We start from the raw sequence: 57,671 nt of genomic DNA, 5'->3' as shown, positions 1-57,671 counted from the left end.
TCGCCGCCGGAGAGGGTGCGCACCTGTCGCCACTGGGCCTTCTCGTAGGGCACCCCGAGTGCGGCGGTGGTGCACATGTCCCAGAGGGTCTCGTGCTCGTAGCCGCGCACCTCGGCCCAGTCGGCGAGGGCCTGCGCGTACCGCAGCTGGGCCGCCTCGTCGTCGACGGTCATGAGGGCGTGCTCGGCCCGGTCGACGGCCTGCGCGGCCTCCCGGATGCCGGGCGGCGCGACGGACACCAGCAGGTCGCGCACGGTCGTCTCGTCCCGTACGGAACCCACGAACTGGCGCATCACGCCGAGACCGCCGGTCACGGCCACGGTGCCGCCGTGCGGCTTCAGCTCGCCGGAGACCAGCCGCAGGAGCGTGGTCTTGCCGGCGCCGTTGGGTCCGACGAGGGCGACGGCGGCCCCCTCGCCCACCCGGAACGACACATCGCCGAGCAGCGCCCTCCCGTCGGGGAGGTAGTACTCGAGATGCGCGGCTTCCAGATGTCCCATGGTCAGGGATTCTGCGGGGCATCCCCGACCTGGGGCAAACCGTTATCTCCGGCCGACGTTCTCGGCTGCGGCCCGGTGGGGGCTGGTCGCGCAGTTCCCCGCGCCCCTGAAGGGGCGCTCACCGTGACGCCCTTCTTTCAGGGGCGCTGGGGGTACCCCCGGCCGAAGGCCGGGGGAGGAACTGCGCGAGCAACCACGACGCACCCGCGGCCGAAGACGGCGCCCCTTACTGCAGCGGCTCCCCCGTCGGCCCGCTCGCCCCCGTCGGCTCCACGACCGCCCCTGCCCAGGACACCGCCTTCCAGCCGTCGGCCGGAGAGCCCTCCAGGATCACCACACCGGTGTTGTCGAGGGGACGGGAGGCCGCGTAGGGGACGTCGACGTTGTCGGCGCGGGCCGCCGTCCACAGGCGGATCACCGCGCCGTGGCTGATCACCGCGACCGTCCCGGCACCGCTCGCGGCGGCCTCGGCGATCACCGCGTCGTAGCGGCCCAGGACCTCGTCCCCGCTCTCCCCGCCGGGCATGCGCGGCACGGTGTCCCCGGCCGCCCAGGCGAACACGGTCCGCATGTACTCCTGGCCCCGCTCGGAGTGGCCGGGCAGCAGCTCCAGGTCGCCGGCGGACACCTCCCGGACGCCGTCGCGGACGACCGGGTCGAGACCTCGGGCGGCGGCCAGCGGGGCGGCGGTGAGCTGGGTGCGCAGCAGGGTGGACACGTAGAGGGCCTCGATGTCCTCGTCGGCGAGCGCCCCGGGGAGGGCCGCCGCCTGCCGCTCGCCGAGGGCGGTCAGACCGGGACCCGGTACGGCGGTGTCGAGGAGGAAGTCGACGTTGGTCGGGGTCTGCCCGTGACGTATGAGGAGCAGGCGCATCCAGGGTTCCTCTCACTCGACCGGACCGCGGGCCGGCAGGAAAGTGCGAGTTCAGGGTAACCGGACCCGCATGAGCCCAGATGTCGACCTCACCGTCCTGAAGCCCGGCCGGCACGCGCTGCGCGACCGGCTCCTCGCTCTCGACCACCGGCTGTTCGAGCGGGCCGCCGCGCGGAACTGGCCGCTCGCCGAGCCGGTGCTGCCCCGGCTGAGCCGGAGCGCCGACCACGGGGTGCTGTGGTTCGCGACCGCGGCCGCGGTGGCCGCCTCCCGCACGCCCCGGGCCCGCCGGGCCGCCGTCCGCGGTCTGGCCTCGCTCGCCCTGGCCTCCCTGGCCATCAACACCCTCGGCAAGCGCTCGGTGCGCCGCCCCCGCCCGCTGCTGGCCCCGGTGCCCGCGGCACGGCACCTGAAGCGGCAGCCGATCACCACGTCGTTCCCCTCCGGGCACGCCGCGTCGGCGGCCGCCTTCGCGGCCGGGGTCGCCCTGGAGTCCCCGGGGTGGGGCGCGGTGGTGGCGCCGGTGGCGTTCTCCGTCGCCGTGTCCCGGGTCTTCACGGGCGTGCACTTCCCCAGCGACGTGCTCGCGGGCGCCGCGCTGGGCGCCGGTGCCGCGTTCGCCGTACGCCGGCTGGTGCCGACCCGGGCGCAGACCGGCCCGCCGCCCCGGCCGCGTGCCGAGGCCCCGGCGCTGCCCGGCGGGGCCGGTCTGGTGATGGTGGCCAACCGGGCCTCCGGGAGCGCGGACCGGATACGGGTGCTGCGCCACGAGCTGCCGGAGGCGGAGCTGGTGGAGTGCGAACCGGAGGACGTGGAGAGCGAGTTGGCGAAGGCGGCGGCGCGGGCACGGGCGCTCGGGGTGTGCGGCGGCGACGGCACCGTGAACGCGGCGGCCCGGATCGCACTGCGCCACGGGCTGCCGCTCGCGGTGCTGCCCGGCGGCACCCTCAACCACTTCGCCTACGACCTGAGCGTGGAGGACGGCCGGGGTCTGGGCCGGGCGGTGCGCGAGGGCGAGGCGGTCCGGGTGGACGTCGGCCGCTTCAGCTCCGGGGACCGGTCGGGCGTCTTCCTCAACACGCTGAGCCTGGGCGTCTATCCGGAGCTGGTCCGGGAGCGGGAGCACTGGGCGCACCGCATCGGTGGCCGGCCCGCCGAGGTGCTGGCCGCGCTGCGCGTGCTGCGTACGGACCGGCATCCGCTGAGGGTCGAACTGCGCGGCGAGACCCACCCGTTGTGGCTGCTGTTCGTCGGCAACGGCGTCTACCACCGGATGGGTCTGGCCCCGGGCCGACGCACCGATCTGGCGGACGGGCAGCTCGACGTGCGCGTGGTGCACGGGGGCCGGCATCCCGCGCTCAGCCTGCTGTCGGCCGCCCTGGTGAGCCCGCTGACCCGCTCCCCCGCCCACGCGGAGGCGCGGGTGCGCCGGCTGCGCCTGACCGGCGTCGCGGCCGGTACCCCGCTCGCGTACGACGGTGAAGTCACCGAGGTGGCGGGCGAGATGACCGTGGAGAAGCTGCCCGGGGCGCTGACCGTGTACCGGCCGCTACCCTGACCCGCCGGAGTCGTCATGACGACCTGTCAGTCCACATGGCAAAACACGGGTCTCATCATTCGACATGCGGGCGTAGCGTTGCGGATACCGCGAGACGGGGTCGTCCGGCCCCGTCCGCCGGTGTGACGCGAAGGGGTCGAGCCATGTCGAAGCCACAGGAGACCGCCGTCTACACGCACGGGCACCACGAGTCGGTGCTGCGTTCGCACACCTGGCGCACCGCCGCCAACTCCGCCGCCTACCTGCTCGGTTCGCTGAAGCCCCACATGAGGATCCTGGACATCGGCTGCGGCCCCGGGACGATCACCGCCGATCTGGCGGGCCTGGTCCCCGACGGCCAGGTCACCGGCGTCGACCGCGCACCGGACATCCTGGACCAGGCCCGGGAGACCGCCGCCGGGCGCGGGCTGACGAACGTGGACTTCGCGGTCGCCGACGTGCACGCGCTGGACTACCCGGACGACACGTTCTGCGTGGTCCACGCCCACCAGGTGCTCCAGCATGTGGGCGACCCGGTGCAGGCGCTGCGCGAGATGCGCCGGGTCACCAAGCCCGGCGGCTTCATCGCGGCACGCGACGGGGACTACGCGGCGATGACCTGGTACCCGGCGGTGCCGGGGCTGGACGACTGGCTGGAGCTGTACCGGCGGGTGGCCCGCGCCAACGGGGGCGAGCCGGACGCCGGGCGGCGGCTGAGGTCCTGGGCGCTGGCCGCGGGGCTCACCGACATCACGGCCACCTCGGGCACCTGGACGTACAGCACGGCCGATGAGCGGGCCTGGTGGGGCGGGCTGTGGGGGGACCGTACGGTCGCCTCGTCCTACGCGCGGCGGGCCACGGAGGGCGGCCACGCGACCACGGAGCAGCTGGCGGCGATCTCGGCGGCCTGGCGGGAGTGGGCGGGCCAGGAGGACGGCTGGTTCGCCGTGCTGCACGGCGAGATCCTCTGCCGCAAGTGAGCCTGATCAGCGGCTCCCGGGAAACACGCCTGGTTTCCCGGTCCGCGGCACGCCCGGCACCGGCAGCAGGTTCCGGTGGTTCCAGTGGTTCCGGTGGCCACGTCATCCGCGCGCGGCCGGCCCCGTCGGTCCGGCGGCCGGCTCGCCGGCCGGTTCCGTGAAGGAATAGGCCGCCCAGGGACCGGTGAGTTCCACCCGTATCCCCGGTGCGGCGGCCTTCGCCCGGTCGACCAGTTCCACGAACTCCTCGGAATCCGTGCGCGGCACCAGGTAAGCGGCGTCCAGCGGTTTCCGCGCGGACGGACCGGAAAGCCGGGAATCCTCGGCCCGCCCGGAGAGCCGCTCATGCAGAGCACGGGCGAACTCCTCGGCGGCCCCTCGCCGCTCGGGCGGGTCCGCGTACACCCGCACGCCCCACTCGACCCGCCCGTCGAGCCGGTCCAGGGTCCGGAGGAAGTAGGCCTCGCGGGCCTCCATCATGGACCGTACGCCGCTGTCGTCCCGGAAGACCGTGGCCGGCCGGAGCGGCAGCGGCGTGGTGACGGTGGTGAGCGCGTCGACCACGCCCTGGTGGGCGCGGGCGGTCGCGGCCAGCCACTCCGGGTCCACCAGGCGGTCCCGCAGCCGCTCCTCCGCGAAGTCCCCCTCCGGGACCGTACTGACGACGGCGACCAGGCCGCGGTGTCTGAGCAGCCCCGGCGGGGCGCCGGCCACGCCGGTGAGCTGGGTCTGCAGGGCCGCCTCGAACGGACGGCAGACGGCGTACACGTACCGGAGTCCGCCCCGACCTGTCATCTGTCCTCCTCCTGCCCCTGCTCCCGGCCGTCGGCCCGCGTCGTGCGGTTCAGCGCACGACGGCCTCCTCGACCAGCAGCCGCCCGGCCACCGCGATCGAGTCGGCGTCGATCCCCGCGGCGTGCAACTGCTGGTCGGGCGCGGCCGAACCCGGCATGGTGCGCACGGCGAGCCGGACCAGCCGCGGTACGGGCCCGCCGTCCGCGAACGCCTCCGCGACCGCGTCGCCGAGCCCGCCCTCCTCACGGTGGTCCTCGACGGTGAGCAGACAGCCGGTCTCCACCGCGGCGCGGCGCAGCGTGCGCCGGTCGACGGGCTTGACCGAGTACAGGTCGACGACCCGGACCGCGATGTCCTCCTCGGCGAGCATGTCGGCGGCCCTGAGCGCCTCGTGCAGGGTGACCCCGGCGGCGACCACGGTCAGCCGGTCCTCCGGGGAGGAGCGCAGCACCTTGCTGCCGCCGACCGGGAACTCCTCGTCCGGGCCGTAGATCACCGGGCTCGCACCGCGCGAGGTGCGCAGATAGCGGATGCCGTCCAGCCCGACCATGGCCGCCACGAGCCGGGCGGTCTGGTTGGCGTCGCACGGGTAGAGCACGGTCGAGCCGTACAGCGCGCGGAACATCGCCAGGTCCTCCAGGCCCATCTGGGACGGCCCGTCCTGCCCGATGGCCACGCCCGCGTGCGAGCCGACCAGGTTGATCCCGCTGCCGCTGACGGCGGCCATGCGCACGAAGTCGTAGGCCCGGGAGAGGAAGGCGGCGAAGGTGGACGCGTACGGCACCCAGCCGCGGGCGGCCATGCCGACGGCACCGGCGACGAGTTGCTGTTCGGCTATGTAGAACTCGAAGTAGCGGTCGGGGTGTTCCTTGCCGAAGAGCTCGGTGCGGGTGGAGTCGCCGACCTCGCCGTCCAGTGCGACGACGTCGGCGCGGGCGTGGCCGAGTGCGACGAGCGCGTTGCCGAAGGCGTCACGGGTGGCGACCTCGTCGCCCGGGTCGTAGCGCGGGAGTTCGAGCGCGCCCGTGGACACGGAGTGCAGGCCGCGGGCGGCGTGCGGCTCCTGTACGTGGACGCGCAGGTCCCGCACTCCGCCGAGTTCGGCGACGGCCTCCTCGGGGTGCGGCAGCGGTTTGCCGTGCATGCCCTCGCGGTCCTCGACGGCGGCGACGCCCCTGCCCTTGCGGGTGCGGGCGAGGATCACGGTGGGCTGTCCGGCGGTGGCCGCGGCCTCGTCGCAGGCGCGGTCGACGGCGTCCACGTCATGCCCGTCGACCTCGACGGTGTGCCAGCCGAAGGCCTGGAAGCGGCGGGCGTAGGCGTCGAGGTCGTGGCCGTGCCGGGTGGGGCCGCGCTGGCCGAGCCGGTTGACGTCCACGATCGCCGTGAGGTTGTCGAGGTGCTCGTACCCGGCGTGCTCGGCGGCCTCCCACACCGAGCCCTCGGCCAGCTCGCTGTCCCCGCACAGCACCCAGACCCGGTAGCGGCCGTGCTCCAGCCGCTTCCCGGACAGCGCGATGCCGACCCCGACCGGCAGGCCCTGGCCCAGGGAGCCGGTGGCGGTCTCCACCCAGGACAGCCGGCGCGGGGTGGGGTGCCCCTCCAGATGACTGCCGAGCCGACGGAAGGTGAGCAGCTCGGCGTCGTCGATGGCGCCGGCGGCCTTGTAGGCGGCGTACAGCAGCGGCGAGGCGTGGCCCTTGGAGAGGATGAAGCGGTCGTTGCCGGGGTGGTCGGGCCGCTCGAAGTCGTAGCGCAGGTGGCGGGCGAGCAGCACCGCCATCAGATCGGCGGCGGACATCGACGAGGTCGGATGCCCGGACTCGGCCGCAGCGGCCGCACGCACGCTGTCCACACGCAACTGCTGGGCGAGTTCGACGATTTCGGCGGTGTTCATGGGGCTCCTTCCAGGAGGCGGTCCGTGCGGGATCGGGCGCGGTCACGGTCCGGGGTCGGCGCGTCACGGTGCGCCCCCCGGGGACACGACGAGATCCAGGGCCTCCCAGGTAACCGTAGGCTCGGCCCCGAAACACCGCGCGTCGAAATCACCGTCCGCCGAAACGCGCCCCCTAGGGGGCGCGGGGAACTGCGCGACCAGCCCCACCGCCCCGCAGCAAAGCGACGACCGCAACGCGAACGGCGCCGCCCCGCAGGTCAACCCCGGTGATGAGGCCACTCCGGATCCGCACCCGGCGCAACCGGCGGAGTCCCCGGCATCGGCGGATACGGCAGCCCCAGCCCTCCGGGCGGCCCGGCGGGCGCGGTCCCCCCGACGACCCGGTGCGGGGCGTGCGGCCTCCTGGGCCGTCCCGCCTCCCGCAGCGCGTACGCGACCGCCCCCAGCATCGCCGCGGTGACCAGCGCCGCGGCCCACCCCGGCAGCAGGATCGCCCAGGCCAGCCCCACGGCGAGCGCCACGGCGGCCCCGGCGTACAGGGCGACCGCGCCCGACGCGCCGTACAGCACGGCGGCCCGCCGCCGCTTCCGGCCCTGCTCGCGCAGTTCGTCACGGACGGTTTCGCGGGCGACCTGTGCCAGCTCGTCGACGAGGTCCTTGTCCAGATGTTCGAGATGATCCAGGTGTTCCATACCGTGCGGGTACCCGCACCGGAAATGCCGTAACAGGAGATCACCGGAGGCGGCACCATCCCGGTCCGCGGCAACTAGGCTCGTGCCCATGGAGATTCTGGGCGCCTCCCTGCGCATCTGCGTCGACGACATCGATACCGCGATCCCGTTCTACGAACGCCTCTCCGGCGGCAGAGCCCAGCGCTTCGAACGCGGCGGTGTCCAGGTCGCCGCGGTCGGCTCCTTCCTTCTGATGAGCGGGCCGGAGGCGGAGCTGGAGGTGCTGCGCAAGGTCACCGCGACGATCGCGGTGCAGGACGTCGACGCGGCCCACCGGCTGCTGGACGACCTCGGCGCCCGGATCCTCGCGGGGCCGGTGGCCACGCCCGCCGGCCGCAACCTGCTCGCGATGCACCCGGACGGCTCGCTGTTCGAGTACGTCGACCAGCACCGGGTCTGATCACAGGCCCTGCGGCCGCATCCGGAAGTCGTACCGGGCGGGCAGCGGCTCGTCACCGAGCCGCGCCCACAGCCGGCCGATCGCCTCCGACCCCTCCCGCAGGTCGGCGACCTCGAACCCGGTGTCGAACACGGCTCGGGCCGCCGTCCGCCGCCCCTCCGCGAGGAGCAGCTCCGCCTCCAGGAGCCGGAAGCGGCCGCGCGCCCGGGTCTCGGGCAGCAGCGCCTCCCAGACCGCGCGGGCGTCCGCGACCCGCCGTACCCGCAGCAGCGCCTCGACGGCCTCGCGGCCGAGCGCCGCCGAGGCCGCGGTCCAGGCCTCGCCGTCGTCGCGGCGCTCCCGGCACAGGTCGTCGAAGGCGTCGGCGTACCGTTCGGCGGCCCGTTCGTGGTGCCCGTGCTCCTGGTCGGCGACGGCGAGACAGCGCAGCAGCGGCCAGAGGGACGGGGCGAGCGGAAGGGCCCGCTCCCAGCTGCGGACTGCCTGGGCGCGGTCGCCGGCGTGCCACTGGGCGACGCCGAGGTGGTACTCGGTGTGCGGGGTGGCGGGGGCCGTCTCCAGCATGTCGCGCCAGTGCGGGGCGACCAGGGTGGGTCCGGGCGGCCGTACCCGGCGGGGTTCGGGCAGGGTGCCGGTGCGCAGCAGTTCCCGCCAGGGGGCCTGTTCCTCGGTCAGCGTGGGCTCCGGGAACGGCGTGCCGGGCAGCTTCCGGTCGGCGCGCAGCACTTCGAGCGCTCCCCAGCCGGATCCGGTGGCGAGGACTTCGCCGGGTTCGGTGTCGGCGTACGGCTTCCACGCCGCGTGGGCGGCGTCGAACTCGGCGCGTGGCAGGGCGAGTTCCAGACGCTCCTCGACGTGCTGCGGTGCCGCCGACAGCGGGCCGTAGGCCTCCAGCCAGCAGCACTCGCTCTCCGCGTCGAGGCGGACGGGTTCCAGCTGGGTGCGGGCCAGTCCGGCCTGGATCTCGCGGTACCCGCCGGCGCCGGGTCCGCCGAGCCACTCCTGCCAGCGCCGGCCGCCGGGGCCCGACCCCCACACGAACTGTTTCCGGCCGCGCAGTTCGTCGGTGGAGGTCTGCACCAGGCCATGGCCGTCGGCGTCGAGCGCGGCGATCCAGCGGCGCCGCCGGTCCGGTATGTCGTAGAACCAGTCGACCGGGTAGGGGTGTTGGGCGTCATCCGCCGGAACGGGCACCCGGTGCAGTCGCCGCTCGGGCCCGAACTCCCAGGCCTCCTGGGCCGGGACGACGATCCGGCGGTCCTGGGGTACGGCCGCGCTGGACCACCAGTGGACCGGCACCGGGTGTTCGTGGGGGTTGCGTACGCGGACACCCGCGTACAGGAAGTCGGAGCCGTCCGGCAGCCACAGGTCGACCTGGAAGGGCAGGTCACGAAGCCGCTCCCACTCCCAGAGCCGGAGCATCTCCCCGCCGTCGGGGGCGGGGACGCGGGCCGCGTGCAGCGGGGCGCAGGAGAGGGTGGTGCGGCCGGTGGCGCCGATGTTCCACTCGATGCCGCCGGCGTACCAGGCGCCGTTGAGGGCGAGGTTGGCGGGCTGGAACACCGGGTTGCGGTGCAGGAGTTCGCGGCCGGCGGGCAGGTGGACGAGGGAGGCGACGCGGCCGCCGAGGCCGGGCAGGACGGTGGCCCGCAGCCGGTCGTTCTCGATCACGAGGGCGTCCAGCGCCCGGGGTGTACGGGCTCTGCCGTAGCCGTCGCGGACCCGGACCGGGAGGAGGCTGGGCAGCGGTTCGCAGCCGAGTCCGCGGGCCGTGTCCCGGGGCGGCTCCTCCCGGTCACGCTCGTCGACGCGGTGGATCTCGTCCAGGGGGCGGAGCGGCGGCAGCGGGTTGTCCGGGCCCAACTCCGCCGCGGGCAGGGTCAGTACCTCACGTCGGATCCTCGTCACGATCACCATGGAACCCGGCACCGGATGAGCTGACCAGGGGAGCCGCCGGTCAGGATTGCGCAAAGGTGTCGGGCGCCGGCCCGGGTCGCGCGGGGCTCAGGCGGTCGTCCGCATCTCCGCGGTGAGCGCCCAGCGTTCGTGGTCCCGCCAGGCCCCGTCGATGTAGATCATGTTCGGCGAGAAGCCCTCCAGCCGGAACCCGGCACCGCGGGCGAGCGCGATCGACGCGGCGTTGCCGGGCTGCACGTTGATCTCCAGCCGGTGCAGTCGCATCGGCCCGAAGGCGTGGTCCACGACGAGCCCCATCGCCTCCCGCATCAGCCCGCGCCCGGCCGCGTGCGCGAACACGCCGTAGCCGAGCGCACCGCACTGGAAGCCGCCCTCGACGATGTTGTTGATGTTGATGAACCCGGCGATCGCCCCGCCCTGTCCCCCACCGGGCCCTGCGGCTGCCTTCTCGCAGACCAGGAACCCGGCCTTGCTGCGGTCCTCGATCAACCGCCCCGCGTAGCCGGCGAAGGCCGCGTCCGTGGCGGGCGGGAACAGCCAGGGCTGGTGGAGGTCCTTGCTCTCCCGGGCGCGGGCGATGAACTCGGCGCCGTCCTCGTAGGTGTAGTGACGGATGCCCACGCGGGGGCCCTCGGCGAGATAGCGGGAAGCGGTGTGCGGCATCCCGTCACCCTACGCGGAGCTAGCTGCGGCGTTTCATGAAATACGCCCCGCAGAGCGCGCCGATGGCCCCGGTGACGAGCAGGGCGATCCACAGGGGGGTGGTGACCACGGGGACCAGGAACCGGATCTCGGTGGCGTGGGTGTTCTCGAAGACGAAGACCAGGCCGAGGACACCGAGCAGCAGCACGGCGATCCTGCCCGGGGTCAGCAGCACGCCGCGCCGGCCGTCGGTCCGGTCCCGCTTCGCCGAGGTCTTCGGGCTCATGCGACCAGGGTGGTCCCGGGGCCCGGACCGCGCCCGCCGGACGCGGCCCTCCGGGTGAGCTCAGCGCAGGGCCGGTTCCCGCAGGGTCAGCGTGCCCGCGTCCGCGTCCAGCTCCGCGGCCACCCCGAGCGGGACGGTCAGGGCCGCCTCGCAGTGCCCGAACCCGAACTCCTCCAGCACCGGCACGCCGAGCCCGCCGAGCCGGTCGGCGAGCATCGGCCGTACCTCCTGGTACGGCCCGCACCGGTCCCAGGAGCCGAGCACGATCCCGGCGACGCCGTCGAGCCAGCCGGACCGCAGCAGCTGGGTGATGCTCCGGTCGAGGCTGTACGGCCGCTCCCCGACGTCCTCCAGGACGAGCAGTCCGCCGCGGGCGCCGGGGTGGGTGTGCGGGGTGCCCAGCCCGGCCGCGAGCAGCCGCAGGCAGCCGCCGACCGTGACGCCGGTGGCCCGGCCGCCGACGAGCGCGGCACCCCGGGAGGGGATCGTACGGACCGTCTCCGGGGCGAACAGGGTGGCCCGCAGATGGTCCTGTGCCTCGGTGCTCTTGACGAAGTCGGCGCCCGCGGCCACCGGCCCGTACAGGGTGGCGAGCCCGAGCCGGGTCGCGAACGCCTCGTGCAGCACGGTCGCGTCGCTGAAGCCGACGAACGCCTTGGGCCCGGCCGCCCGCAGTGCCTCCCAGTCGAGCAGGTCGACGAGGCGCTGGGCGCCGTAGCCGCCACGCGCGCAGAGCACGGCGGACACGGACGGGTCGCACCAGGCCCGCTGGAGGTCGGCCGCGCGGTCGGCGTCGGAGCCCGCGAGGTACCCCAGGTCGCCGTCCCTGGCGAGCGCGTGGGGTGCCACGACCGGGTCGAGGTCCCAGCCGCGCAGGATGTCGAGGCCCGCCTGGAGCCGCTCCTCCAGCACCGGCCCGCTCGGCGCCACGACGGCGACCCGCGCCCCGGCGGAGAGCCTCGGCGGTCTGGTCAGCGCGGTCACTTCGGTCACTTCGTCAGCTCCAGCTCCGGGATTCCGGGCACGTCCAGCCCGAACACCTGAGCGTATAGGGCGAGCTCGGCTTCCAGCGCGCGGACCAGGGTCTCCGCGCGCCGGAAGCCGTGGCCCTCGCCCGTGAAGGTGAGGTAGGCGTGCGGCACCGGGCGGCCGTCGAGCCGGGCGAGGAAGCGCTCGCACTGCGCGGGCGGACAGATCACGTCGTCCAGCCCCTGGAGCAGCAGGAAGGGCGCGGTGAGCCGGTCGGCGTGCTCGCTGGGCGACCGCTCGACATACCGCTCGGGCACCTCGGCCAGCGGGCCGATCAGGGATTCCAGGTACTGGGACTCGAAGTCGTGGGTCTCCCCCTCGCCCCAGCCGGCGAGGTCGAGGACGGGGTAGGAGATGGTGCCGCAGGCGTAGACGTCGGTGCCGGTCAGGGAGGCGGCGGCGGTCCAGCCGCCGGCGCTGCCGCCGCGGATCGCCAGCCGGGCGCGGTCGGCGGTGCCCTCGTCGGCGAGGGCGAGCGCGACGGCCGCGCAGTCCTCGACGTCGACCACGCCCCACCGCTCGCGCAGCCGCTCCCGGTACTCCCGCCCGTATCCGGTGGAGCCGCCGTAGTTGACCTCCGCGACCCCGATGCCGCGGGAGGTGAAGTAGGCGATCGCGAGATCGAGGACGAGCGGTGTCCTGCTGGTGGGGCCGCCGTGCGCCCAGACGACGTACGGCGGCAGCTCGCCCTCGGGAGCGGTGTGGTGGGGGTGGTGGGGCGGATGGACGTGGGCGTGCACCTCGCGGCCGCCCGGACCGGTGAAGGTGCGGACCTGCGGCTCGGGGTAGTAGGCGGGGTCGACCGGGTCCTGGTGCGGGGTGCCGACGACCCGGGTGCGGCCGGAGGCGGTGTCGAGTTCGACGACCTCGTGGGCGGTGCGCGGGCCGGCGCCGACCGCGAGCACACGGGTGCCGTGCACGGCGAGGGTGGCGGAGAACTCGGTCCACGGCCCGGCGGCGTCGGCGATCTCGCCGGTCTCCGGATCGAGTGTCCCGAGTGCCAGCGGGCCGCGGCCGTGCAGGACGGCGACGCGCCCGTCGTCCAGCGGTGCGAACCAGTTCTGGCCGAGCCGCCAGAGCGGTCCCGCGAACTCCTCCGCGCGCGGACACAGCGGTTCGTCGTCGCGGTACAGGTTCCACCAGCCGCTGCGGTCGCTGGTGTACAGCAGCCGGCCGTCCGCGGACCACTCCGCCTGCGCGACGGCCTCCGTGGGACCGCCGGCCACGGTACGGACCGAGTGCAGGGTCCCGTCCGCGCCGACCTCGCCGACCAGCAGTTCCGTGCCGTCCCAGGGCATCCGCGGATGGTCCCAGGCCAGCCACGCGGCCCGCCGCCCGTCCTGCGTCAGGCGCGGCCCGGTGACGAACCGGCGCCGGTCGTCGGTGAGTTCGCGTACGGCGGCCCGGTCGTCGGCGGCCGAGCCGTCCAGCGGTACGGCGGCGAGCACCCGCCGTACGTCGGTGGGTGCGGCTCCCGTGAACTCCTCCAGGACGCACCAGACCTCACCCCGGTCGAGCAGCAACTGCGGGTCGGCCCAACGGGGTCCGGGCGGGGTCAGCGGCCGGGGCTCCTGGCCGGGCCGGTACAGGTACAGCCGCTGGTCGTCGAAGTGCACGAAGACCAGCAGCGGTCGACCGCCGCCGTCGGGCACGGCACCGGCCCACGGCCGGCCGCCGTACTCGATGACCCGGCTGCGGATGTTCCACGGCGCGGGCAGCACGGACTCCCCGGTGCTGCCGCGTACCAGGGTCCTGCGGCCGCCCTCGGCCGGCCGGGGTTCGGTCCACCAGGGTTCGTCGCCGACGAAGCCCACCCATTCGGCAAAGCCGTCGTGCGCCGCGGCCAGGGCCGCGTCGACGGGTGAGGGCCACGAGCCGTACGCCTTCGTCTCCACGTTCTCTCCTTCTCGCCTGTGCCGTGCTACGCCGTGCGCAGGAAGCGGTCCAGGACCTGGACGCCGAAGTGCAGGGCCGCGACGGGGACGCGTTCGTCGACGCCGTGGAACAGGGCCTGGTAGTCCAGGTCCTCGGGCAGCTTGAGCGGGGCGAAGCCGTAGCCGGTGATGCCGAGCCGGGAGAACTGCTTGGCGTCGGTGCCGCCCGACATGCAGTACGGCACCACGTGCCCCTCGGGGGCGAACTCCTCGACGGCGGCCCGCATCCGGGCGTACGTCGGTGAGTCCAGCGGTGCCTGGAGGGCGACCTCGCGGTGCTGGAACTCCCAGGCGACGTCGGGGCCGGTGAGCCGGTCGAGGGTGGCGCGGAACTCCTCCTCGGTGCCGTACAGATAGCGTCCGTCGACGAAGGCGACGGCCTCGCCGGGGATCACGTTGACCTTGTAACCGGCGTTCAGCATGGTCGGGTTGGCGCTGTTGCGGACGGTGGCCTCGACCAGCTTGGCGGCCGGGCCGAGCTTGTCGAGGAGCAGGTCGACCTCGTGCAGATCGGGCTCGATGCCGTAGAGGGCGGCGAGTTCGGTGAGGGCGGCGGAGACGGTCGGGGTGAGGCGGAGCGGCCACTGGTGCTCGCCGATGCGGGTGACGGCGGCGGCGAGCCGGGTGACCGCGTTCTCCTTGTTGACCTTGGAGCCGTGTCCGGCCCGGCCGCGCGCGGTGAGCTTGAGCCAGGCGGTGCCGCGCTCCCCGGCGGCGACGGGGTAGAGGTGCCGTCCGGTGCCGTCGTGGAAGGTGAAGGCGCCGGACTCGCCGACGCCCTCGGTGCAGCCCTCGAACAGTTCGGGGTGGTGGTCGGCGAGGAACCCGGAGCCGTCCGCGGCGCTGGCCTCCTCGTCGGCGGTGAAGGCGACGACGATGTCCCGCCGCGGCCGTACCCCTTCCCGGGCCCAGGCCCGCACCACCGCCAGGATCATCGCGTCCATGTTCTTCATGTCGACGGCGCCCCGCCCCCACACCACCCCGTCGCGGATCTCCCCGGAGAACGGGTCGACGCTCCAGTCGGCGGCCTGGGCGGGTACGACGTCGAGGTGGCCGTGGACCAGGAGCGCGTCCGCGGTCGGGTCCGTCCCCTCGATGCGGGCGACGACGTTGGTGCGCCCCGCGGTCCGCTCCAGGAGGACCGGCTCCAGACCCGCTTCCGCGAGCCGCTCGGCCGCGTACTCGGCGGCGGGCCGCTCCCGGCAGTCGCCGCCGCCGAAGTTGCTGGTGTCGATCCGGATCAGCTCGGAGGTGAACCGGACGACCTCGTCCAGTGCCTGCTGGTCAGCCATACTGCTCCTCCACCGCGGCCGAGACGATCGTGGTGACCGCCTTGAAGGTGCGGATGCCGTCGTACATGGTCCCCTCGGTGTACGCCACCTTCCGCTCGCCGACCTGGTCCACGCCGGGGACGACGGTGGCGGCCAGGGCGAGGTGCTCGGCGTCGAACTCCAGGGCTACGGTGAACGGCCCGCCGGTCACGGGCTCGTGCCGCACCGCGAGCCGGGCCGCTTCCTTGGCGGCGGCGCGGATGTCGGCGGCGGTCCGGGCGGGCGTCCGGCACACGGCCGCGTACCTCGACACATGGTCCTTGACGGCGACCTTGAGCGCCTCGGGCGCGTAGCCGAGGGCGTCCTCGCAGGCCAGGTCGTCGCCGGTGACGAGGACGACCGGGACGCCGTACTCGGCGACGACGTGCGCGTTGAGCAGGCCCTCGCTGGCGCGGACGTCGTTCAGCCAGACGCCGGTGACGGAGTTGGGGAGATAGGTGTGGGCGAGGACGCCCTCCATGCCGGCGCCGGTGTGGTAGCCGACGAAGGCGATGCCGTCGACGTCACCGTGCTGGACCCCCTCGACCATGGACAGCGTCTTGTGGCGGCCCGTGATCATCTCGGCGCGGTCGTCGAGCTGCTCCAGGAGCAGGTTGCGCATGCTCCAGTGGGCCTCGTTGATGAGGACCTCGTCGGCGCCGCCGTCGTAGAAGCCGAGGACGGCGGCGTTGACGTCGGAGGTGAACATCGGACGGCACCGCTCCCACTGCGGCGCACCGGGCAGCACATCGCCGGGCCAGGTCACCCCGGTGGCGCCCTCCATGTCGGCGCTGATGAGGATCTTCATGGTGCCTCACGTTACGCGTCGGCCGGGGAACTTCCCAAGGAGCGGCGCCGCACCGGCGGGCGGGTGTCCCCCGATTCGGACAGAGTGCCGCACCGCTCCCGTCGTAATCCCGCCGCCCGACTGATCGTTGGACCGTGCAACGACCACCGTCAGGGGGCATGCACCATGACCATCAGCCGCAGGGCACTGCTCGCCGCGGGAGCGGGCGCCGGGCTGCTCACCGCCTGCGGGTCCGACACCGGACGCGGCGACGACACCGGCGCCGGGCCCAGGCTGTCGCAGTGGTACCACCAGTACGGCGAGACGGGCACCGAGCAGGCCGTGGAGCGGTACGCCGCCGCGTACCGGAAGGCCGGGGTCAGCGTCCAGTGGCGGCCCGGGAACTACGACCAGCAGACCGCCGCCGCACTGCTCACCGGCTCCGGTCCCGACGTCTTCGAGGGCGGTCCCACCCTCGACCAGATCCAGAGCGGCCAGGTCGTCGACCTCAGCCACCTGCTCGACGGCGTCAAGGACGACTTCAACCCCGCCGTGCTCACCCCGAAGACGTACGACGGGAGGATCTGGGGCATCCCCCAGGTCATCGACACCCAACTGCTCTACTACCGCAGAAGCGTGCTGGGCGATGCCGCGGTGGAGCCGCCGGACACCCTGGACGCGCTGGTCGACGCCGCCGGGAGACTGACCACGAAGAAGGTCAAGGGACTCTTCCTGGGCAACGACGGCGGCGCCGGCGCCCTCGGGGCGACTCCGCTGTACGCGGCCGGGCTCCGGCTCGTCACCGAGGACGGCAGGGTGGGCTTCGACGACCCGGCCGCGGCCCGCACTCTCGCCAGGCTCCACCGGCTGTACGCCGACGGGTCCCTGCTCCTCGGCGCCCCCGCCGACTGGCCGGACCCGTCCGCGTTCGTCCAGGGCCTGACCGCCATGCAGTGGTCCGGCCTGTGGGCACTGCCCCAGGTGCGGAGGGAACTCGGCGACGACTTCGGGGTGCTGCCGTTCCCCGAGGACGGATCGGGCGCACCCGTCGTTCCCGTCGGTGCCTACGGGGCCGCCGTCAGCGCCCGCAGCGCGCACCGGGCCGCGGCCGAGGACTTCGTGAAGTGGCTGTGGGTCGAACGTACCGACTACCAGGAGGACTTCGCGCTCTCCTACGGCTTCCACATCCCCGCCCGGGTCTCCCTGGCGAAGAACGCCGACAGGCTGAAGACCGGTGCGGCCGCCGAGGCGGTCCGTCTCACCACCGAACACGGCTACGCCCAGGCGCTGTTGTGGACCCCGGCCGCCCAGACCGCCTACCAGGACGCGCTGAACCGGATCATCAGGAGCGGGGCGAACCCGGAGAGCGAACTGCGGGCGGTGGTCGGCAAGGTGTCGGCCGAGCTCGACCGGGTGAAGAGGAAGCCGTGACGGCCGACGCCGGGCCGGCCCGGCGCAGGGCCCGCAGCCGCACCCGCTGGTTCTGGATCTTCGTAGGCCCGTTCGCTCTCGGGCTCGGCCTGTTCACGTACCTCCCGCTGCTGTGGAGCATCGCCCTCAGCTTCTTCGACGCCCACAACACCGTCACGCCCACCGACTTCGTGGGCCTCGACAACTACACGGCCATGCTGTCGGACGACGCCTTCCTCGACAGCCTGCGCACCTTCCTGGTCTTCACCGCGTTCATCGTGCCCACGACGTACGCGTTCTCCCTCTCACTCGCCCTGATGGTCAACCGGGTGCGCAGGGCACGGGCGTTCTTCCGGTCGGTGTTCTTCCTGCCGGCCGCGTGCAGTTACGTCGTCGCCGCCCTCGTCTGGAAGATGTCCGTCTTCAGCGGGGTGCGGTTCGGGCTCGCCAACACCGTGCTCGGCTGGTCCGGCGGCGATCCGGTCGCCTGGCTGTCCGTCACCGACCCGCCCTGGTACTGGCTGGTGATCGTCACCGTGCGGCTGTGGCTGCAGGCGGGCTTCTTCATGATCCTCTTCCTGGCCGGGCTCCAGCGGATCGACCCCGCTCTGTACGAGGCCGCCGCGGTCGACGGCGCCCGGCCCGGCCGGCAGGTGCTGCGCCACATCACGCTGCCCCAGCTGCGCGCCACGTCGGTCGCGGTCGTCCTGCTCCTCGTCATCAACGCCTTCCAGGCCTTCGACGAGTTCTACAACCTGCTCTCGGACGCCCGCGGTTACCCGCCCTACGCCCGTCCGCCGCTCGTCTACCTCTACTACACCGCGCTCGGCCAGGGGCAGAACCTCGGGCTCGGCAGCGCGGGCGCGGTGATCCTCTCGCTGGTCATCGCGGTGGTGACGGTCGGTCAGGCGCGCCGGCTGGGACTGGGCAGGAGGGAGCGGTGACCAAGGAGGACGCGGTGGTACGGGTCGGACGCGCCCTGCGGCTCGTCCTGTTGATCGCGCTCGCGGTTCTCTTCCTCGTCCCCTTCTATCTCCTGGTGCGCAACGGACTGTCGAGCGAGCAGGACATCACGGCCCCCGAATGGACCTTCTTCCCCTCAAAACCGCGCTGGGGGAACATCACCGAGCTCTTCGACGACACCTCCGTTCCGTTCGCCCGCTCCCTGCTCAACTCCGCGCTGATCGCCGTCGCGACGACGCTCGGCACGCTGCCGCTCGCCTCGCTCGCCGGGTACGGCCTCGCCCGCGTCCCCTACCGGCACGCCGACAAGGTCTGCTACGCCGTCCTCGGCACGCTGCTGGTCCCGGCCGCCGTCACCTTCGTCCCGAGCTTCGTGCTCGTGTCGTCGCTGGGCTGGATCTCGACCTGTCGGGGGCTGATCGTCCCGACGCTGTTCCCGGCCTTCGCCTGTTTCGTCTTCCGGCAGTACTTCCTGGGCTTCCCGGCGGAGCTGGAGGACGCCGCGCAGGTCGACGGGCTGGGTCAGTGGCGGACGTACTGGCTGGTCGTCGTGCCGAACGCCAGGCCCGTCTTCGCCGCCGTCGGGACGATCGTGTTCGTCGGCGCGTGGAACTCCTTCCTGTGGCCGCTGGTGATCGGGCAGGACCGGAACGCCTGGACGGTGCAGGTGGCGCTCGCCTCCTTCACCACGTCCCAGGTCGTCAGAGTCCACGAACTGTTCGTCGCGGCGGCCGTGTCGATCCTGCCGCTGCTGGTCGTGTTCCTGTGCTTCCAGCGGTGGATCGTGGCGGGCGTGGAACGGTCCGGGATCGACTGAGGGGCCACGCCCGTGACCGGGCCGGGGGGTTCCGCCGGCCCTCAGCTCTCCCGGCCCACCAGCACCCACTTCGAGGGCAGCACGATGAGCTCGCCGTCCGGCGTGGACTCCGTGGTCGTCAGGGGCAGTTCACCGGTCGCGAGGACGGTGAGGCCGGCGCTGCGCAGGTACGCGGGCACCGCGTCGTCGGCGACCTCGCCGGGGGCGATCCCGTGGCGGAAGATCGGGGCGAGCTTGGGCGGCGGCCCGGACGGGCTCTGGGCCAGGCCGCCGAGGACGGTGCGGGCGGCCTCGGAGAGCTCGACGAGGAAGGCCCGGCCGCGGCTGCCGACGAGGGTGGCGATGGAGTCGGCCAGCGGTTGCCGGTCGTCCGGTTCGCACTGGTGCAGGACGCCCCGCATGTAGACGTTGGCATCGCCGAGCTCCGTGTGCAGGGCCTCCGCCTCGCTCTTCTCGGCCGCGTCGAGGAGCCGGTACCGGGCCTGTCCGGCGGGATCGGCGTGCCGGGCGTGGTCCAGGGCGGCCTCGGAGATGTCGGCGCCCAGGACGCGCGGAAAGCGCTGGGCCAGGTAGCGGGTCTGGGTGCCGTTGCCGCAGCCGAGGTCGACCAGGGGCAGGCCCGGGTCGGCGACATGGGGTTCGAAGAGCGCGACGTGGACCGCGGCGGTCACGTCCGGTTCGGCGTCCCAGAACACCGCCCCGGGCTCGTCGGGGGCTTCCTGCCAGAAGCCTTCCCAGGCATGCCGGTACCGACTCGTCACACTCATGGCCAACTCCCCAGGATGGAACCACAGATGACCGCCGTCATGACGGGTCAGTACGGTTTACCCTGCGCGTGTTTCGGCCACAAGCGCCCGGCGCGTTCCTTCACCACGCGTTCGGCGAACGTGCGCCCCCCGGGTCAGCGGCGGCGGGCGGTGAGTTCGAACCAGACGGTCTTCCCGGCGGACGTACGGCTGGTGCCCCACTCCCGGGCGAGGGTCGAGACCACCCGCAGTCCGCGTCCCGCCTCGGCGCCGGGGTCGGCGCCGAGCAGGGTCGGCAGGGTGTGGTCGTCGTCATCGACCTCGCAGAGCAGGGTCTCGCCTCGTATCAGCCGGAGCTGGACCGGGCGGCTGTGCGAGTGCCGGACGGCGTTGGTGACGAGTTCGCTGACCATCAGCTCGGCGGGGTCGGCGAGCCGGGCCAGGCCCCAGTCGTGCAGTTGTTCGCGGACGGCGGCGCGGGCGCGGCGGACCTCGGCCGGGTCCAGGGCGAGCCGCCACTCGGCGACGTCCTCCGGCTCGATGCCGTTGAGGCGGGCCATCAGCAGGGCGACGTCGTCCTTGCGGCCGCCGCGGGTGTTGAGGGCGCGGATGATGGTGTCGCAGGCGTCGTCCATGGAGGCGGCCGGGTGGGCGGCGGACTCGCAGAGGGTGGCGAGGCCGACGCCGATGTCCTCGCCGCGCATCTCGACCAGTCCGTCGGTGCACATGACCAGCCGGTCGCCGGGGTCGACCCGCACCCGCAGCGACTCGAAGGCGACCCCGCCGACGCCGATGGGTGCCCCGGTGGGCAGGTCGAGGAGTTCGCTGTGCCCGTCGACCGCCCGCACCAGCACCGGGGGGATGTGACCGGCGTTGGCGAGGTGCAGTTCGCCCTCGATCGGGTCGTAGACGGCGTAGAGGCAGGTGGCGAGGTAGCCGTCGCCGAGCCGCTGGGCCAGGTCGTCGAGGTTGCGCAGGAGTTGGGCGGGCGGCAGGTCCATGGCCGCCATCGTCTGCACCGCGGTACGCAACTGGCCCATCATCGCGGCCGAGTTGAGGCCGTGGCCCATGACGTCGCCGACGACCAGGGCGGTCCGGGCGCCGGGGAGTTTCACGGAGTCGAACCAGTCGCCGCCGACGCGGCCGAGCAGGGTGCCCGGCAGGTACCGGGTGGCGATGTCGCAGCCCGCCATGCGCGGCGGGATGTGCGGCAGCATGCTGTCCTGGAGGGTCTCGGCGACGCTCTCCTGGTAGGTGTACATGCGCGCGTTGTCGAGTACGAGCCCGGCACGGGCGGCGAGTTCGGCACCGGTGACCCGGTCCATGTCGTCGAACACCTCGCGCTCGGGGTGGCGCAGCAGGATCATGAAGCCGAGCACGACGTTGCGGGCCTTCAGCGGTACGACCAGCATCGAGCGGCCGGTGATCAGCGGCCGGATGTCGCGCTTCTCGAACTGGGAGGCGATGGCATGGCCCATCTCCACGCTGATCCGCGGCACCAGGACCGGATCGCCGGTGGTCATGCACTGGAAGAACGGGGTGTGCGCCGGGAACGGCATGGCCTCCCCGACCGGGACGACGTCGTCCCAGCGGCCGGGTTCGTCGGTGTGCTCCAGGGCGACCCGGTGCCACATGGTGGTGGTGTCGGGCACGCCGTCCGGGAACTCCTCGCCGGCGACGACCTGTTCGCGCAGATAGGTGCCGGCGACATCGGTGAAGCGGGGTACGACGGCTCTGCTGACCTCGACGATGGTGCGGGACAGGTCGAGCGAGGTGCCGATCTTCCCGCTGACCTCGTTGAGGAACTCGAGGCGTTCGCGGACGGCCGCGTACTCCAGGTCCTCGCCCTCGTCGTCGGCGAGTTCGGCGGGCACCGGCAGCCCCTGGGCGGCCACCTGGGAGGCACGCTCGCGGCGGGCCATCCGCTCGGCGCGCCGGGCGACGCCCCAGTCGGGGGTCACCGGCACCCGGTCGTTCTGGCTGAACTCCAGGATGGGGTAGCCGAGTTCCAGGACCTGGGCGACGATGCGGGCGCTCTCGTCGACGCTCATGCTGGGCAGGATCTCGGGGAGCCTGCGGGCCAGCTCCTCGGCGCCGGGGAAGTCGGTGTGCAGGGCGAAGCCGGGCGCGATGCGCTCGAAGGCGATGGTCTCGTCGGGTTCGGCCCGGCGCAGCCGCTCGGCGTCGGCGGCGAGCACCAGCAGCCGCTCGTTCCCCGGCCCGACCAGTGGGTAGGCCCACCAGAGGACGTCGACGCGGTCACGGTCGGGCACGGTGAGCCGGGCCCGGCCGGCGGCCGGGAAGCTCAGCCGTCCGTCGAGGGAGGACTCCAGGTCGGGGCCGAGGCCGTCGTACGCCGCGTAGGCGCCGTACGGGGTGATCTCGTCGTCCTCGGGGAGCGCGCCGGAGACGGGCAGCAGGTCGAGGACGGAGTGGCCGATGGCCTCTTCCTTGGCGGCGCCGAACAGCCGCCGGGCGCCGGTGCTCCAGTGGGAGACCTGGCCTTCGCGGTCGACGAGGACCACCGCCAGGGGGATGCGGCCGGGAGCGCCGTCCCCAGCACCGAAGCCGGGATGTGCGTCCCGCTCGCTGCCATGGTCCATTGCCCAGGCCCTCTCTCCCCACGGCTCCGCAAAAGATCTGTGCCGCCCGTCACTACGGTACGGTGGCCGCCGGTTGCGATGTGTGGCATTCCTGGAATTGGTTTCACCGGGTCCCACCGGAGCGCAGGTCCGCGCCCCCGCGCGGTGCGCGCACCCGCCGGGTTCAGTCCTCGTGGCCCAGCTGCAGGTCCCGCTCGGTGCGGCCGCCGCCCGCGACCTGGAGCACCGTGGCGACCGGCGGGTAACCGGCGGCGATGACCGTGTACTCGCCGGAGGACAGGTCCACGAACCGGAACGTCCCGTCGGCGCCGGTGGTGAGGGTGTCCACGACGTTCCCGGCGGCGTCGAGCAGGGTCACCCGCGCGTCCTCCACCGGCCGGCCGCCGCCGGCCCGGACCGTGCCCTTCAGCACGGCGCCGCCCGCGAGTTCGACGTTCTGCCGGGTCTCCCGGGAGGCCTGGACGGTGACCGGGAGGGCGGCCGGGCGGAAGGCGGGGGCGCTGGCGGCGAGGGTGTACTCGCCGGCCACCAGCTCGCTGATGACATAGCCGCCCTCGCGGCCGCTGCGCACACTGGCCACGACCTCGCCGTGCACGTTGGTGAGGGTGACGGTGGCGTCCCGTACCGGAGTGCCGTCGGCGGTGAGCACGCCGCCCGCGAGCCGTCCGGCACCGCCGAGGACGACGTCCAGTTCGACGGGCCGCTCGCCGACGGTCACCGTGACGGCCTGCGGCTGGTGCCCGCCGGCGGCGGCGATCAGGACGTAGGACCCGGAGCCGGGGGTGGCCAGGGCGTACCGGCCGTCCTCGCCGCTGGCGCCCCGGCCGATCTGCCGGCCGACCGCGTCGATGAGGGTGAGCGCGGCCCGGGGCACCACGGTGCCGTCGGGGTGCTGCACCGTGCCGCAGACCGGGACCCCGGCGCCGGTGTGCGGGGACCGGGCCTGCGGGATCGGGGCGTTCACTGCTTCGGACCCCGTTTCGGCGATGGGATGGGACACCAGCGGTTTCTCCTTGAGGAAGCAGGCGGCGAGCAGGCCGAGGACGAGCACCGGGACCAGGTAGAGGAAGATCCGGGGCATGGCGTCGGCGTAGGCGCGGACGTAGGCGTCGCGCAGCGCCGGGGGCAGTGCGTGGACGAGCTGCGGGGTGAGGGACTGGGGGTCGGGCAGGCGGGCACCGGCACGGGCGGGGAGACGGCGGTGCAGGGCGTCGGTGAGCCGGTCCGCGAAGAGGGTGCCGAAGACGGCGGCGCCGACGCTGCCGCCGATCTGCCGGAAGTAGTTGTTGGCGCTGGTGGCGGCGCCGAGGTCGGCGGGGCGTACGGAGTTCTGCACGGCGAGCACGAGCACCGGCATCACCAGGCCGATCCCGGCACCCAGGACGGCCATCCAGATGCTGTACTGCCAGCGCGGGGTGTCGGCTTCCAGGCGGGAGAGGAGCCACATGCCGACCACCGACAGGCCCCCGCCGAGCACCGGGTAGATCCGGTAGCGGCCGGTGTGGCTGATGAGCTGTCCCGCGACGACCGAGGCGCCGACGATGCCGCCCGTCATGGGCAGCATCAGCAGCCCGGACCCGGTCGCCGAGGCGCCGTCGACCATCTGGAGGAAGGTCGGCAGATAGCTGGCGGCGCCGAACAGGGCGATGCCGACGACCAGTCCGACCAGGCCGCTCACGTTGAAGACGGAGTCCCGGAACAGCCGTGGCGGGATGAGGGGTTCGACCGCGTGGTGCTCGACGACGAGGAACAGCCCGCCGGCGGCCACCGCGCCGGCGCCGAGCCCGAGGATGACGCGTGAGTCCCACGCGTACTCCGTACCGCCCCAACTGGTCAGCAGCACAAGGCAGGTGGAGGCGGTGGCGAGCAACAGCGCGCCCAGCACGTCGAAACGGGCGCGGACCCGGCGCTTCGGCAGCTTCAGCACGAGGGTGATGACAGCGAGCGTGATCAGCCCGAGGGGCACGTTGACGTAGAAGCACCAGCGCCAGGAGAGGTGGTCGGTGAAGTAGCCGCCGAGCAGCGGTCCGGCGACGGAGGCGAGGCCGAAGGCGGCTCCGATCAGGCCCATGAAGCGGCCGCGCCGCCGGGGCGGCACGATGTCCGCGATGATCGCCTGTACGCCGATCATCAACCCGCCCGCGCCGACGCCCTGGACGGCCCGGAAGGCGATCAACTGGTCCATGTGCCGCGCCTGTCCGGCCAGCGCGGAGCCGACGACGAAGACCAGGATCGCGAACTGGAAGACGCCCTTGCGGCCGATGAGGTCGCCGAGCTTGCCGTAGACGGGGAGGCCGACGGTGGCGGTGAGCAGGTAGGCGGTGATCGCCCAGGCCATCCGGTCCAGGCCGTGCAGCTCACCGACGATCTTCGGCAGCGCGGTGGCGACGATCATCTGGTCGAGCGCGGCGAGGAGCAGGGCGAGCACCAGCCCGCAGAACACCAGCCGGGTGCGGCGCGGCCCCAGTCCGCAGACCGCTGCGGGTTCCGGTACGGGGGCGTCCGCGGGTGCCGCGGCCGGTTCCTCGTACTGCACCAGCGTCGTTCCGCCCACGTACCGCTCCCTCGTCGCACCTGCGCACAATTCCCGCCTTATTTCCCATAGGGCGACAACTGCGAGCAAGCACGACGAGTTACGGCACAGGGCCGGCGCGAGCGGAGATCCACTCGAACCGGTGAGAGGCCAACAGGCCTGGTTCTCCGGGAGGTTACTTCTCGACCTCGGCGGCGAGCTTGTCGAGCACCCCGTCGTAGATCCGGCCGAGGCCCTTGGGCGCGAAGGTCTTCTCGAAGAAGCCGCCGATGCCGCCGGCGCCCTGCCAGGTGGTGTGCACGACGACCTTGGCCCTGCCCTCGCCGGCCGGGGTGACGCGCCAGGTGGTGACCATGGAGGAGTTGCGGTCCTTCTCGACCAACTCGCCGTCGGTGGGCTCGCTGACCTCCAGGAGGCAGTCCCGGACCCGCTTGCTGGTGGCCTGGAGCCTCCAGTGGACCAGGGTGCCCTCGCCGTCGCCGCCCTCGCGCACCTCGTACTCGCTGAAGTGCTCCGTCAGCAGGTTCGCGCGCGTACCGCTGTAGTCGGCGACGGTGTCGAACACCTTCTCCGCGTCCGCGGCGACGACCCGCTCCGTAGTGGCCTCGACCTGCGCCATTGCGTTCCTCCAGCACGTGAGTTCTCGGGGTTGCGCCAAGCCAACCACCCCGGCGCCCGGCCGCCCAAATCGGGGTACCGGAAGCGGTCGGAAACGGCGTCCGCACGGTCTCCACAGACCGTTCGCACGATCATGGGAACAGATGTTCTATTCTCTGGGCAGTGCTACCGAGGAGGCGTCATGCGCTGGGAGAACCTCACCGAGGAGACCGGACCCGTCCGGGCCGGCACCGCGCTGTTCGGCACGGACGCGGTCACCACCCGTACCTTCGACACGCCGGAGTTCCGTGGGATCACCTTCCACGAGGTGCGGGCGCGGTCGATCATCAACCGGGTGCCGGGCGCCTCCCGGATGCCGTTCGAGTGGACGGTGAACCCGTACCGGGGTTGTTCACACGCGTGCGTCTACTTCACTGCATGACCCTATTGAGCCCGGGAGGGCCGATGCTCAGCACTCCGAACGCGGACAAGGCCTGGAAAGGCATGACGAGGTCATTCCCGACCCCGGAGGCGCCAGACCAGTATGACGCCCCGAGCAAGGCGGAGCGGACGGCTTTCGCCGTGCTGCTGCACGGACCGGCCGCGCGCTCAGGCGGCGCCGACGCGAGCCAGTGGCTGCTGCTGCGCGACCGCACAGCGAAGCGCCTGTAACCGGCGACCAGCACCAGCCACACTTCAGGAACGCGTCAGCCGCCCAGGACGCCGTCGAGGTAGTCCCGCACCGGCCCGTACAGGCCGGTCTGCATTCGAACCGGGGCGGTTCAGTCCTGGCGAGCCCTGGGCAGCTGACCTCGGCAACTCCAAGATCCCCGACAGAGTCAAGCTGAGGGCCTGGGGCGCTCCAGTCCCGCCGCCCAACCCGAGGACCGGGGCGAAGCCGACGCGAACCCACGGGGCCCACATCTCATCGGCCATCAGGGTCCACAGGATCTCGGGCTCGTGCGGCGCGCGCCGCAGCAGCAGGATGCCCAGAGCGCTGGTCCCCTTGGCGCAGGCGCGTACCGGACGAGACCCGGGCCGCCCTCGGCGTCCGCGAGGTCAGGGCCGTGCGCCCTGCGGAATCCGGACAAAGTCCGCTCGCGATGACGGTCCGGCAGGAGGCGTCAGGAACAGGAGGCCTCCACCTCGTCGGCGACGACGCCGTAGGTGTCGCTGCCGGTGTTGGTCAGGGCCAGGTCGATCGTGCCGGTGTGGAAGGTGAAGCTGCGGGTGGTGTACCAGCCGCCGGCGTCGTAGTCGTGCTGGTCGAAGTCGAAGTGGGCGAAGTCCCTGGCGCTGCCGTCGTTGGTGCTGTCGACGTTGTAGACCCTGTACTGGGCATCGCTGGCCCAGGTGCCCTTGGCGACGTGGATACGGAAGCTGCAGCTGCTCACGCTGGTGCCGGGGGTGAAGACCCAGTCGGCGTTGGCGTTCCAGCCGCCGTCGCCGTCGTCCTCGAGGTGGATGTACCGCGCCGCATTGCAGTCGTAGGTGTAGGCGCCGCCGGTGGTCTTCTTCCACTCCCCGCTCTTGGCGTAGAAGCTGGTCTGCGCCGCGCCGGAGGAGGCGCACTCGGTGCCCGAGTGGGCAGTCCAGGTGACGGTCGACGCACCGCCGTTGGTCCCGCTGCCGTTGGCATTGCCCCCCATGCCGCCGCCTCCTGTGGTCAGGCTGCCGGTGCTGCGGGACGCCGACGGTGCCAGTGCGCCCGTGCCGCTGCTGGCGGCGCCCCGACCGGAGGATGCCATCGCCCGTGAGCCGGAGGGTTTCGGACTGGCGGACTGGTTGCTCGGCGACGGCGAGAGCACGGCCGACATGGTGGGAGCGGCGCTGTCCGGTGGCGCGGTCAACACGGATGTCCCGGGGTGGCCAGTGGTCAGGGCGACGGCCAGGACGACGCCGGTGGCAAGGACGAGCGGGACGGCGGTGAGCTTGACGCGGACCACGGTGCGGCGGGTGGCGGCCCGGGCGACCGTCTCGCTGACCTGGTCACGCCGGGCGGCCAGCCGGGCAGCGGCGGCCGTGGGCAGCCAGGCGACCTCCTGCGGACGGTCCCCACCGCAGGCTTCGACGATCTCCTCAGGGGTGGGACGGCGGTCGGGGGCCTTGCCCAGGCAGCGCCTGATCAGGTCCCGCAGCCGGTCGTCACCGCAGTCCAGGGCCGCCGGGTCGGGGGCGGAATGGGCTATGCGGTACAGCACCTCGCCGCTGGAGCCGTCGCCGAACGGGGCGACGCCGGTGGCCGCGTATGCCAGCACGCAGCCCAGCGCGAAGACGTCAGAGGCGGCGGTGATCTCCTGTCCGGAGGCCTGCTCCGGCGCCATGAACGGCACCGTGCCGACCCGCACCCCGGTCTTCGTCTGCCGAGTGGCGTCCATGGTGTGCGCGACGCCGAAGTCGATGACCTTGGGTCCATCCGTGTCCAGCAGCACGTTGCCCGGCGTCAGGTCCCGGTGCAGGACGCCGACGCCGTGGATGGCCGTCAGGGCCTCGGCGATGCCCGCGGCCAGCCCGAGCACCACCGCCGCCGGCAACGGCCCGCCGGTCTCCACGGCCTCCTGTACCGACGGCCCGGGCAGATAGACGGTCGCCAGCCATGGCCGTGCGGCGTCGGCGTCGGCGTCCACCACCGCCGCGGTGAACGGCCCGGACACCCGCCGTGCCGCCGCCACCTCGGCCGTGAACCGGTGCCGGAAGTGCGGGTCCTCGGCCAAGTCCGCGCGCACCACCTTCACCGCGACCGGCCGCCCGGCCCGCGAGACCCCCAGGTAGACCACGCCCATTGAGCCGGCACCCAGCCGCCCCAGCAGCCGGTACGGGCCGGCCTTCGGCGGATCGGACGGTGACAGCGGCGCCACCGCGGCCGTCTGCGCGGTGCCGGACGCGTCGTCGCTGTCGGAGTCCTCGGCCAGGGCTCTGCGTTCTTCGGCCTTCTGCTCGTCCTGGCCTTCTCGGCCGCTCTGGTCCTCCTCGTCGGCGGCGGCGGCCGGGTCCTGGCCCGGATCGGCCTCCGGCAACAGCGCCGGGTGGTTGCTGCGCAGCTGGGCGTCCAGTTCCCTCCAGCGCTCGCGCCACTCCTCGATGTCGCCATCGCAGGCCGCCACGAACGCCGCGGTCACCTCCCACGAAGGCAGACGGCGCCCTGACGCGGCGTCCGAGAGGGCGGAGGGGGAGTAGCGCGCACGGACCGCCAGCGTCCGGTAGGTGGGTGCTCCTGGAGCCTGCGCCCGCAGATCCCGCAGTCCCTGCGCGAAGTCCCTTAACGGACCGTCCGGAACCGCCACCTCACGTCTGCCCATGCCGCTCCTCGCCCAGAACCCGCCGCTGACCGATCCGGGCCGTGAGTATTCCCAGGAACGCGCCGCAGGGCTCTCACGAGGCCCGCCAGACCTCGCCTTTCGCTGTGCCCTGTCATCGTAATGCCGGGCCCGGCCCCTGGCCGATGCCCTTCCGACGCGAACCGACACGCCGACACGCCGACACGCGGGCACGCCGACACGCGGGCACGCGCCAACGGCCCCGCCGAACAGACCCCGCGAGGGGAATCGAACGATCTGGTTCCGATTGGAGACACGGAAACGCCGCCTTCGCCCGGTTCCCTGCGTTGGGAATCAGGCGAACCAGGCGAAGGCGGCACGGCGGACGCGCTCGGGGTCAGAGAGCCAGGTGGGCTAGGAGTTCTGCTCCCGTCGGAGGCGCTGCCAGTCGAGGTAGCTGGAGACGATGGCGGCCGCGCCTCGGGAGCCCTTCCGGTCGGCCAGGAATTCGTCGAGAAGGCCGAAGAGTGCACCGACAGCGTGTTCGTCGTGTTGCTGATCGAGGGTTTCGGCCGCCGTCACGACGGTGGGGCCGGGGAAGGCGATCCGCAGTACGAGTGCCGACCACACGAGGTTGGCACCCCCTCCTGCCTTCATCGCCAGCCATTCGGGGAAGCCCACGAGCAGGCCCCAGGCATTGCCCGCGTCGCAGCCCATGATGAAAGCCACGGCTTGGCCGTACGAGCCGTCCAGCCCGTACGAGCCCGGGCGGCGGTGTACGTCGGCGAAGAGCGTCCGATAGTCCACCGTCATCATCCGATCGGAGTGAACTTCAGCCACTGCCCGTACTGCCAGTTGCCCCGATAGGTGTCCAGCAGTTCACCGGTCCGTCCCGTCCAGGCGTCGTACACGCGGCCATCCTTGATCACTACCTCATGGTAGTTCCAGTACGTGTCCTCTCCGCGGTACTTGCCGAGGGTCGGCGCTCCCATCGAGTCCTCGATCCGATACCTGGTGCCGCCGATCTTCTGCTGGATCTCAACCGCCACGTCCTCGCACCCCGTGCTCTCGCAGATGTTCTTGGGGTCCTGGGGCACCCAGTCGGATCCGAGGTCTGACGGGGCAGCCTGGTCCTGACCCGACTGGCCCTCGTTGTCCGCCGAGTCACCCGAGGAGTTCGAATCACTGCTACTGGCGCTGTAGTTCGGGTTCTGGTTCTCGTCGCCGGTGCAGGAACCGCTGACGGTCACACCGGCGGTGTCCTCGCCGAGTTCCTGCAAGGTCTGCAGGATGGCGGCTGCCATGTCGGCGGGGGTGACCGTACCGTTCTGAATCAGGTCAGTGACGTCCTGCGGGCTGAGTTTGGTGTACCCGGACATGTGCAGGCTGAACGCGGCACCGCCTGACTTGGCCGCGGCCAGGGCGAGCAGGTTCTTCAGCAACTCGCTCTGGAAGCGCTCGTCGTTGGCGGCCTGCTGAGCCTTCGCGCGGGTTATGAGGTCCTGCTGCTGCTCTTCCGTGAGCTGGCAGTTCTGGCTCTGGCCGAGAGTGCCTTGCAGAGTGCCACCGGACGTCGTACCGGAGCAGTCGCCGGTGTTCGGCAGTGTGCTTACGGTACCGCCGGCCGTCAGGACAGGAAGGCCGCTGACAGGGCTGCAGTCCGTCGAGCTCTGGCCGGTGATGCTGACGCTGGAGTCCGCCAGCCCGATCGTGGCGTGGGCGGGGTGCGGGCTCGTACGCAGTTCAGCGGTGGCGAAGGTCGCGGTGCCGGCCACGGCCGCGGCGGTGGCCAGGCCAGCCGCGACGAGACGCCACTTGCGCCTACAGGCGGGAAAACCGAAGAACGGCTTCTTCACGGGAACCTCTTTCGTCGGGCCTGCTCCGGCAGGCCGCAGTGGTGACGTGGGTTCCTTGGTAAGGCCGGGATTTTTGACCTGAAAGGCTTCCACCGATTCCCCGGGCAAATGGTCAATCCGTAACCGGATTTGTTTTGACCGTGCAGGTCACGTGGGTGCTGCGCGGCTCGGGTGAGGCTTGTCCGCCAGGACCGCATCCGCGAGGCCGCCGCCGACAACCCGGAGGAGGTCCGCCGGTTCGCCGCCGATGTGCGCGAGTTGCTGGACGAGGTGGAACGGGACGTTGTGACCGCCACGCCGGCGGACCCGTCGTACTTCGATTGTCCGATTCCGGTGTCGCTGTCGCCTGGTTCAGAGACACCGACACCGGAACGCAGCGACAGCGGAGAGTTCCGAGCTCAGGAGTTCCTCGGCCAACGGCTGTCGGCGTCCCCGATCATCTTGATGATGTTGTCGACCGCGGACGCGTCAAGGTTCATGTGCGTCTCGGCCTCGATACCGCTGAATTCCGCGGCCAGGTTTTGGCTGCCGCCCCTGGTGACGGAGACCCGGAAGTAGTTCACCCTGGCAGTGGTCTCAGCAGCGGCGACACCATTGGCGCGTGGGTGTGGTTCCCCGGCAAGGAATTCACCGCGCTCAGGCCGACCTGGACGGTCACCGTCGACGACGTCCAAGCCATCGACATCGACATCGACATGGGCGTTCCCGTCGGCCGGACGGCCGCCTTCGCCGTCGACTCCATCAGTTGGAAGAGGCCAGGCGCGTCCGTATCCGTGTTGGCTCCCGCTGCGGCCAAACTGTTCGAATTCAATAGAACGATCCCGTTCCGATGGGAACGGGATCGTTCGGCGGTGGACGGGTCAGCTGCCCGTGGCCACCTGGGTGGCGACCTGGTGGAGGACGTCGCGGTTGGCATCGGTGATGTCGCTGGTGAAGACGAGGACGAAGACGGGGTGTTCGGCGACGGCGGCCTTGAGGTCGTCGGCCAGATTGTCGCCGGTGTCACTGGTCGCGCCGCGCATCTCGGCGATCACCGGGGTCTGGCCCCACGGAGCGGAGAGCGCCCGGCCCGGCACCACGCCGTTGTCCTGCAGCCAGATGCCCTTGGCCACGGCGTAGTCGACGATCTTCTCCTCGTTGTAGCCGTCCGTGCCGCCGATGAACGTCTTGTCCGGCATCAGCGCCAGCGGGGTGCGGCGGAAGACGCTGGTGTAGGCGGCGATGGTCTCTTGTGCGTAACCCCACCACAGCTCGTCGGTGTAGCCGATGGTCTGCCACAGCGAGAGCAGGTCGGGATTCTTCTCGCTGTCGGCCTTGCTCTCCCCTCCAACGCCGATGGAGATGTCGACGGCGGCGAGGCCCGCGTTGCCGTCGTAGCGAGCGGCAAACGCCTGCAAGAAGGTGGTCATGTCCTTTCCGAAGGTGGGGTTCCAGTATTCGGGCATGACCGCTCCGTCCTGCTCGGTCACCGACTTCACGCCCTGGTCGTAGACCCAGGCCGGGGTGCCGTGCGCGGAGTCCGCGGCGGTGTCCCACTTCGCCCATCCGGCCGCCGACACCCGCAGGATGACCTTCTTCCCGGCCGCCGCCCACGGCTGCATGGCCTGGTCGATCAGATCCCACCGATACTGGCCCCGCTGCGGCTCCAACTGGGCCCAGTAGAAGACCAGCGAGCGCCCCGCGACGTCCGGGTCGGTCGCCAGGTCGGAGGTCTTGCCTCCGCTGAACGCGTAGATGCCTTGGAAGTTGTGACCGTCCGCCGTCGAGGCAGAGCCGCCTCCCGAGCCCGCTCCCGGCTGCGTGCCCACCCCCACGGAAGACGCTCCGCAGCAGGCAGCAGACGCAACCCCGGAGACGGAATCCGCCGCACTGGGCGACGCGGGCGACCTGGGTGACAGGGAGTCGGCGCCCGAACCGGCCGCCGCACTCCCCGGTCCCGGTGAACCCGCAACGCAGTTGGCGGACGACGTTTCGGAGGCCGCGTCAGCCATCCGTGCCGGGCGGGACGCAGCAGCCATCTCCGGCAGGGCGAACAGCGTTCCGCCGATTAGGACGGCCGCCAGGGCGCCTGCCACGTACACCGATGTTCTGCGGACCCAGCTCGGCCGGCGCAGCCATGGCGGTCTCCTGCCACCATCCTGACTTCGTGTGGTGTCCTGCACCAGGTACGGCATGGAACTTCTCCTCCCTCAGGTGGTTGTGGCCTTAAGTTCATGAGGGCGACCGGTACCGCGACCAGGCCTTTTTGTTGTCCGGTTGACTGCGTACGGAGGCCTCAGCCGGAGCCATCGCTCCCGCGGAAGGAGAACGACGGGGTCGTTGTGGAGTCGATCCGCAGGACGGGGGCTACGGCAACGGCGCCGCTGCGCTCGCGATGCAGGCAGAGCCAGGTACCCGCCGGGGCGTGGCTGACCAGCACTCTGGTGAAACCCGGGGTGTCCAGTGCCGTGGCTTTGGCGGCGCACTGGTCGGGAGTGACGGTGTGCCGCCAGGCCGCGTAGACGTCCGTGCGGTCGGTTTCCGAAGGGTCATCCAGGCTAAAGCCCGCGACATTGCTCAGGGAGCCGGTGGACAGCTCCCACGCCGCTTGGCTCAACGTCCGCCTGCCCCGTAGCCAGGTCGACCATCAGCGGCAGGCTGCGTTCCAGTCCCCGGTACACGGCGGCGTGTCCCGGGGTGGCCGGTAGCGAGGAGGACGGCGGGCGGGAGGCCTGAGGCTCTGATCAGGGCCTGCAGTTTGTTGTCCTCGCAGGCCAGGGCCGCCGGATCGGGGTCGACTCGGCTGATAGGCAGGAGCACTTCGCCGGCGGGAACGGCGGGGTCGGCGGGGGCCTCCTCCACTGGGGGAGCCGGGTCGGCCAGCAGCACGGGGTGGGAGGCGCGTAACTGGTCATGCAGCCGGGCCCACCGCTCGCGCCCCTGATCGGTGTCACCGCCGCAGGCGGGCGAACGCCAGGGTGACATCCAGCGTGGGCAGTCGGCGCCCGGCGGCGACATCCGACAGCGCGGAGGGCGAGTACCCGGTCCGCCACGACAGTTCCCGGTACGCCGGGGCCCCGCCTGTGCCCGCAGATCCCGCAGTCCCTGAGCGAAGTCGTGTAACGGGCCGTCCGGAACCGGCGTTTCCCGCCTTCCCACCCCTGGCGCCCCCGGCGCTCGTCTGGTTGTCATCGCTCCCGGCTCCCGTGCGTGGTCGACGTCCTGGTCAACCCTGCTGCGGGCGCGCTGCCGGGGATTCTTCGCGTCTGCGTGTTCACCGTCAATCGGTCAACAAAAGCCTCTGGTTGGTCAACCTGCCAGGCCGTGCACTGAGGTCACCGCCCCGTGCACTGACTCGCTTGTCTGGGAGACCTCGCCATGAACACAGCCACCAGCACGGCACCCGCCGGGAGGCGGCCCCGTGTCCGCCTCCTGACGGCCTGCCTGGCCGTCGTCCTGGCCCTGCTCGCCAGCCTCGCCGCCGCTGCGGCCCCGCGCAACGCCTCCGCCGCCCGACCCACCACCCCGTCGGCCACCGTCCTCGCGCACCAGCCAACCACCCCCGCGCCGAAGGCGGTGTCCCGGAGCACGGCCGGCCACCCCACCACCCAACCGGCTGCCACGCCCGCTCCCCGCACCGTCGTGCTGCGCCCCGGCGACACCCTCTGGGCCCTAGCCCGCCACTACCACACCACCGTCAGCGCGCTGGGGCGTGCCAACCACCTCGCCGACTCCACCGTCATCTACGCCGGCCACCGCCTGACCATCCCCACGTCCGTCGCCTCGACCGGCAGCAGCCACCCGTCGCAGCACTCCAAGCCCCGCACGACCGTCCCCGCCGCGTCCGGCGCCGCCGCAGCGGTGGCCTTCGCCCGCCACCAGCTCGGCGTCTCCTATCTGTGGGGCGGCACCGGCAATGGCGGCTACGACTGCTCCGGCCTCGTCCAGGCCGCCTGGCGCTCCGCCGGCGTCACCCTGCCGCGCACCGCCGCCGCCCAGGCCTCGGCCGGTACCCGCATCAGCCGTACCGCCCTGCAGCCCGGCGACCTGGTCTTCACCTACGGCTACGGCCACGTCCAGCTCTACGCAGGAGGCGGCCGCGTCATCGAAGCCGCCCACTCCGGCACCAGCGTCCGCTACGCCGCCCTCCCCCGCACCGCCGCCGTCGACGCCTACGTCCGCGTCCGCGGCCCCGCCCGCACCACCACCGCGACGAAAGCCACCGACGCCTCGTACATCCACACCACCACCGCTCCGGCCGCCGGCCCCGTACGGCAGATCGCGGCCCAGGTGTTCGGCTCCGAGTACGAGTGCGTCGCGAACATCATCGCCCGCGAGTCCGGCTGGAAGACCACCGCCACCAACCCGTCCAGCGGCGCCTACGGCCTCGGCCAGGCCCTGCCCGGCTCGAAGATGGCCGACTCCGGCTCCGACTGGCGCGCCAACCCGCTCACCCAGCTGCGCTGGATGCGCTCCTACGTCAACGCCCGCTACGGCGGAGCCTGCACCGCATGGGCCTTCTGGCAGACCCACCGCTGGTACTGACCCACGGGCCCACCGCAGTGATCAACCACCAACCTCACAGGAGGAGACCATGACCTCGTTCCACCGTCCCACACCCCGTTCCCGGTGGCGCGTCACCGGCGCGATGAGCGCGGCAGCCGCGATCATCGCGGCCGGCGGCTACCTGCACACCGCCCTCCCCACCCACCACCAGAGCGAGAAGGTGAGCTCCGTCGCGGCAGTCGCCGATGCCGCCAGCCCCGGCACAGCTCAGGCCGGCAACCCCGACTGGACGGACCTCGACTCCCTGATCTCCGGCTCCGCGCAGACGGCTTCCGGTGACGCAGTGAGCCCTGTCCTGCACACCGGCCACCTGACCGGCGACGACGGCATCGTGCTGCTGCGCGTCTTCATTCCAGCGCAGAACGCCGCCGGAGGACTCCTCCTCGGTGACAACCGCGGCTTCAGCGACGGCCCGTCCGAGCCCTTCCGCGCCGAACTCGCGTGGAACACCGCGACCGGCGACGCCCGCCTGGTGGTCACCCAGTCGTCCGCCGGTCCCCTGATGCCCGGCCTCACCGACGGAAACATCCAGATGGGCGACCCCATACCCGCACTGCCCATCACCGTCGCGCCGCAGAACAACTGGACCCAGGCGTTCGCCGTGCGCGACGAGAACAGGTCCGACAACCGGATCGGCATCGACCCCGACACGCCAGCCGACCGGCTCCACGCGCAGCTGAGCCTTCTCAACCCCCTGACCAACAACTTCGGCCACACATTCGGCGCCTGGACCGTGGACCAGGACGCGACCATTTCCAGGACGGCGCCCGGTAGTTACACGCTCGTGCTGAGTGGAAGCAACGGCTATCCGGCCATCGAGGCGTACTACTACCCGCACTACTCGAGCACCGCGTCCAGCGCAGTGATCGCCAAGCGCAGCGTCGAACCGGCCTTCCTGGACAAGCCGCTCGACGCGGGCGGCGGAGAGGCCGCACTGGACGCCAACAGTTCCGTCGACTGCACCGACACCGGCACCGGCCTGGTGTGCCAGAACACCGTCACAGCCACCACCACGATCGACCCCGGCGGCGTCGGCACCCCCACCACGATCACCTCTACAGGGGACTCCTGGACCACCCCTGATCAACAGTCCAACGCCATGTAACGCGCTCCCGCGCTCCGCCAACCGGGTCGGCACCGGCCACACCCGCCGGGCGCTGCGCGACCTGGAGACCCTCGGGTTCGTCGGCGACGGCAGGTCCGGCCGCTCCTTGCAGGTTCGTGCCGTTGCTGTGCGGAAACGAAGGATCCAGTCTTGACCGGCTCGGGGCAGGACCTTCGGAGGGGATCTGGCCCGCCGCCACGGGGGAAGGCGACGGGCCACCACCCTGTGGGGCTCGAGTAATCATCGCTGCTGGTCAAGCGGCGTACCTGTACTCGTTGATCACACCGCCGAGGATGCGGGTGCACGGGACTCTGCGGTCGGCCGGGGCACGGACCTGCGGCGGCTGTTCGTGGGCTTCGGGAGACAACTGGCTTCGCGCCCGGCGGGGGCGAAGCCAGTTGCAGTGCCTCTGGTACTCGGCAAGAACCTGGCACGCGTGAGCTTCGCCCAGGACCAGCACGTGATCGAGGACCTCTCGGCGGAGAGTACCGATCACTCGCTCGCAGTGGGCTTTGGCCCTCGGCGCGCGGACCGGTGTCCTGATGATCTCGATATCCTCGGCGTGAAACACCGCGTCGAAGGCCTCGGTGTACCTGCTGTCGCGGTCTGGGATCAAGAAGCGCACCGGGTCCGTGCTCGCGCCGGGTTCGGCGGCCAGGTTGCGGGCTTGCCAGGTGGCCCAGGCAGCGGTCGGGTGTGCGGTGACGCCGGCGATGTGCAGGCGCCGAGTGGGATGTTCGAGGAAGACCAGGGCGTACAGCCGGCGCAGACAGACGGTGGCCAGCTGAGCAGGCGAGAGACCCGGACGCCCGTCTCGCGGGTACCAGTCGACGAAATCCTCGTCACGCCACAGCCCGTCCAGCCGGTCACGCACGGTCATCACAACAACCCGAGCATGCCCGTTGACCGTACTGCCGCACCGGGAAACTCCAAGATCCCCGACAGAGTCAAGCTCAGGCGCGCGAAGCAATGACACTCGCAGGGAAGGGCGCCGATATCTCGACCGGAAGCGATGCGGAGGCCGCCACCGCGCACAGGTCGGAATCCGAAGATCTCTGCCAGTTCCTCGTACGGAAGCCCGACGGGTCAGCTAGTTTTTGGGCCTATGTCGTGCATGAGTCGTACGACTGGGGAAACAACGAAAGGCGATGTATGCGTAGTCTTGCGCGACTGGAACTGGACAGCGGGGGCTCGATCCTCCTCGAGGCCTCCGATGCCCTTGAGGGGGCTGACGGTCCGGTCAAAGCGGGGCGGAGCGCGGACAGGATCCGCGAACTGCACTCCACCGTGCAGGGCACACTGGCGCCGGTGCGGGAACTGGCCGCCGCGGTGGTGCAGCAGCTCCGGCAGGCCGGGCCGGACGAAGTGACCATCGAATTCGGCGTGGATCTCGCAGCCGAGGCCGGCGCGGTGATCGCCAAGACCGAGACGGCATGCCATCTGAAAGTCATCGTGGCATGGAGCCGGGCCGCGAGCGCCGCCGGCTCCTGACCCATCCGGCAAGGTGGCAGACGGTGGCGACGGACTCACCGAACCCGGACGCCGGTTTCGGCGGGGCTGCGGCGCCGCACGCGTGCGGCGCCGTCGCACAGGTTCTCGCGGACGGTGGCGGCGTGGCCGGCGCGGGGTTCTTGATCGCCCCGGATGCGGTGGCCACCTGTGCTCATGTGATCCAGGACTGCGGCAGCAGTCCCGGCGGACGTGTCGAGTTCGCCTTCGTCGGCCTTCATGGAGCGCCGCAGGTCACGGGGCGGGTGCTGACCGGAACGTGGCGGCCGCCCGACGGGGACGATGTGGCGGTGGTGCGGCTGGACGAACCGGTGACGGCGGTGCATCCGCTGCCGTTCGGATCGGCGCGCGGCAGCCGTGAACACCCCGTGTGGTCGTACGGGTTTCCCGCCCAGGCGCCGCGCGGCGGGCACTTCGGCTACGCAACGGCGGGCGAGCTGCTCACCGGCGCCCCTGGACGAACCGGACCCCTCCTGCAGCTGACGGACGCCAACGATCTGACACAGGGATTCAGCGGAGGCCCCGTGGTCGACGAGGTGAGCGGCCTCGTCATCGGCATGCTCACATCCATCGCCCCGCCCGACGGCCATATGCGGGGGCAGAACATCGCCTACGCCACCCCCACCGAGGTGCTGAGAGAGATATGGCCCGTTCTCCGTGAGAGCGCACTGCGCCCTTACCGCGGCCTCGAACCGTTCACGGCCGAGCATGCGGCCTTCTTCCACGGTCGCGACGACGCGTTGGAGAGCGTGCTGGGGGCGCTGGCCACCCGACGGCGCGGTGTCCTGCTGCTGGGGCCGTCCGGCTCGGGCAAGACCTCGCTCATCCAGGCCGGCGTCCTGCCTGCCCTGGCCGAGGGGGCGGTGCCGGGCAGCGACCGGTGGCTTCCGGTACTGGTACCTCGCCCGGGGACGGACCTGTCGGCCGAGGCGGACCGCCATGGGCTGCCCGGAGCCCGCTACGAGGGCATCGTCGCCGCCGTACGCGCACGCCTGGCAGCGGAGCCCGTCTGCGATCGGATCGTCCTGATCATCGACCAGTTCGAAGAGGTTTTCACACCCGCGGCCCGTATGTCGGCACCTGCCGGCCGCCCCGACGCGCCCAAGGCTGCGGAAACGGCCCGGGGCGAGACAACGGGCGGAGAGGCGGACGACGACACTGCCCGCTCGGGCGAGACGGCGCTGATGTCGGCGATCGAGCAACTCACCGCTCTGCTCGGTTCCCGCGAGGCGGTCAGCCTGGTCCTGATCATGCGGGACGACTTCTATCCCCGCCTGGCCGCGCAGGCGCCCCTTCTGCTGAAGGCTGCGGCCTCCGGCATCCTGAACGTCCCCACCACCCTTGGCCGAGGGCAGTTGCGAGCCATCGTCTCCCGCCCCGCACAACGAGCCGGCATCCGCTTCGAGAAGGGCCTGTGCGAGCGGATCGTTGCCGACGTCCTCGCCGCCGACCATGAAGACGCCCTGGCCGGACGGGCCCCGGTCGCCCTGCTGGCTCCTTTGGAACTCACCCTGAACAGGCTCTGGGAGCGGCGTTCGGACGGGCGTCTGACACACGAGGCCTACGAGCGCATCGGAAGAATCGCCGGCAGCCTCACCAACTGGTGCGACTCCGCTCTCGACGATCTGCCCGCAAGCCACCACACCGTCGCCCGGCGCATCCTCACGGCGTTGGTACGGCCCGCCGACGCCGTACGGCGCGTTCCGGCCACCCGGCAGCGGGTTCCTCTGCGGATCCTGCGGGAACTCGCCGCCCACGTCTCGGACACGGACCCCCAAGAGGCCGACGAGCGGACCGGCACGGTCCTGGCCACGCTGACACGCCACCGCGTCATCACAGTGCACGCCGACCCCACCGGCGGTTCCCCCGGCGGCGAGGTCGCCGAACTCGTGCACGACACGCTGACCCGGGACTGGGAAGAACTGCGCGAATGGGTGGCCCAGGACGCCCGCTTCCAGGCCTGGCTGCACCGCGCCGAAGAGGCGCGGGCGCGTTGGGACCGATGCCGCGATCCCGGAGATCTGCTCCACGGCTCCGATCTGGCGGCCGGCCTCGAGTGGTTGGAGCAGCGCCGGCTGCCACGGGAGATCACCGCTTTCGTGCATGCCGGCCGCCGCAACCAGCAGGCGATCGTGCACCGGGCACGCGTGATCAACGTCGTCCTTGCCTCGGTGCTCGCTCTGTTCGTGATCGCCACGGGCGTCGCCTTCTGGCAGCGCCAGGCCGCGACGTTCGAGCGGCAGGAAGCGAGCACCGTGCAGCGGCAGGCCGACTCACGGCGGCTGGCCCTCCAGTCCGGAGCCCTCCTCGACACTGACCCCGACCTGGCAGCCCTGCTGGCCGTCGCCGCCCACCGCCTGAGTCCTACCCGTGAGGCGACCGCCGCCCTGTACACGGCGGCGGGACTGCCGCTCCGCCGCCGCCTCACCGGTGACCTGTGCTCGGTGGCGTTCAGCCCCGATGGCCGGACCCTCGTCACCGGCAGCCTTGACGGTTCACTGCGATGGTGGGACCCGGCCACCGGCCGCCTGCGCGCCAGGGTCGCAGGGGGCGGTGGATCCGTGTGCTCCCTCGCCTTCAGCCCCGACGGGCGAACCCTGGCCACCGTCGGCGCGAAAGCCCAGTTACGGGACGCGGCTACCGGTCGTGTGCGCACCACTCTGGCAGTTCCGCGCAAGTACACAATCGACCGCATTGGCTTCAGTGGCGATGGGCGGAGCGCCGTCACTGCAGACGGCCTTGGCCGCACTGTGCGCATATGGGACGCGGACACCGGCCGCGTACGGGTCGCTTTCCGCGGCTTCAGGGACTTCGTGAGGGCGGCGGAGCTAAGTCCCGACGGCCGTTTCATAGCCATTACTGATGCCTCGGGCGTACAACTACGGGACGTTGTCACCGGCGATGTGCGCCTCCACCTGGCCACCTCCTCGGACGATGTGACCTCCATGGCGTTTGCGCCAGATGGACGGACTTTGGTCACCGGTGGTGGGGACGGTGCGTTGTGCTGGTGGGATCCGGTCACGGGCCGACTCCAGGCCAAGGACACCAGTCACAAGGACCTCGTCTCCTCCATGGTCTTCAGCAGGGACGGGCGGACGCTTGCGACCGGCAGCTACGACAACACGGCACGGCTGTGGGACAACGTCACCCACAGCGCACGCACCGTCTTCGTCGGCCACAAGGAGCCCGTTCAAGAGGTCGCCCTCAGCCCGGACGGGCACACTCTGGCCAGCGTGGGGGCGTGGAGCGGCGGCGTACGCCTGTGGAACGTGGCGCAGAAGACCGGCTCCATCACATTCACGGGCCGCAGCGACATGGATGCGGTCGCCTTCAGCCGGGACGGGCGAACGGTGGCCGCGAGCCAGTACGAAGGGAGGGTCCGCTTGTGGGATCCGGCCACGGGGCGGGAACGCGAGACGCTCGCCCGCCAGCCGCTGACTGCGGACGCTCTCGTGTTCCTTCCCGATGGGCGCACCCTGATGTGCGTCGGCCGCGACGTTCAACTGTGGGACGCGGCTTCCGGCAGACGACGCACCGTCCTCACCACTCCGAAGAACGAAGAAATAGTGGCCAGCCCCGATGGACGCCTCCTGGCGACCGTGGCCGATCGCGGCGTGGTGCACGTGTGGAGCGCCGTGACGGGGCGCCTTCGCCGCTCCATCGCCTCTGGTGGGGTATACACGCGTGCAGATGCGTTCTCTCCCGACGGACGGATCCTGGCCACTGTCGAATGGCCCCGCGTTCGGCTGTGGGCTGTGGCCTCCGGTCGACTTCGTGCACAGATCTCCTCCCAAGACGAGGTCTCCACCGTGGCGTTCAGTCCTGACGGGCGGATGGTGGCGACCGGCGGTGTGGGGGGAACGGTGCGGCTGTGGGACGTGCCCACCGGCCGTTTCCGCGCGGAGTTCAGCGGCCACTCGGACGAAGTGACCGACGTGGCGTTCAGCCCGGACGGGCGCAGCCTGGCCGCTGCCAGCACCGATCACACAACACTGCTGTGGGACATAGCCACCGGAAGCCTGCGCAGTACTTTCACGGGGCACAACAGCGCCGTTCTCGCTGTTGCCTTCAGCCCTGACGGGCACATGTTGGCCACTGGCGGCCGGGATCACACCGTACGGTTGTGGAATGTGGAACTGCCCCGCTCAACAGCGGCGATCCACATGGTGTGCCGAGCCGTGGGCCGGGATCTGACCGAGGAAGAGCGTGCGGAGTACCTCCCGAACGAGCGGCTCCGCGCGTGCGCGCCTCAATGACCGGATCTCATCATTCTGACCACTGCCAGGCCGTGAAGGTCGGGAACCGATGGCGCTGGATCCGGCTTGCGCCGCACGGATCTCCGCTCTCGTCATGGAGTGCCGGCCGATGCTCTGCCCGGAGGCGGAGTTCGAGGGGTACTGGGACGGAATCCCCCTCGGCCGGCGCTGCGCCCTACGTCTGAGCGCCCGCCACCCGGGGGTCGACGCCGAGCGGCCCTGGACCGTCCCCACGCACGAACGGCTGATGCAGACCCGGTTCGGCAACGTTCTGCGGGCCGCGGAACAAGCAGCGGAGCGGTACGGCATGGATGCGGTCACCGCCTGGCCGCGGCTCTACACGGTCCTTCCCGACCGCCTTCAGGGCGAGCCCGGCCACCGCCGCCGGGACTCTCGACCTCATGGTCACCATCAGCGTGCTCGGGGCCGTGTTCGCCGTGGCCGGCAGCGCTGTTGCGGCGCTGCTGCTCCCGTGGCAGGCCGCATCGGTGTGCGCCGTCGCCGGGCTGGTCGAAGCGCGGCTCGGGTACCGCGGCGCGGTCCATGCCGCGGCCCCGTACGGTGACCTGGTACGCAGTGCCTTCGACGTGCACAGATGGCTGCTCATCGACGCCATGGGCCTTCAGCGGCCCGGGTGTTACGCCGAGGAACTCGCCCAGTGGAGGCAGATCCATCAGCTGTGGCAGCGCGGGCACCCCGACAGCGGCTCGGCGTGGGTGCTCGGTCATCCCCCGAAGGAGAACGGCACCTTCCAGTACCCGACGGAGCACAGCGGGCCGACGGCCACCGGCCGACTCCCCGCCTTTCACATCCTGTCCCCGCACGATCTCGAGCCCCCTCACGCCGGTCTTGTCGGCCGGTACACACTGCGCACCATCGACCGGGGTGAGCCCGTCACACCGGCCACCTTGGGTCCCGCGCCGGGGGCCGAGGCGTTCACCGGGCGCCTGATCGCCGCGTTGCGTACCCGGCCCACTCCCCTCGAGGTCACGCCGGGCGAGCACATCCGTCTCGTCGGCATCCCGGAATCCGGCAGCCCGTACCACGCGACGGATGTCGTGGTCCTCGCCCGGCCCGCGAACGAGTCGCTCGTCGTCCTGCTGCCACAGTCCGATCTGGACATGCTCCTGCCGATGCAGGACGTCGTCGTATCGCTGGAGGGCCATCCGCGTGGAGATCACTGACAGTTGCCGTACCTCGTTCAGCCCCATGGGAGGCACCTACTCGTACGGCGGAGGAGCCCGGTATGCCAGCCCAATGGCTGGCGGCACGCTCTGTCCCGAACTGGCGGAGTTCCATGCTCCGCAGCACGAGTACCTGGCCTTGGCGAACGCGACGGACAGCATTGCGCGACTGCACACGTTCTCACTCACGCGTGGAGAGCGGGATCTGGGTGATGAGCACCGCAGGATCGTCGAAGACGTGATCGGTACCGTAACAAGAACGACGACGGTCATCCACGAACTCGTCGCGACGTACATGAGCTTCCTCTATTTCGCCACGCGCTCACCCGGGAGCCTGTCCAACGCCCGTGCGGAACTGTCACAGGGCTACCGGGAGTTGCTGAGGCGCGGCGAACTCCCCTTCGGCGCCGTGGACGACGACCGCCATCACGCCGGGGTCGTAACCGGCGTGATGACCTGTGCGATCGCCTGTATGAACCTGCCGTACCGCGTCGAACACGTCCGGTTCGACACGCTTGCAGAGTGCATCGCCTTCATCGAAGCGGATCCCCCGGACCGGCGCTTCCTGCGTCTGCTCGACCGGCTTCGTCCGGTCTGGGAGGAGAACAGCATCCTCATCGGTGCCGTCGGCCGCCCAGGTGACAACGCGGCGGACGTTCAGGCCCAGGTCGGGGCATGCATCAGAGCGACGCTGCCCGACATGCCCTTCTTCCTTCATGACGAACAACCCATGCTGTTCCGAGACATGGCGGCCGAACTGCAGGACGACACGCGACGCCATGGCTGTCTGTTCCTCGACGGTATGCGGGTGGAACAACATACCGAGGACACCATGCTCGACCGCGCAGGAGCGCGGCTCATGCTCCCGGAACCGGACGCACACGAACCGCTCGATCTGTCTCTAAAACAACTGCTGTACGCCCGCGGGTCCTTGGATGAGTTCGCCGCCGCAGCAATGTGGTGCCGACAGCACGAGCGCCACCTGTTCACACACGTCTTCGCCCCAGGGCACAGTACGGTGGGGCTCACGTGCTTCGCCAGCGGCAGAACACCCCACCCGGCTCCCTTCACCGTGGAATGCTCCATGCGGTCACTGGTACGGACCCTTGCTCGACTACCGCAGAATTCCGTGGTGTTGAAGATCGACGAACGATGGGCGGAAGGCGCGGCCGACGAACTCGGCAAGGCCGGCCACCCCACCTTCGTCCTGGTCCACGACACACGCCCACGCAATGTCTACGACCACATCGTGCGGGCCGCGCGGCAGCCGGTCTCCGTGGGGGGGGGAATCGAGTTCCAGAGCGACGAGTTCGTTGTGTTCGTAGCTTATTCGCACCACGACAAGCAGACGCTACTCGCCCCGATGACCACGCTCGGAACCCGGATCCTCGGCGCGGAGCCCCGGGAGCATTTCTTCGAACTCCTCCGCACGTGTTACTCGGGTACTCGTTACTGACTTCGCCTCGTCACGTGATCTTTCCCGACGGGGATGATCTCAGCGCTCCGTCGTTCTCACGATCTGTGCGCAATGATCACGCGAGTCCGAGGGCCGCCGGTGGCCGGGCCATGTCCCGTGCGTGATGGCGCAGGCACTCGTCGATGTTGTTCAGCCCTGCGAGGCGGAGCGCCGATGGCCGGGTTCCGCAGGGTGGCCACCGTCCGGGGCGCACTGCCGGTCCGCACCCGGGAGGTGTCCTCGCCGAACGTCACGTTCCTGACATGGTGCTCGCGATTTTCGATGGCCCAGTGCCCGCGTACGCGTTTCGCCAGGTCAGCAGGTGTCGCATGATGAACCATCAGGGTGGTGACCGCGTAGACGCGTTCGAGCGGGACTTTACCGTTGCGCACCGTGCGGCGTCGTCGGACAACCTGCAGTGCCTGGCCGGCGTGCGGGAACGGCAGGCGCGGCACGGTGACGGCTTTCAGGCGACGGATCTCGTCGCGGCCGTGGGCGGCACTGCACCGGCTCCCGCGCGGTGTGCTGCGCCGGGCACGGCTGCTGGTGCACCCGGGCACAGTGCTGCACTGGCGCCGTGACCTGGTCTCACGCCGCCACACGGCCCGTTCCCGGCCGGGGCTACCCGACGCATCCACGGCGATCTGCCGGCCCTGCGTCTACTGTTTCGCCCGCAAGACCCACAGCTACCTGGACCTGGACACCGGGATCGGCTTCGACAGCCAGATCGTGGTCAAGGTGAACGCGCCGGAGCTGCTCCGCCGCCGGCTGGGCTCGCGGCGCTGGCTCGGCGACCACGTCGCGATGGGCACCAACGTCGACTGCTACCAGCGCGCCGAGGGCCGCTACCGGCTGATGCCGGGGATCATCTCCGCCCTCACGGAGCACGCGAACCCGTTCTCGATCCTGACCAAGGGCACCCTGATCCTGCGCGACCTCGACCTGCTGCGCCGGGCCGCGGACGTCACGGAGGTCGGCATCTCGGTCTCGGTCGGCTTCGTCGACCCCGAGCTGTGGCGCACGGTGGAGCCGGGCACCCCGGCCCCCGAGCGCCGCCTGGACGTCGTGCGCGCCCTCGCCGAAGCCGGTGTCGGCTGCGGGGTCCTGATGGCGCCGGTGATCCCCTTCCTCGGCGACCACCCGGCCCAGCTCCGGGCCACCGTGCGGGCGATCGCGGCGGCCGGGGCCACCTCGGTGACGCCTCTGGTGCTGCATCTGCGGCCCGGCGCCCGCGAGTGGTTCATGAGCTGGCTCGCGGCGCATCACCCGCATCTGGTGCGGCGCTACGAGCGGCTGTACGCGGAGGGCGCCTACGCGCCCAAGTGGTACCAGCGCCGGATCACCCGTCAGGTGCACGAGCTGGCCCGGGAGTACGGCATCGGGCCGAACCGGACGGGGACCCCCCGCCGGATCCCGGTACCGGCGGCGGAGGAGGCCGGGCTGCCGGAGCCGACCCAGCTCACGCTGCTCTGAGAGCGCCCGCGGCGGGAGCGTTCGGGCGCATGCCCCGACCCGATTGGGTCATTAATCGTCAGAATGCGTTCTTCCGGGACCCGTCTCCGGGACGATGCGGCGAGGACCGTGACCCGTGCGGTCCGCGACCCTCCGTCCTGGGAGGACCCCATGCGAACACGCGCAGCCGTGCTGTGCGCCGCCGCCGCTGTCGTGGCCGGTTCGGTCACCGCCCCGCCCGCGAGCGCCACCACCCGAGCCCCCGTCCAGGTGTCCCCGGTGACCTGGAAGAAGTGCGGCACCACCGACTACCCGACGCTCCAGTGCGGCTCGGTGAAGGTGCCCCTCGACCATCGCAACCCGCGCGGGAAGCAGATCTCCCTCGCCCTCTCCCGCGTCCCGCACACCGCGTCGGCCTCACAGGGGCCGCTGCTGGTCAACCCCGGCGGCCCCGGCGGCAGCGGGCTGACCCTCGCCGGCTTCGTGGCGTCCGCGCTGCCCAAGAAGGTGGCCGCCCAGTACGACATCATCGGCTTCGACCCGCGCGGGGTCGGAAAGAGCAGCCCGGCGATCGACTGCGTACCCGGCTACTTCAGGCCGGTGCGCCCCGACCCGGTCCCGGCCACCCCCGCCCTCGAACAGGCGAACCTCAAGCGGGTGCAGTCGTTCGCGGCGGCCTGCGGCAGGAAGTACGCGAGCCTGCTGCCGTACCTCGACACGATCAGCGCCGCACAGGACCTGGACTCGGTCCGCCAGGCCCTCGGGGCCCGGCAGATCAGCTACTTCGGCTACTCCTACGGCACCTACCTGGGCGCGGTCTACGCGAAGCTGCACCCGGACCGGGTCCGCCGCCTGGTCCTGGACTCGATCGTCGACCCCACGGGCGTCTGGTACGAGGACAACCTGAGCCAGGACTACGCGTTCAACGACCGCCAGCGCGCCCTGATGGCGTGGATCGCGAAGTACGACTCCACGTACAAGCTCGGCACCGACCCGCAGAAGATCGAGGCCGCGTGGTACGCCATGCGGGCCGCGCTGGCGAAGAAACCGGCGGGCGGCAAGGTCGGCGCCGCCGAACTGGAGGACACCTTCATCCCCGGCGGTTACTACAACGGCTACTGGCCCTACCTGGCCGAGGCGTTCTCCGCCTACGTCAACGGCAGGAAGACCTCGGCGCTGGTCGAGGCGTACCGGAACTTCGCCGCCGTCGACGCGGCCGGCGACAACGGCTACAGCGTCTACGCGGCGGTCCAGTGCCGGGACGCGTCCTGGCCGCGGGACTGGACCCAGTGGCGCAAGGACAACTGGGCGGCGTACGAGAAGGCGCCGTTCATGGTCTGGAACAACGCCTGGTACAACGCGACGTGCGCGTACTGGCCGACGAAGACGCTGAAGCCGCTGAACATCGCCAACGGCAAGCTCCCGCCGGTCCTCCTCTTCCAGGCGACGGACGACGCGGCCACCCCCTACCAGGGCGGTCTCACGGTCCACCGGCTGCTGGCCGGCTCCAGCCTGGTCGTGGAGCAGGGCGGCGGCAACCACGGCGTCACGCTCAGCGGCAACACCTGCCTGGACACGTACCTCGCCGGCTACCTGACCGACGGCAAGGTCCCGCACGGCGACGGCGTGGCCGACGCGGTCTGCCAGAAGACCCCGGACCCGAAGCCCCTCACCACCAAGGCGGCCTCGACGTCGTCCCGCGGCTCGACCCTGCACGGGCTGCTGGGCTTCCGCGGCTGAGCCGGTCCTGACGATCCGTCGGGGGCGTTGTCGGAGCCGTGGTCCACTATGGCCGCATGAGTGCTCCGACCCGACCCCCCGCCCCCGGCGGCCCCTCCCTCCGCATCCGCCCCATGACGCTCGACGACTGCGACCGGGTCTCGGAGATACGCGTCCGGGGCTGGCAGTACGCCTACCGGGGCCTCATGCCACAGCCGTTCCTGGACGGGCTCAGTGTCGAGCGGGACGCCGAGCGGCGCCGGGCCCGGTTCCGGGACGGCGGGGACGGGGTGACGGAGCTGGTCGCCGAGCGGGGCGGCACGATCGTGGGGTGGGCGGCGCACGGGCCGTACCGGGACGGTGAAGTGCGTACCGGGGACGCCGAGTTGTACGCCATCTACGTGGACGCGGCACACCTGGGCACGGGGTCCGGGCGGGCGCTGCTCGCGACGGCGCTGGAGCAGTGCGCCGGGTACCCGCGCGTGTACCTGTGGGTCCTGAAGGGGAACGCGCGCGCCCGGCGGTTCTACGAGATCGCGGGCTTCGCGGCGGACGGCGCCGAGGAGCCGTACGAGGTCGGCGGGGTGCCCGTGCCCGAGGTCCGGTACGTCAGGGAGCGCGGCGTCACCTCGGCCTAGGGATGCGGGCCAGGGCCTGGACCGCCGCCTCGGCCAGGGTGGGGTGGGCCAGGGCCTCGTTCAGGACCCGGCGGGCGCGGGTGTCGCCGAGGGTGCCGAGGCCGTCCACACAGGCGAGGGCGACCTTGCGGTAGGGGTCGTGCGGGCGCAGCCGGCGCTCCAGGGTGGTGATCAGGGCGGGGACGGACTCCGGGGCCCGGAGTTCGACCAGCAGACGGACCGGGTGCAGGGCGTAGGCGACGCGGAGTTCGTTGGTGGCGAGGGCGGCGGCCGCGCGGGCGGTGCGCGGGTCGTGCAGACAGGCGAGGGCATGGGCGGCGGAGGCACAGCGGGGCGGGTCACGGTGGTTGAGGAGAAGCACCAGGGTCTCGAAGGCCCGCCGGTCACCGGCCGTCCCCAGCCGGAACGCCGCCAGCTCCCGGGCCCACAGCGGCTGTCCGGCGGCGACGAGCACCTCGGCCAGCTCGTCGTGGTCCGCGGTGGCCAGAAGCCGGTCGAAGGCGGCCGTCCCCTGCGACTCCTGCCGCAAACGCTCCGTGAGTGATCGCAACTCTTCGTCCACGAAGCCCAGCGTAGAGGGGTCGCGGGGACAGGGGGACGTACATCACAAAGTCCGGGGGCTGGCGCGCTCGTTACCCGCCGGTTAAGCTCAATCGAGCGAGTCACCCACTCGCAGTAACGCTCACGTCGGCCTGGTGACGCAGCCGCCGTGGGTATCAGGTCGGTTCGGTACCTCGGTACCGCAGTACGACCCGGCTCCGGGACAGGGCCGGTCGGAATCCGCCGCTGCCAGGCGTGTGCACGCCGACGGCAGCAGCACCGGGCGTGTGCGCTCGCAGCCCGGCGACACCCGCATTCACGCAGCTCTCTCCGCACCCGGTGCGCCCCTCGGCGCACCCGGGCGCGTTCCCAGTCGTCACCCTCATTCCTGGAGTCCCGCGATGGCCACTCCCCAGTCCGACCCTTCCCTGTCCCCGCTCAAGACGATCGCCGTCGTCGGCCTCGGCACCATGGGCACCGGTATCACCGAGGTCCTGGCGAGGGCCGGCCGCGAGGTGATCGGCATCGACGTCAGTGAGGCCCAGGCCGCCCGGTCCGTCGCCGCGCTGGAGACCTCCACGGCCCGCGCCGTGGCCCGTGGCCGGCTGACCGAGCAGGAGCGCGCCGACATCCTCGGCCGGATCCGCACCGGCACCGACCTGACCGCCGCGGCCGACGCCGACCTCGTCATCGAGGTGGTCCCGGAGTCGTACGACATCAAGCACCAGGTGTTCCGGGAACTGGACGGCATCGTCCGCCCCGGGACGATCCTCGCGACCGGCACCAACGCGCTCTCCGTGACCCGGCTGGCCGCCGACTCGGCCCGCCCCGAGCGCGTCCTCGGCCTGCACTTCTTCAACCCGGCCCCGGCGATGAAGCTGGTCGAGGTCGTCTCCTCGGTGCTCACCGCGCCGGGCGCCGTCGCGGCCGTCACCGACCTGGCGATCGAGCTGGGCAAGGAGCCGGTGGCGGTCGGCGACCGCCCCGGGTTCGTCGCGGACGGCCTGCTGTTCGGCTACCTCAACCAGGCCGCCGCGATGTACGAGGCGAAGTACGCCTCCCGCGAGGACATCGACGCGGCCATGCGGCTCGGCTGCGGCCTGCCGATGGGTCCCCTCGCCCTGCTGGACCTGATCGGCATCGACACCGCGCGTACGGTCCTGGAGGCCATGTACGCCGAGTCCCGGGACCGCCTGCACGCCCCGGCGCCCATCCTGAAGCAGCTCAGCGAGGCGGGCCTGACCGGCCGCAAGTCGGGCCGCGGCTTCTACACCTACGAGGCCCCGGGCAGTGCCGGTGTCGTCCGGGACGCCCTCACCCCGCTGGACGGCGCCGCGGCCATCCCGGGCCGTACGGTCCGCTCGGTCGGCGTCGCCGGCTCCGGCACCATGGCCTCCGGGATCGCCGAGGTCTTCGCCAAGTCCGGGTACGAGGTCGTCCTCGCCGCCCGCAGCGAGGAGAAGGCGCAGGCCGCCAAGGCCCGCATCGGCAAGTCCCTGGACCGCTCGGTCGGCAAGGGCCGGATGACCGCCGAGGCGGCCGCACAGACCCTGGACCTGATCACCCCGGCGGGCTCCTACGACGCCTTCGCGGACGTCGACCTGGCCGTCGAGGCGGTCGCCGAGGACCTGGACGTCAAGCGGCAGCTGTTCGCGACCTTCGACAAGGTCTGCAAGCCGGGCGCGGTCCTCGCCACCACCACCTCCTCACTGCCCGTCGTCGCCTGCGCCCGCGCCACCTCGCGCCCGCAGGACGTGATCGGCATGCACTTCTTCAACCCGGCGCCGGCCATGAAGCTGGTCGAGGTGGTCCGTACCGTGCTGACCGCCGAGGACGTCCACGCCACGGTCCGCGAGGTCTGCGCGAAGATCCGCAAGCACGCGGTGGACTGCGGGGACCGGGCCGGGTTCATCGTCAACGCGCTGCTGTTCCCGTATCTCAACAACGCGATCAAGATGGTCGAGGAGCACTACGCGTCCCTCGACGACATCGACGCCGCGATGAAGCTGGGCGGCGGCTACCCGATGGGCCCGTTCGAGCTCCTCGACGTGGTCGGCCTGGACGTCTCGCTCGCCATCGAGAAGGTGCTGCACCGGGAGTTCCGCGACCCGGGCCTCGCGCCCGCGCCGCTCCTGGAGCACCTGGTGGCCGCAGGCTGCCTCGGCCGCAAGACCGGCCGCGGCTTCCGCGAATATGCCCGCCGCTGACGGCGTCGGCGACTGGTTCCGGGACGAGAGGGAGTGGGGCGGGCTGCTCGGCCCCACCGCCGGACCCCCGCCCTTCGCGGGCGGGGGAAACCCCGGACATGCGCATCAAGCTGCGCACATGCAGTACGTTCGGGTCATGCCCCAGCCCGCCAAGTCCTCACGTACCCCCGCCACGCCCGACGCGCCGGAGAGTGCCGCGGGCAGCCGCGCGGCGGCCCAGCGGCTCAAGATGCGTCGGGAGCTGGCAGCCGCCGCGATGGAACTCTTCGCAACGAAGGGGTACGAGGCGACCACCGTCGACGAGATCGCGGCCGCGGCCGGGGTCGCCCGGCGCACCTTCTTCCGGCACTTCCGCTCCAAGGAAGAGGCGATCTTCCCGGACCACGACGACACCCTGGTGCGCGCCGAGGCCGTGCTGAACGCGGCCCCGGCCCATGAGCACCCGCTCGACACGGTGTGCCGTGGCATCAAGGAAGTCATGAAGATGTACGCGGCCCGGCCGGAGATCTCGGTCGCCCGCTACAAGCTCACCCGCGAGGTGCCCACCCTCCGCGAGGCCGAGATCGCGTCGGTGGCCCGTTACGAGCGGCTCTTCACCCGCTACCTCCTGGGCCACTTCGACGAGCACGCCCACGCGGACGACGCCAACGACGACCCGCTGCTGGCCGAGGTCGCGGCGTCCGCGGTGGTCACCGCCCACAACCACGTGCTGCGGCGCTGGCTGCGGGCGGGCGGGCAGGGGGACGTGGAGACCCAGCTGGACCACGCCTTCGCGATCGTGCGCAAGACGTTCGGGAACGGCATCGGGGCGGGCCGGGAGGCCGCGCCTCGGCCGGCCGCTGCGGCTTCGGTGGCGTCGCAGGGTGAGGTGCTGGTGACGGTGGCCCGCACGGATGCGCCGCTGGACGAAGTGATGCGGACGATCGAGCAGGCGCTGAAGGAGCGCTGAGCCACCCTCCGGGAGTGTCCTCGGACACTCCGCCGCTGTGACGACGGCCACCCGCCCGGGTGGCCGTTTTGGCATGTCAGAGCACCTTTTCAGGCAACTTTCCGAAGCCGTTCGATCGATCATCGCTCATTTGTTACGTAAAGATTTCATCTGAGGTGAAGTCGTGGCACTCAGTGCCTTGCGGCCTGACACGCGGTGTCATACGTTGATGGTGTCCGGCCTGTCCCGGTGAGCCCATCGGCCCACCCCGCCGGACGCCTGCGTCACAGGCAACCTCCCGCGCCACAAAGCGCTGCCGAAGCACCACCCCCGCCGAACCGACGGCATCTTTCCCGAAACCCTCAGCAGCACCGACGTAACCCTCAGCGCCCCTTCCCTCGGGGGCGCGCATCGCCGGAGGCAACACCGTGACCACTCAGGCCATCCTGGACGCGATCCAGTCGCCGGAATCGACGCCGGCCGACTTCGCCGCCCTGCCGCTTCCCGAGTCGTACCGCGCGATCACCGTGCACAAGGACGAGACGGAGATGTTCGCCGGTCTGGAGACCCGCGACAAGGACCCGCGCAAGTCGATCCACCTCGACGAGGTGCCGCTGCCCGAGCTCGGTCCGGGCGAGGCCCTGGTCGCCGTCATGGCATCGAGTGTCAACTACAACTCGGTGTGGACCTCGATCTTCGAGCCGCTGTCGACCTTCGGCTTCCTGGAGCGCTACGGCCGCCTCAGCGAGCTGACCAAGCGGCACGACCTGCCGTACCACATCATCGGCTCCGACCTCGCGGGCGTCGTCCTGCGCACCGGCCCCGGCGTCAACGCCTGGAAGCCCGGTGACGAGGTCGTCGCGCACTGCCTCAGCGTCGAGCTGGAGTCCAGCGACGGCCACAACGACACCATGCTCGACCCCGAGCAGCGGATCTGGGGCTTCGAGACCAACTTCGGCGGCCTCGCCGAGATCGCGCTCGTCAAGTCCAACCAGCTGATGCCGAAGCCGAACCACCTCAGCTGGGAGGAGGCCGCCGCCCCCGGTCTGGTCAACTCCACCGCCTACCGGCAGCTGGTCTCCCGCAACGGCGCCGGCATGAAGCAGGGCGACAACGTCCTGATCTGGGGCGCGAGCGGCGGACTCGGCTCCTACGCCACCCAGTTCGCGCTCGCGGGCGGTGCCAACCCCATCTGTGTGGTGTCCTCGCCGCAGAAGGCGGACATCTGCCGGGCGATGGGCGCCGAGGCGATCATCGACCGCAACGCCGAGGACTACAGGTTCTGGAAGAACGAGCAGGAGCAGGACCCGCGCGAGTGGAAGCGCTTCGGCAAGCGCATCCGCGAGTTCACCGGCGGCGAGGACATCGACATCGTCTTCGAGCACCCCGGCCGCGAGACCTTCGGCGCCTCCGTCTTCGTCACCCGCAAGGGCGGCACCATCACCACCTGCGCCTCCACCTCGGGCTACATGCACGAGTACGACAACCGCTACCTGTGGATGTCCCTGAAGCGGATCATCGGCTCGCACTTCGCCAACTACCGCGAGGCCTGGGAGGCCAACCGGCTGATCGCGAAGGGCAAGATCCACCCGACGCTGTCGCGGACCTACTCCCTGGAGGAGACCGGCCAGGCCGCCTACGACGTGCACCGCAACCTCCACCAGGGCAAGGTCGGCGTCCTGTGCCTCGCCCCCGAGGAAGGCCTCGGCGTGCGCGACGAGGAGATGCGGGCCAAGCACCTCGACGCCATCAACCGCTTCCGCAACATCTGAGACACCCGAGGTCATAGATGACTGAGCGTCAGATCGCCCAAGGTACGCGGGAGAAGGACCGGCCGTGGCTCATGCGCACGTACGCCGGGCACTCCACGGCCGAGGCGTCCAACGAGCTGTACCGGCGCAACCTCGCCAAGGGCCAGACAGGTCTGTCGGTGGCGTTCGACCTGCCGACGCAGACCGGCTACGACCCCGACCACATCCTCGCCCGCGGCGAGGTCGGCCGGGTGGGCGTGCCCGTCTCGCACCTCGGTGACATGCGCCGGCTGTTCCAGGACATCCCCCTGGAGCAGATGAACACCTCGATGACGATCAACGCCACCGCCATGTGGCTGCTGGCGCTCTACCAGGTCGTCGCGGAGGAGCAGGGCGCGGACATCACCCGGCTCCAGGGCACGACCCAGAACGACATCGTCAAGGAGTACCTGTCCCGGGGGACGCACGTCTTCCCGCCGGGGCCGAGCCTCCGGCTGACGACGGACATGATCGCGTACACGGTCTCCCACATGCCGAAGTGGAACCCGATCAACATCTGCAGCTACCACCTGCAAGAGGCGGGCGCCACGCCGGTCCAGGAGATCGCGTACGCGATGTCCACCGCCATCGCCGTCCTCGACGCGGTGCGCGACAGCGGGCAGGTGCCGCAGGAGCGGATGGGCGACGTCGTCGCCCGGATCTCCTTCTTCGTGAACGCGGGCGTCCGGTTCGTCGAGGAGATGTGCAAGATGCGGGCGTTCGGCCGCATCTGGGACCAGGTCACCCGCGAGCGGTACGGCATCGAGGACGCCAAGCAGCGCCGGTTCCGGTACGGCGTCCAGGTCAACTCCCTGGGCCTGACCGAGGCGCAGCCGGAGAACAACGTGCAGCGGATCGTCCTGGAGATGCTCGCCGTCACGCTGTCGAAGGACGCACGCGCGCGTGCCGTGCAGCTGCCGGCCTGGAACGAGGCGCTCGGCCTGCCGACGCCCTGGGACCAGCAGTGGTCGCTGCGGATCCAGCAGGTGCTCGCCCATGAGAGCGACCTGCTGGAGTACGAGGACATCTTCGAGGGATCGCACGTCGTCGAGAAGAAGGTCGCCCAGCTGGTCGAGGACTCCCTCGCGGAGATGGACCGGATCCAGGAGATGGGCGGCGCGATGGCCGCCGTCGAGTCGGGCTACCTGAAGTCGCAGCTGGTCTCCTCGCACGCCGAGCGGCGGGCCCGGATCGAGTCCGGCCAGGAGAAGATCGTCGGCGTCAACATCTTCGAGACGACCGAGCCCAACCCGCTCACCGCCGACCTGGACACCGCGATCCAGACGGTCGACCCGGCGGTCGAGGCCAGGGTCGTGGCGGCGATCGGGCACTGGCGCGACACCCGCTACCAGCCGCCGTTCAACCACCCGCGGCCCTGCAAGGCCCTGGAGCGGCTGAAGGAGGCCGCCAAGGGCACCGACAACCTCATGGAGGCCACCCTGGAGTGCGCCCGCGCGGGCGTGACGACCGGTGAGTGGGCGGGGGCCCTGCGGGAGGTGTTCGGCGAGTTCCGGGCGCCCACCGGGGTCTCCTCGGCTCCCATAGCCGTCCCCGTCGAGCCGGGCTCGGCGCTGGCCGAGGTGCGGGCCAGGGTGGACGCCACCGCCCGCGACCTGGGCAGCGGCAAGCTCCGCTTCCTGGTCGGCAAGCCGGGTCTTGACGGCCACTCCAACGGCGCCGAGCAGATCGCGGTGCGGGCCCGGGACGCCGGCTTCGAGGTGGTCTACCAGGGCATCCGGCTCACCCCGGAGCAGATCGTGGACGCGGCGCTCGCCGAGGACGTGCACGCGGTGGGCCTGTCGATCCTCTCCGGATCGCACGCCCAGCTGGTCCCCGACGTCCTGGAACGACTCCGTGTGGCCGGTGCCACAGATATACCCGTGATCGCCGGTGGCATCATCCCGAACGGGGATGCCGAGCAGCTGCGGGAAGCCGGAGTGGCCGCGGTGTTCACCCCGAAGGACTTCGACATCACCGGAATCATCGGCCGCATCGTCGACGAGATCCGGAAAGCGAACAAGCTCGACCCCCTGGAGGTCCCCGCATGACCACGCCCGTCAACCGGCTCCGCCCGCGGCGCTCCTGCCTGGCCGTGCCCGGCTCGAACCCCCGCTTCCTGGAGAAGGCGCAGGGTCTCCCGGCGGACCAGGTCTTCCTCGACCTGGAGGACGCGTGCGCGCCGCTCGCCAAGCCCGGGGCCCGGCACACCATCGTGAAGTTCCTCAACGAGGGCGACTGGACCGGCAAGACACGCGTGGTCCGGGTCAACGACTGGACGACCGAGTGGACGTACCGCGACGTCGTCACGGTCGTCGAGGGCGCCGGCCAGAACCTCGACTGCATCATGCTGCCGAAGGTGCAGACGGCCCAGCAGGTGGTCGCCCTGGACCTGCTGCTGACCCAGATCGAGAAGACCATGGGCTTCGAGGTCGGCAAGATCGGCATCGAGGCGCAGATCGAGAACGCGCAGGGCCTGAACAACGTCAACGAGATCGCGACGGCCTCCCCGCGCGTCGAGACGATCATCTTCGGCCCGGCCGACTTCATGGCGTCCATCAACATGAAGTCGCTGGTCGTGGGCGAGCAGCCGCCCGGCTACCCGGCGGACGCCTACCACTACATCCTGATGAAGATCCTGATGGCCGCCCGCGCCAACAACCTCCAGGCGATCGACGGCCCCTACCTCCAGATCCGCAACATCGACGGCTACCGCGCGGTCGCCCAGCGCGCCGCCGCCCTCGGCTTCGACGGCAAGTGGGTGCTGCACCCGGGCCAGGTCGAGGCGTCCAACGAGATCTTCTCGCCGTCGCAGGAGGACTACGACCACGCCGAGCTGATCCTGGACGCGTACGACTACTACACGTCCGAGGCGGGCGGCAAGAAGGGCTCCGCGATGCTCGGCGACGAGATGATCGACGAGGCCAGCCGCAAGATGGCCCTGGTCATCTCCGGCAAGGGCCGGGCCGCCGGCATGCAGCGCACGTCCAAGTTCGAGATCCCGGAGGCCTGAGCGCGATGCAGTTCGGACGCACGTACGAGGAGTTCGAGGTCGGTGCGACGTACAAGCACTGGCCCGGGAAGACGGTCACGGAGTACGACGACCACCTGTTCTGTCTCCTCACCATGAACCACCACCCGCTCCACATGGACACGAACTACGCCGAGAAGACGACGGACTTCGGCAGGAACGTGGTGGTCGGGAACTACGTCTACTCGCTGCTGCTGGGCATGTCCGTGCCGGACGTCTCGGGCAAGGCGATCGCCAACCTGGAGATCGAGTCGCTCAAGCACGTGGCGCCGACCTTCCACGGCGACACGATCTACGGCCAGACGACCGTGCTCGACAAGTGGCCCTCCAAGTCGAAGAACGACCGCGGGATCGTCCACGTCGAGACCAAGGGCTACAAGCAGGACGGCACGCTGGTGTGCGTCTTCCGCCGCAAGGTGATGGTGCCGACCGAGACGTACATCAAGGAGCGCGGCGGCGAGCAGCCGGGCCGCCCGGAACTTCAGGAGCGCTAGTCATGGCCCGTCTCGCCCAGACCGCCGGTCTGACCGACGTCCAGCAGGAGATCCTCTCCACCGTCCGCGACTTCGTGGACAAGGAGATCATCCCGGTCGCCACCGAGCTGGAGCACCGCGACGAGTACCCGCAGCAGATCGTCGACGGCCTCAAGGAGCTCGGCCTCTTCGGCCTGATGATCCCCGAGGAGTACGGCGGCCTGGGCGAGTCCCTCCTGACGTACGCGCTGTGCGTCGAGGAGATCGCCCGGGGCTGGATGTCCGTCTCCGGGATCATCAACACGCACTTCATCGTGGCGTACATGCTCAAGCAGCACGGCACGCAGGAGCAGAAGGACCACTTCCTGCCGCGGATGGCGGCCGGCGACATCCGGGGCGCGTTCTCGATGTCGGAGCCGGGGCTCGGCTCGGACGTTTCG

The 57,671-nt window shown here is 71.4% G+C and carries 47 protein-coding genes and 1 pseudogene (2 of these 48 cut by a window edge); 25 read left to right on the top strand and 23 right to left on the bottom strand.

The window, feature by feature from the left end; all coding sequences use genetic code 11:
• Both IEZ11_RS33000 and IEZ11_RS32995 read right to left on the bottom strand, forming a co-directional pair.
• Positions 1 to 500: the 5' end (the start) of an ABC-F family ATP-binding cassette domain-containing protein gene (locus IEZ11_RS33000; protein WP_189266621.1), read on the bottom strand. It extends 1,120 nt beyond the left edge of the window; the window shows 500 of its 1,620 coding nt (coding positions 1-500); it begins with the start codon at positions 498 to 500; the stop codon falls past the left edge of the window.
• Between the two features lie 226 nt (positions 501 to 726).
• The gene (locus IEZ11_RS32995; protein ID WP_189266620.1) at positions 727 to 1,374 is read right to left on the bottom strand and encodes a histidine phosphatase family protein; all 648 of its coding nucleotides are present in this window, start codon (positions 1,372 to 1,374) and stop codon (positions 727 to 729) included.
• Between the two features lie 70 nt (positions 1,375 to 1,444).
• Between IEZ11_RS32995 and IEZ11_RS32990 the strand changes: the two genes are divergently transcribed.
• Positions 1,445 to 2,932 carry a bifunctional phosphatase PAP2/diacylglycerol kinase family protein gene (locus tag IEZ11_RS32990; RefSeq protein ID WP_189266619.1) on the top strand — a complete coding sequence of 496 codons (1,488 nt, stop codon included), beginning with the start codon at positions 1,445 to 1,447 and terminating at the stop codon, positions 2,930 to 2,932.
• A gap of 143 nt (positions 2,933 to 3,075) precedes the next feature.
• Positions 3,076 to 3,891 (top strand): class I SAM-dependent methyltransferase, encoded by an 816-nt coding sequence (locus tag IEZ11_RS32985; protein ID WP_189266618.1) that lies wholly within the window; start codon positions 3,076 to 3,078, stop codon positions 3,889 to 3,891.
• A gap of 102 nt (positions 3,892 to 3,993) precedes the next feature.
• Here IEZ11_RS32985 and IEZ11_RS32980 read toward each other — a convergent pair whose 3' ends face one another.
• The 3 genes from IEZ11_RS32980 to IEZ11_RS32970 form a co-directional block, all read right to left on the bottom strand.
• Positions 3,994 to 4,686, bottom strand: coding sequence for a GvpL/GvpF family gas vesicle protein (locus IEZ11_RS32980; RefSeq protein WP_189266617.1), 693 nt, complete (start codon positions 4,684 to 4,686; stop codon positions 3,994 to 3,996).
• A 49-nt stretch (positions 4,687 to 4,735) separates the two neighbouring features.
• Positions 4,736 to 6,583 (bottom strand): transketolase, encoded by a 1,848-nt coding sequence (locus IEZ11_RS32975; RefSeq protein ID WP_189266616.1) that lies wholly within the window; start codon positions 6,581 to 6,583, stop codon positions 4,736 to 4,738.
• Between the two features lie 257 nt (positions 6,584 to 6,840).
• On the bottom strand, positions 6,841 to 7,275 hold the full coding sequence (locus tag IEZ11_RS32970; RefSeq protein WP_189266615.1) for a phage holin family protein: 435 nt from the start codon (positions 7,273 to 7,275) through the stop codon (positions 6,841 to 6,843).
• Between the two features lie 88 nt (positions 7,276 to 7,363).
• Here IEZ11_RS32970 and IEZ11_RS32965 point away from each other — a divergent pair, with 88 nt between their 5' ends.
• Positions 7,364 to 7,714: a VOC family protein gene (locus IEZ11_RS32965; protein ID WP_189266614.1), complete on the top strand. Its 351-nt coding sequence runs from the start codon at positions 7,364 to 7,366 to the stop codon at positions 7,712 to 7,714.
• Here IEZ11_RS32965 and IEZ11_RS32960 read toward each other — a convergent pair whose 3' ends face one another.
• From IEZ11_RS32960 to IEZ11_RS32930, 7 genes are all read right to left on the bottom strand, one after another.
• Entirely contained in the window at positions 7,715 to 9,631 is a 1,917-nt protein-coding gene (locus tag IEZ11_RS32960; protein WP_189266613.1) for a DUF5107 domain-containing protein, read from the bottom strand. It abuts the gene before it with no gap.
• An 87-nt stretch (positions 9,632 to 9,718) separates the two neighbouring features.
• A complete protein-coding gene (locus tag IEZ11_RS32955; protein ID WP_189266612.1) occupies positions 9,719 to 10,294 on the bottom strand; it encodes a GNAT family N-acetyltransferase in 576 nt (191 codons plus the stop codon).
• A 19-nt stretch (positions 10,295 to 10,313) separates the two neighbouring features.
• Positions 10,314 to 10,559: a LapA family protein gene (locus tag IEZ11_RS32950; protein ID WP_189266611.1), complete on the bottom strand. Its 246-nt coding sequence runs from the start codon at positions 10,557 to 10,559 to the stop codon at positions 10,314 to 10,316.
• A gap of 60 nt (positions 10,560 to 10,619) precedes the next feature.
• Positions 10,620 to 11,543 (bottom strand): S66 peptidase family protein, encoded by a 924-nt coding sequence (locus IEZ11_RS32945; RefSeq protein ID WP_189266702.1) that lies wholly within the window; start codon positions 11,541 to 11,543, stop codon positions 10,620 to 10,622.
• A gap of 5 nt (positions 11,544 to 11,548) precedes the next feature.
• Complete coding sequence (locus IEZ11_RS32940) at positions 11,549 to 13,483, bottom strand: prolyl oligopeptidase family serine peptidase (protein WP_189266610.1); 1,935 nt, start codon at positions 13,481 to 13,483, stop codon at positions 11,549 to 11,551.
• 26 nt (positions 13,484 to 13,509) lie between these two features.
• Complete coding sequence (locus tag IEZ11_RS32935; protein ID WP_189266609.1) at positions 13,510 to 14,814, bottom strand: M20/M25/M40 family metallo-hydrolase; 1,305 nt, start codon at positions 14,812 to 14,814, stop codon at positions 13,510 to 13,512.
• Positions 14,807 to 15,640, bottom strand: coding sequence for a M55 family metallopeptidase (locus IEZ11_RS32930; RefSeq protein ID WP_189266608.1), 834 nt, complete (start codon positions 15,638 to 15,640; stop codon positions 14,807 to 14,809). The genes IEZ11_RS32935 and IEZ11_RS32930 overlap by 8 nt, the downstream gene beginning before the upstream one ends.
• Before the next feature lie 165 nt (positions 15,641 to 15,805).
• Between IEZ11_RS32930 and IEZ11_RS32925 the strand changes: the two genes are divergently transcribed.
• From IEZ11_RS32925 to IEZ11_RS32915, 3 genes are read left to right on the top strand one after another with little or no spacing between them, the layout of a single operon-like run.
• Positions 15,806 to 17,050: an ABC transporter substrate-binding protein gene (locus IEZ11_RS32925; RefSeq protein ID WP_189266607.1), complete on the top strand. Its 1,245-nt coding sequence runs from the start codon at positions 15,806 to 15,808 to the stop codon at positions 17,048 to 17,050.
• Positions 17,047 to 17,973, top strand: coding sequence for a carbohydrate ABC transporter permease (locus tag IEZ11_RS32920; protein WP_189266606.1), 927 nt, complete (start codon positions 17,047 to 17,049; stop codon positions 17,971 to 17,973). The genes IEZ11_RS32925 and IEZ11_RS32920 overlap by 4 nt, the downstream gene beginning before the upstream one ends.
• The gene (locus IEZ11_RS32915) at positions 17,970 to 18,809 is read left to right on the top strand and encodes a carbohydrate ABC transporter permease (RefSeq protein WP_189266605.1); all 840 of its coding nucleotides are present in this window, start codon (positions 17,970 to 17,972) and stop codon (positions 18,807 to 18,809) included. Before IEZ11_RS32920 ends, IEZ11_RS32915 begins: the two co-directional genes overlap by 4 nt.
• A 41-nt stretch (positions 18,810 to 18,850) precedes the next feature.
• On the opposite strand, the gene IEZ11_RS32910 is transcribed toward IEZ11_RS32915, so the two are convergent.
• From IEZ11_RS32910 to IEZ11_RS32895, 4 genes are all read right to left on the bottom strand, one after another.
• A complete protein-coding gene (locus IEZ11_RS32910) occupies positions 18,851 to 19,576 on the bottom strand; it encodes a class I SAM-dependent methyltransferase (RefSeq protein ID WP_189266604.1) in 726 nt (241 codons plus the stop codon).
• Positions 19,577 to 19,710: 134 nt separating this feature from the next.
• Positions 19,711 to 22,158 carry an ATP-binding SpoIIE family protein phosphatase gene (locus IEZ11_RS32905; RefSeq protein ID WP_189266603.1) on the bottom strand — a complete coding sequence of 816 codons (2,448 nt, stop codon included), beginning with the start codon at positions 22,156 to 22,158 and terminating at the stop codon, positions 19,711 to 19,713.
• A 163-nt stretch (positions 22,159 to 22,321) separates the two neighbouring features.
• On the bottom strand, positions 22,322 to 24,712 hold the full coding sequence (locus IEZ11_RS32900; protein WP_189266602.1) for an MFS transporter: 2,391 nt from the start codon (positions 24,710 to 24,712) through the stop codon (positions 22,322 to 22,324).
• 154 nt (positions 24,713 to 24,866) lie between these two features.
• Entirely contained in the window at positions 24,867 to 25,310 is a 444-nt protein-coding gene (locus IEZ11_RS32895; RefSeq protein WP_189266601.1) for an SRPBCC family protein, read from the bottom strand.
• A 180-nt stretch (positions 25,311 to 25,490) separates the two neighbouring features.
• On the opposite strand from IEZ11_RS32895, the pseudogene IEZ11_RS32890 reads away from it, so the two are divergent.
• A pseudogene (locus IEZ11_RS32890) lies at positions 25,491 to 25,718 on the top strand (Rv2578c family radical SAM protein); the annotation flags it as partial.
• Between the two features lie 35 nt (positions 25,719 to 25,753).
• Entirely contained in the window at positions 25,754 to 25,960 is a 207-nt protein-coding gene (locus IEZ11_RS32885; RefSeq protein WP_189266600.1) for a hypothetical protein, read from the top strand.
• Between the two features lie 452 nt (positions 25,961 to 26,412).
• Here IEZ11_RS32885 and IEZ11_RS32880 read toward each other — a convergent pair whose 3' ends face one another.
• From IEZ11_RS32880 to IEZ11_RS32870, 3 genes are all read right to left on the bottom strand, one after another.
• Complete coding sequence (locus IEZ11_RS32880) at positions 26,413 to 28,587, bottom strand: protein kinase domain-containing protein (RefSeq protein WP_189266599.1); 2,175 nt, start codon at positions 28,585 to 28,587, stop codon at positions 26,413 to 26,415.
• Positions 28,588 to 28,959: 372 nt separating this feature from the next.
• Positions 28,960 to 29,358 (bottom strand): hypothetical protein, encoded by a 399-nt coding sequence (locus IEZ11_RS32875; protein ID WP_189266598.1) that lies wholly within the window; start codon positions 29,356 to 29,358, stop codon positions 28,960 to 28,962.
• Complete coding sequence (locus tag IEZ11_RS32870; RefSeq protein ID WP_189266597.1) at positions 29,358 to 30,509, bottom strand: hypothetical protein; 1,152 nt, start codon at positions 30,507 to 30,509, stop codon at positions 29,358 to 29,360. The genes IEZ11_RS32875 and IEZ11_RS32870 overlap by 1 nt, the downstream gene beginning before the upstream one ends.
• Before the next feature lie 63 nt (positions 30,510 to 30,572).
• Between IEZ11_RS32870 and IEZ11_RS32865 the strand changes: the two genes are divergently transcribed.
• Positions 30,573 to 30,959 (top strand): hypothetical protein, encoded by a 387-nt coding sequence (locus IEZ11_RS32865; protein WP_189266596.1) that lies wholly within the window; start codon positions 30,573 to 30,575, stop codon positions 30,957 to 30,959.
• Between the two features lie 302 nt (positions 30,960 to 31,261).
• On the opposite strand, the gene IEZ11_RS32860 is transcribed toward IEZ11_RS32865, so the two are convergent.
• On the bottom strand, positions 31,262 to 32,215 hold the full coding sequence (locus IEZ11_RS32860) for a beta-galactosidase (RefSeq protein WP_189266595.1): 954 nt from the start codon (positions 32,213 to 32,215) through the stop codon (positions 31,262 to 31,264).
• 461 nt (positions 32,216 to 32,676) lie between these two features.
• Positions 32,677 to 32,997, bottom strand: coding sequence for a hypothetical protein (locus IEZ11_RS32855; protein ID WP_189266594.1), 321 nt, complete (start codon positions 32,995 to 32,997; stop codon positions 32,677 to 32,679).
• A gap of 761 nt (positions 32,998 to 33,758) precedes the next feature.
• Here IEZ11_RS32855 and IEZ11_RS51240 point away from each other — a divergent pair.
• The gene (locus IEZ11_RS51240) at positions 33,759 to 34,925 is read left to right on the top strand and encodes an aggregation-promoting factor C-terminal-like domain-containing protein (RefSeq protein ID WP_229713503.1); all 1,167 of its coding nucleotides are present in this window, start codon (positions 33,759 to 33,761) and stop codon (positions 34,923 to 34,925) included.
• 49 nt (positions 34,926 to 34,974) lie between these two features.
• Complete coding sequence (locus IEZ11_RS32845; RefSeq protein WP_189266593.1) at positions 34,975 to 36,051, top strand: hypothetical protein; 1,077 nt, start codon at positions 34,975 to 34,977, stop codon at positions 36,049 to 36,051.
• Positions 36,052 to 36,304: 253 nt separating this feature from the next.
• Here IEZ11_RS32845 and IEZ11_RS32840 read toward each other — a convergent pair whose 3' ends face one another.
• Positions 36,305 to 36,931, bottom strand: a complete 627-nt coding sequence (locus IEZ11_RS32840) for an integrase core domain-containing protein (protein WP_189266592.1) — start codon at positions 36,929 to 36,931, stop codon at positions 36,305 to 36,307.
• An 89-nt stretch (positions 36,932 to 37,020) separates the two neighbouring features.
• On the opposite strand from IEZ11_RS32840, the gene IEZ11_RS51235 reads away from it, so the two are divergent.
• The 7 genes from IEZ11_RS51235 to IEZ11_RS32805 all read left to right on the top strand — a co-directional run bounded on the left by IEZ11_RS51235 (position 37,021) and on the right by IEZ11_RS32805 (position 48,265).
• A complete protein-coding gene (locus tag IEZ11_RS51235; RefSeq protein WP_229713502.1) occupies positions 37,021 to 37,542 on the top strand; it encodes a CU044_2847 family protein in 522 nt (173 codons plus the stop codon).
• Positions 37,543 to 37,565: 23 nt separating this feature from the next.
• Positions 37,566 to 41,816, top strand: a complete 4,251-nt coding sequence (locus IEZ11_RS32830; protein ID WP_189266591.1) for an nSTAND1 domain-containing NTPase — start codon at positions 37,566 to 37,568, stop codon at positions 41,814 to 41,816.
• A 401-nt stretch (positions 41,817 to 42,217) separates the two neighbouring features.
• On the top strand, positions 42,218 to 43,000 hold the full coding sequence (locus tag IEZ11_RS32825; protein WP_189266590.1) for a hypothetical protein: 783 nt from the start codon (positions 42,218 to 42,220) through the stop codon (positions 42,998 to 43,000).
• Positions 42,987 to 44,456, top strand: a complete 1,470-nt coding sequence (locus tag IEZ11_RS32820; protein WP_189266589.1) for a hypothetical protein — start codon at positions 42,987 to 42,989, stop codon at positions 44,454 to 44,456. The genes IEZ11_RS32825 and IEZ11_RS32820 overlap by 14 nt, the downstream gene beginning before the upstream one ends.
• Before the next feature lie 456 nt (positions 44,457 to 44,912).
• Positions 44,913 to 45,929, top strand: coding sequence for a radical SAM family protein (locus tag IEZ11_RS32815; RefSeq protein WP_229713501.1), 1,017 nt, complete (start codon positions 44,913 to 44,915; stop codon positions 45,927 to 45,929).
• Between the two features lie 150 nt (positions 45,930 to 46,079).
• Positions 46,080 to 47,648, top strand: coding sequence for an alpha/beta hydrolase (locus IEZ11_RS32810; protein WP_189266588.1), 1,569 nt, complete (start codon positions 46,080 to 46,082; stop codon positions 47,646 to 47,648).
• A gap of 56 nt (positions 47,649 to 47,704) precedes the next feature.
• Positions 47,705 to 48,265: a GNAT family N-acetyltransferase gene (locus IEZ11_RS32805; RefSeq protein ID WP_229713500.1), complete on the top strand. Its 561-nt coding sequence runs from the start codon at positions 47,705 to 47,707 to the stop codon at positions 48,263 to 48,265.
• On the opposite strand, the gene IEZ11_RS32800 is transcribed toward IEZ11_RS32805, so the two are convergent.
• A complete protein-coding gene (locus IEZ11_RS32800) occupies positions 48,252 to 48,827 on the bottom strand; it encodes an adenylosuccinate lyase (RefSeq protein WP_189266587.1) in 576 nt (191 codons plus the stop codon). The two genes, IEZ11_RS32805 and IEZ11_RS32800, sit on opposite strands and share 14 nt — an antisense overlap.
• 379 nt (positions 48,828 to 49,206) lie before the next feature.
• Between IEZ11_RS32800 and IEZ11_RS32795 the strand changes: the two genes are divergently transcribed.
• From IEZ11_RS32795 to IEZ11_RS32765, 7 genes are all read left to right on the top strand, one after another.
• The gene (locus IEZ11_RS32795) at positions 49,207 to 51,012 is read left to right on the top strand and encodes a 3-hydroxyacyl-CoA dehydrogenase family protein (RefSeq protein ID WP_189266586.1); all 1,806 of its coding nucleotides are present in this window, start codon (positions 49,207 to 49,209) and stop codon (positions 51,010 to 51,012) included.
• 118 nt (positions 51,013 to 51,130) lie between these two features.
• Positions 51,131 to 51,961: a TetR family transcriptional regulator gene (locus IEZ11_RS32790; protein ID WP_189266585.1), complete on the top strand. Its 831-nt coding sequence runs from the start codon at positions 51,131 to 51,133 to the stop codon at positions 51,959 to 51,961.
• Between the two features lie 407 nt (positions 51,962 to 52,368).
• Positions 52,369 to 53,712, top strand: a complete 1,344-nt coding sequence (ccrA, locus tag IEZ11_RS32785) for a crotonyl-CoA carboxylase/reductase (RefSeq protein WP_189266584.1) — start codon at positions 52,369 to 52,371, stop codon at positions 53,710 to 53,712.
• A 17-nt stretch (positions 53,713 to 53,729) separates the two neighbouring features.
• Positions 53,730 to 55,778 (top strand): ethylmalonyl-CoA mutase, encoded by a 2,049-nt coding sequence (locus tag IEZ11_RS32780; RefSeq protein WP_189266583.1) that lies wholly within the window; start codon positions 53,730 to 53,732, stop codon positions 55,776 to 55,778.
• Positions 55,775 to 56,740 (top strand): HpcH/HpaI aldolase/citrate lyase family protein, encoded by a 966-nt coding sequence (locus IEZ11_RS32775; protein WP_189266582.1) that lies wholly within the window; start codon positions 55,775 to 55,777, stop codon positions 56,738 to 56,740. Before IEZ11_RS32780 ends, IEZ11_RS32775 begins: the two co-directional genes overlap by 4 nt.
• A 5-nt stretch (positions 56,741 to 56,745) precedes the next feature.
• Positions 56,746 to 57,252, top strand: coding sequence for a MaoC family dehydratase (locus IEZ11_RS32770; protein WP_189266581.1), 507 nt, complete (start codon positions 56,746 to 56,748; stop codon positions 57,250 to 57,252).
• A 2-nt stretch (positions 57,253 to 57,254) separates the two neighbouring features.
• A protein-coding gene (locus IEZ11_RS32765) for an acyl-CoA dehydrogenase family protein (protein ID WP_093498139.1) crosses the window boundary here: on the top strand, positions 57,255 to 57,671 show its beginning. The gene runs 789 nt beyond the window's last position; the window shows 417 of its 1,206 coding nt (coding positions 1-417); its start codon is at positions 57,255 to 57,257; its stop codon lies off the right edge, out of view.

Source organism: Streptomyces fuscichromogenes (assembly GCF_014645815.1).
Lineage (GTDB): Bacteria > Actinomycetota > Actinomycetes > Streptomycetales > Streptomycetaceae > Streptomyces > Streptomyces fuscichromogenes.
Note: the sequence above shows the minus strand (reverse complement) of the source record. Positions and strands in the feature narration are given on the sequence as shown.

What these genes read in the sequence shown, in the direction of transcription:
- IEZ11_RS32995 (WP_189266620.1), bottom strand. Translation starts at nt 1,374, where the DNA reads ATGCGCCTGCTCCTCATACGTCACGGGCAGACCCCGACCAACGTCGAC.
- IEZ11_RS32990 (WP_189266619.1), top strand. Translation starts at nt 1,445, where the DNA reads ATGAGCCCAGATGTCGACCTCACCGTCCTGAAGCCCGGCCGGCACGCG.
- IEZ11_RS32985 (WP_189266618.1), top strand. Translation starts at nt 3,076, where the DNA reads ATGTCGAAGCCACAGGAGACCGCCGTCTACACGCACGGGCACCACGAG.
- IEZ11_RS32980 (WP_189266617.1), bottom strand. Translation starts at nt 4,686, where the DNA reads ATGACAGGTCGGGGCGGACTCCGGTACGTGTACGCCGTCTGCCGTCCG.
- IEZ11_RS32975 (WP_189266616.1), bottom strand. Translation starts at nt 6,583, where the DNA reads ATGAACACCGCCGAAATCGTCGAACTCGCCCAGCAGTTGCGTGTGGAC.
- IEZ11_RS32970 (WP_189266615.1), bottom strand. Translation starts at nt 7,275, where the DNA reads ATGGAACACCTGGATCATCTCGAACATCTGGACAAGGACCTCGTCGAC.
- IEZ11_RS32965 (WP_189266614.1), top strand. Translation starts at nt 7,364, where the DNA reads ATGGAGATTCTGGGCGCCTCCCTGCGCATCTGCGTCGACGACATCGAT.
- IEZ11_RS32960 (WP_189266613.1), bottom strand. Translation starts at nt 9,631, where the DNA reads ATGGTGATCGTGACGAGGATCCGACGTGAGGTACTGACCCTGCCCGCG.
- IEZ11_RS32955 (WP_189266612.1), bottom strand. Translation starts at nt 10,294, where the DNA reads ATGCCGCACACCGCTTCCCGCTATCTCGCCGAGGGCCCCCGCGTGGGC.
- IEZ11_RS32950 (WP_189266611.1), bottom strand. Translation starts at nt 10,559, where the DNA reads ATGAGCCCGAAGACCTCGGCGAAGCGGGACCGGACCGACGGCCGGCGC.
- IEZ11_RS32935 (WP_189266609.1), bottom strand. Translation starts at nt 14,814, where the DNA reads ATGGCTGACCAGCAGGCACTGGACGAGGTCGTCCGGTTCACCTCCGAG.
- IEZ11_RS32930 (WP_189266608.1), bottom strand. Translation starts at nt 15,640, where the DNA reads ATGAAGATCCTCATCAGCGCCGACATGGAGGGCGCCACCGGGGTGACC.
- IEZ11_RS32925 (WP_189266607.1), top strand. Translation starts at nt 15,806, where the DNA reads ATGACCATCAGCCGCAGGGCACTGCTCGCCGCGGGAGCGGGCGCCGGG.
- IEZ11_RS32910 (WP_189266604.1), bottom strand. Translation starts at nt 19,576, where the DNA reads ATGAGTGTGACGAGTCGGTACCGGCATGCCTGGGAAGGCTTCTGGCAG.
- IEZ11_RS32905 (WP_189266603.1), bottom strand. Translation starts at nt 22,158, where the DNA reads ATGGACCATGGCAGCGAGCGGGACGCACATCCCGGCTTCGGTGCTGGG.
- IEZ11_RS32895 (WP_189266601.1), bottom strand. Translation starts at nt 25,310, where the DNA reads ATGGCGCAGGTCGAGGCCACTACGGAGCGGGTCGTCGCCGCGGACGCG.
- IEZ11_RS32885 (WP_189266600.1), top strand. Translation starts at nt 25,754, where the DNA reads ATGCTCAGCACTCCGAACGCGGACAAGGCCTGGAAAGGCATGACGAGG.
- IEZ11_RS32880 (WP_189266599.1), bottom strand. Translation starts at nt 28,587, where the DNA reads ATGGGCAGACGTGAGGTGGCGGTTCCGGACGGTCCGTTAAGGGACTTC.
- IEZ11_RS32875 (WP_189266598.1), bottom strand. Translation starts at nt 29,358, where the DNA reads ATGACGGTGGACTATCGGACGCTCTTCGCCGACGTACACCGCCGCCCG.
- IEZ11_RS51240 (WP_229713503.1), top strand. Translation starts at nt 33,759, where the DNA reads ATGAACACAGCCACCAGCACGGCACCCGCCGGGAGGCGGCCCCGTGTC.
- IEZ11_RS32845 (WP_189266593.1), top strand. Translation starts at nt 34,975, where the DNA reads ATGACCTCGTTCCACCGTCCCACACCCCGTTCCCGGTGGCGCGTCACC.
- IEZ11_RS32840 (WP_189266592.1), bottom strand. Translation starts at nt 36,931, where the DNA reads ATGACCGTGCGTGACCGGCTGGACGGGCTGTGGCGTGACGAGGATTTC.
- IEZ11_RS51235 (WP_229713502.1), top strand. Translation starts at nt 37,021, where the DNA reads ATGACACTCGCAGGGAAGGGCGCCGATATCTCGACCGGAAGCGATGCG.
- IEZ11_RS32825 (WP_189266590.1), top strand. Translation starts at nt 42,218, where the DNA reads ATGGTCACCATCAGCGTGCTCGGGGCCGTGTTCGCCGTGGCCGGCAGC.
- IEZ11_RS32810 (WP_189266588.1), top strand. Translation starts at nt 46,080, where the DNA reads ATGCGAACACGCGCAGCCGTGCTGTGCGCCGCCGCCGCTGTCGTGGCC.
- IEZ11_RS32805 (WP_229713500.1), top strand. Translation starts at nt 47,705, where the DNA reads ATGAGTGCTCCGACCCGACCCCCCGCCCCCGGCGGCCCCTCCCTCCGC.
- IEZ11_RS32795 (WP_189266586.1), top strand. Translation starts at nt 49,207, where the DNA reads ATGGCCACTCCCCAGTCCGACCCTTCCCTGTCCCCGCTCAAGACGATC.
- IEZ11_RS32790 (WP_189266585.1), top strand. Translation starts at nt 51,131, where the DNA reads ATGCAGTACGTTCGGGTCATGCCCCAGCCCGCCAAGTCCTCACGTACC.
- IEZ11_RS32780 (WP_189266583.1), top strand. Translation starts at nt 53,730, where the DNA reads ATGACTGAGCGTCAGATCGCCCAAGGTACGCGGGAGAAGGACCGGCCG.
- IEZ11_RS32775 (WP_189266582.1), top strand. Translation starts at nt 55,775, where the DNA reads ATGACCACGCCCGTCAACCGGCTCCGCCCGCGGCGCTCCTGCCTGGCC.
- IEZ11_RS32770 (WP_189266581.1), top strand. Translation starts at nt 56,746, where the DNA reads ATGCAGTTCGGACGCACGTACGAGGAGTTCGAGGTCGGTGCGACGTAC.